We start from the raw sequence: 57671 nt of genomic DNA, 5'->3' as shown, positions 1-57671 counted from the left end.
CCATGCGTATAATGCGCTGTTAAGTTACAAGCGGGCAGACCGATAGGGAGGGGCATGTTTTATCACAACATCGCCGATCTTTTTTGGGTCTACTCGCTTTTTTACAGCCGAAATTCAGGAGCTTTGGTTTGAGCACCCCCGCCATTTTAGCCCTCGCAGATGGAACGATCTTTAAAGGAACGTCAATCGGCGCATCGGGAAGTACGACTGGAGAAGTCGTTTTTAACACAGCCATGACAGGCTATCAAGAAATTTTGACTGACCCAAGTTATGCACAACAAATTGTGACATTAACTTACCCTCATATTGGTAACACTGGTTGCAACGCGGAAGACGTTGAATCTGGTCGTATCCATAAAGTATGGGCAAATGGTTTAATTATTCGTGACCTTCCGCTACTACACAGTAATTTCCGTGCTGAGCAGTCGTTGAGTGAATATTTGCAAGCGCATAATGTTGTTGCTATTGCAGATATCGATACGCGTAAACTGACTCGTATTTTACGTCAGACTGGCGCTCAAAACGGATGTATCCTTGCTGGCGAAAATATTACGGAAGAAGAAGCTATTGCAAAAGCACGTGCTTTTGGTGGCTTAAACGGTTTAGACCTTGCAAAAGAATGTTGTGATCCAACAGGTTTTGAATGGTCTGAAGGTTCATGGACCCTAGGCCAAGGCTTCTCTCAACCTGAATTAAAATACCATGTAGTTGCATACGATTACGGTGTCAAAACCAACATCTTGCGTATGCTTGCAGACCGCGGTTGTAAACTAACTGTTGTTCCTGCAGAAACTCCGGCTGAAAAAGTATTGGCACTTAATCCAGATGGTGTATTCCTTTCAAATGGTCCTGGCGATCCAGCTGCTTGTGATTATGCGATTGAAGCTGTAAAAACTATTGTTGAAACCACAACATTACCTGTATTTGGTATCTGCTTGGGTCACCAAATTCTGGCACTCGCTTCTGGTGCAAAAACTGTAAAAATGAACCATGGTCACCACGGTGCTAACCACCCTGTACAAAATCTTGAAGATGGTACAGTGATGATTACCTCACAGAACCATGGTTTTGCTGTAGATGCAGAAACTTTACCGGCTAACTTAAAAGCAACGCATAAATCATTGTTCGATGGCACCTTACAAGGTATCCACCGTACAGACAAACCAGCTTTCAGCTTCCAAGGTCACCCTGAAGCAAGCCCTGGTCCACATGATTGTGCACCTTTGTTCGATCATTTCATCGAACTTATCGAAGCATCTAAACAGTAATTACGGAGCGAATAATGCCTAAACGTACGGATATTAAAAGCATCTTAATTATTGGTGCTGGCCCGATTGTGATTGGACAGGCATGTGAGTTTGACTACTCAGGTGCTCAAGCGTGTAAAGCACTTCGTGAAGAAGGCTATCGTGTTATTTTGGTTAACTCTAATCCAGCAACCATCATGACAGATCCTTCAATGGCTGATGCAACTTATATTGAGCCGATTACTTGGCAAACAGTTGCACAGATTATTGAAAAAGAACGTCCAGATGCAGTATTGCCAACTATGGGTGGTCAAACTGCATTGAACTGTGCCCTTGCACTTGATGAGCACGGTGTTCTTGCTAAATATAATGTTGAACTCATTGGTGCAAGCAAAGAAGCGATTGAGAAAGCTGAAGATCGTAAACTCTTCGATATCGCTATGCGTAAAATTGGATTGGAATGTCCAAAAGCTGCCATTGCTGAAACAATGGAAGAAGCTTTAACAATCCAGTCACGCTTTGGTTTCCCTGTAATTATCCGTCCATCATTTACAATGGGTGGTTCAGGCGGTGGTATTGCATACAACCGCGAAGAATTTCTTGAAATCTGTGAACGTGGTTTTGACCTCTCTCCTACTCACCAGTTATTGATTGATGAATCTTTAATTGGTTGGAAAGAATACGAAATGGAAGTTGTTCGTGACAAAAACGACAACTGTATTATCGTATGTGCGATCGAAAACTTCGATCCAATGGGCGTTCACACTGGCGACTCAATTACTGTTGCTCCTGCTCAAACATTAACAGACAAAGAATATCAATTGATGCGTAATGCTTCGGTTGCAGTTCTTCGCGAAATTGGTGTTGAAACAGGTGGTTCTAACGTTCAGTTCGGTATTAACCCGAAAGATGGACGTATGGTTGTCATTGAGATGAACCCTCGTGTATCTCGTTCATCTGCTCTTGCTTCTAAAGCAACAGGTTTCCCAATCGCAAAAATCGCAGCAAAACTTGCTGTTGGTTACACTCTTGATGAATTGAAAAATGACATCACTGGTGGCGTGACTCCTGCAAGCTTCGAACCATCGATTGACTATGTTGTAACGAAGATTCCTCGTTTTAACTTCGAGAAATTCCCACAAGCAGAACCTGTATTAACCACTCAGATGAAATCTGTTGGAGAAGTCATGGCAATTGGCCGTAACTTCCAGGAATCTGTACAAAAAGCATTACGTGGTCTTGAAGTTGGTGTAAGCGGTTTTGATGAAAAAATCGAAGCTGGTGCAACAAATGCAAAAGAAACTATTTTAAAAGAACTTAAAGTTCCAGGCCCTGAGCGTATCTGGTATGTAGCAGATGCTTTCCGTCATGGCTTCTCTTTAGATGACGTTTTTGAAGCAACTAAAATTGACCGTTGGTTCCTTATTCAAATTCAAGACATCGTTAAAACTGAGGCTGAAGTAAAAGCTTTAGGTTTTGGTGACTTAAACGCTGACAATATCCGTGCTTTCAAACGCAAAGGTTTATCTGACCTGCGTATTGCTGACCTCATGGGTATTTCACAAAAGCAATTCCGTAAACAACGTTGGAACTTGGGTGTTTATCCAGTTTACAAACGTGTTGATACATGTGCTGCCGAGTTTGAATCTGGTACTGCATACATGTATTCAACTTACGATGAAGAGTGTGAAGCAAACCCATCAAATCGTGACAAGATCATGGTTATTGGTGGTGGTCCAAACCGTATTGGTCAAGGTATTGAATTTGACTACTGCTGTGTACACGCTGCATTAGCAATGCGTGAAGACGGTTATGAAACAATCATGGTTAACTGTAACCCTGAAACTGTTTCTACTGACTACGACACATCAGATCGTTTGTACTTCGAACCTGTAACACTTGAAGATGTACTTGAAATTGTACGTACCGAAAAGCCAAAAGGCGTGATCGTACAGTACGGTGGTCAAACACCTCTTAAATTGGCACGTGCTTTAGAAGAAGCAGGTACACCAATTATTGGTACATCACCAGATGCAATTGACCGTGCAGAAGACCGTGAACGTTTCCAACAAATGATCCAACGTTTACAGCTTCGTCAACCAAACAACAGCATTGTAAAATCTGCTGAAGAAGGTATCTCTGAAGCTGCGAAAGTAGGTTATCCGTTAGTTGTTCGTCCATCTTATGTATTAGGTGGTCGTGCAATGGAAATCGTATACAACGAAGAAGAACTTAAACGTTACCTTCGTGAAGCAGTTCAGGCATCTAACGAAGCCCCTGTTCTTCTTGACCGTTTCTTAGATGATGCAACTGAAGTTGATGTTGACTGTGTATCTGACGGTAAAGATGTTGTGATCGGCGGTATCATGCAGCACATTGAACAAGCAGGTATTCACTCTGGTGACTCTGCATGTTCTATTCCTCCTTATTCTTTATCTAAAGAAATTCAGGATGAAATGCGTCGTCAAACTGTTGCGATGGCAAAAGAACTTGGTGTAGTTGGTTTGATGAACGTACAGTTCGCAGTTAAAGGCGAAGATGTTTACGTTCTTGAAGTTAACCCACGTGCCTCACGTACAGTTCCATTCGTATCGAAATGTATTGGTGATTCTTTAGCAAAAGTAGCTGCACGTTGTATGGCTGGTCAATCACTTGAATCTCAAGGATTTACTAAAGAAATCATTCCAACACACTTTGCTGTGAAAGAAGCTGTTTTCCCATTCGCTAAATTCCAAGGCGTAGACCCAATGCTTGGACCTGAGATGAAATCTACAGGTGAAGTAATGGGCGTTGGTAAAACATTTGGTGAAGCATTCTATAAAGCTGTTTTAGGCTCAAATGATCGCTTACCAGGTTTACCAACTGAAGGCGAAGTAAAACATGCTTTCTTATCAGTACGTGAATCTGACAAGAAATATATTGCAGATATCGCTAAGAAATTAGCTGCATATGGCTTCAAGCTTATTGCAACAGGTGGTACATACCAAGTGCTTAAAGAAGCAGGTTTAGAATGTGAATCTGTGAATAAAGTAACTGAAGGTCGTCCACATATTGTTGACCGCTTGAAAAATGGTGAAATACACCTTATTGTCAATACCACTGAAGGTAAACAGGCTCAATATGACTCTGCAATGATCCGTCGTGCTGCCCTACAAGGCAAAGTGTATTACACAACGACTATCAATGGTGCAGAAGCTGTTTGCCAAGCTTTTGATGTGAAATTGCCAATGGATGTATACCGCTTGCAAGATTTAACTGTAGGTTAATTTGTTACCGATAAGTCCCGTCACCTTATCGGTGGCGGGATTTTTTCATTTTTTTTAACTGTGTTTTCTCAAATTAAGAGGGACCAAAATGCAACGCTATCCAATGACCCCTGAAGGTAAAATTGCCTTAGAGAAAGAATTACAACATTTAAAATCTGTTGAACGTCCACGTATTATTCAAGCTATTGCAGAAGCACGTGAACATGGTGACTTAAAGGAAAATGCTGAATATCATGCTGCGCGTGAACAGCAAGGTTTCTGTGAAGGTCGTATTCAGGATATCGAAGGTAAATTAGGCGCTGCTCAAGAAATTGATGTTAAAACACTTGAGCAAAATGGCCGTGTTGTTTTTGGTGTAACAGTAACAATTGAAAATCTTGATACTGAAGAACGTAAAACTTATAAAATTGTTGGCGATGATGAAGCAGATTTTAAAATTAATAAAATCTCGGTGAACTCACCAATCGCACGTGGTCTTTTGAGTAAAAGTGAAGGCGATGAAGTAAAAATCGTGACTCCTCAAGGCGAAGTCGAATATGAAATCGTAAGTGTAGAATATCTATAAGATAATGCACAACTAGCCCCTCTTTATGAGGGGTTTTTATTCAATACCATCGATATATTTTTGGGAAGTCACACATGGATAACTCTTTAATTAACACTCCAGTTCGTCATTGGTGTGAGTTTGAATTTATCCATAAAACTGTTAAAAACCCCAATATCCATATCAGTGGTCATTATTCTTATTATTCAGCCTATTGGGACCAAGGTTTTGAACGTTGTGTTGTACGTTATTTACATGACAAAGCCTCAACACCTGATAAACCAATTGATCAACTTCATATTGGTAATTTTGTTTGCTTTGGCGCTGAATGCGTCATCATGATGGGTGGCAATCAACTTCATAGACCAGACTGGATTTCGACTTTCCCTTTTGATACCCGCAGCTTTTTAACAGCTGGTGATACTGTAATTGCCGATGGATGCTGGATTGGTAGCCGTGCAATGATTATGCAAGGGGTCAAACTTGGTGAAGGTGCAGTGGTTGCAACCGGAGCTGTGGTAACTAAAAATGTTCCACCCTATGCAATTGTAGGTGGCGTGCCTGCGAAAATTATTAAATATCGTTTTCCTCAAGAACAAATCGATAAACTGCTTGCTTTAAAACTATATGATTTGGATGAGAAGAAAATTTTGAAAATACGTGAGTATTTACAAACTGAAGATATAGATGCTTTATCTACACATGTAGAAAATTTGCGGAATCTATAAAAAATATATCTGCAAAAATTTGTTGTTATAAACTCACAAATGATTACGTGCTTGAATTTAAATCGTCAAAAAATAAGTATAAAGTATTGAATAAATAAGCATCATTACAATAAGGAAAATACTCATGTTATATCAGCATATTCTTGTACCAATTGACGGTTCTGAAACTTCTATTATTGCCATGAAAGAGGCAATCAAACTGGGTAAAGCGTTAAATAGCAAAATTACGGTTGTGCAAGTTATGGCTCTTGATCCGTTTATTGCTGACGCCTATGTAAAAACTGGTCAAACGAATGAGTTAATTGAACGCACACGAACCTATTTACTCGATATTTTAGAACACGCAAAACAAGAATTTGCCAATCAAGGCATTACTGTCGAAACCAAACTACTTGAAGGTTTTGTTGTACATGAAGAGATTATTCAGGCTGCTCAAGACTTAAATGCAGATCTGATTGTTATGGGTTCTCATGGCCGTACAGGGGTCCGAAAACTTGTACTTGGTAGTGTTGCACAAAAAGTCTTAGGCGAAAGTCATATTCCTGTTTTAATTGTTCGATAATTTCCATCTTGCCTATTTTGTTAATTCTAATAATTTAGGCAATGATTTTAAAAAAATAGTCTTTTTAGATCCTTTAAGGCTGCCAAGCAAATTGCTTTAAGTTTACTTTGCCATTTAATAAATAGATTCCTTCTGCTTCTAGCTTTAACTGTTGAACATTTTCACCCTTTTCATTAAATTTACTTAGGCTAATTTTTCCTTGAGAATTAATAACTCGATACCAAGGGACTTGATGATCCGCTTCAAGATGTTTCAAAACATAGCCCACTAATCTGGCATGTTTAGGTAACCCTGCCATACGAGCCACTTGCCCATAAGTTGCGACTTTTCCGTAAGGAATCAAAGCAATGACTTCTAAAATCTGCCGATGTAGTTCATACTGAGTTATCAAAATGGACTCCAGAAAAATTGACATAATTTATATCATATAAAAAAATTTGACTAAAACTAAATGCAATCCAAGGTGGCTTGAGGGAAATCTGCATGAAAAAAACATTATTAGTAGTTACTGGGACTTTACTTTGCGCTTCTTGTACGACTCGCCCTCCTATTCCTTCAGGAGAAGCACCCAAAGTATCTACAGGTAGCCGTCCTGTCGTTCCTGTCACTTTCGTTTTTACCACTAACTCTCCAGAAGCTACAAAGTTTGATAATCACCAGCAGATGCGTAAAGAAATCAAAATATTAAATAAATATTATGTAGATGATAAAAATAATAAGATTTTTAAGTTCAAATTACACCGTTATATCTCTTACGAAGAGTTTTCAAAATTACATTGCGATTTAAAACAACAGATCAATCAGCCCTACCCGATCTCTACTGAAACTATTCCTGCCAGTGTAAACACCTGTTTTCCTAAACGGACGGCCAGCAAGGAAGTCATCGTTTTTATTTATGATGCGTATTCGACCAAATGGAAATTTGAAGATGTAACAAGTAGAGCATTTCGTAATAATGGTAAACCTTTTGTTTTATTAGACTGGAATCGCCTAAATTATAATATTCAGGCTGGTAGCGTACATGAAATGGGACATGTGTTTGGGCTCAAACACGTTTGTGCACCGAATGCTACAAAACGCACGCCAACTAACATCATGGCGAGTGCTGAATGTAAACGTGGCAGCGGTGGACTTAGAAATTTAGGTTTTACACCAATCCAACTTCAAACAATTTTAGAAAATTACCAACGTTATCCATAAAGATTTTAAAAACTCATTTCGAGATAAAAACCTAAATCATCTTGTGCTGCGTAATAATTTTCTGGGGCCAGTAATGAAGTCATATAATTGCTAGCCTTTGAAAAGTCTTCCTCATTGACTGAGTACGGTTGCCAAAATGTTTTCAAATTATTGGTGTAGATCGGATATAAACGTAGGCAATCTTTTGACAAATCTAGCCGAGCAATACATCCATACGGCAAAGCATTTTGCTCTGTATATTCACCATTGCTATTAAAAACTGCATTGCCAATACCAAATATTACAGGCTTCTGATTAATCACTTTAATCGGTTGGATGGTATGAGCTCCATGACCGACAATAAGATCAGCACCAGCTTGAGTCAGAATATCAGCAAGCTTGTTTTGCTCTTTTGTAATTGGCTTAAAATCGATGCCCCAATGACAAATAACAATAATTTTGTGCTCAGGGTGATTCAGTTTATAGCGAGCAATTTGATCAAGCAAAACTCCATTTAGACATGCAACTCCACTCTTATAGCCCAAGGCATAAAAATCATAATCTAGATAAGCTGTATCTCTGTGCCAATAGCCGTTAAAAATAGCGTAATGCTTGTTATTAAAAGTGATTTCAAAATAGTTATGAGCATCTTTTTGATTTGAGCCTGCACCAATATAAGAAATATTGGCCCGATCAAATTGTTGTAATGTATAAATTAACCCATTATCGCCATAGTCTTTTAAATGGTTATTTGCAAGTACAACATGGTTAAGGTGAATATTTTTGAACTCTGCTAATGTTTTTTCAGCCTTAGCTTTAAGAATAAATGGCTTTTTATGTACTAAAGGAGATTGATTTTCTAAAGAGAATACCGCTTCAAAGTTAGCGATATTTACGTCATTTTCACCTAAAAAAGCTTTTATTTTCTCAAATGAATAGCCATATCCATATTGTTGTAGAGCATCTGTTTGCCCTCTAGCCTTACGTTTTTCGGTGTAAATTTCCCCAAAGTAGGTATCTCCTAAAATATTGATAATTCCACTTGGAGCTAAGCAAACTTTAGGGCTTACAGTCTGTGCTTGAAAACCATGATAATAAGGAATTAAGTGCTCAGCACGATGAATATCATCTAAAAAAGAAAAGAAACCGATAGTCTGGTTTTCCTCAAAGAACGTCAAATAAATTTTTCTAAATGAATTAGAAAGATATAAGACCTCTATTACATTCTGTGCCATTAAGGAGGTATGAGGAAGATAAGACTTTCCTTTAAAATTCAGCTCTTTTATAAAGAATATTTTTCTGATTTCAGCCGGATAGGTATAAATATTTTTAACTAATAAAAACAAATGTTTTAACTGGTTTTGTGTACTTTCTTTTTTTAAATTTAGATTATAGGTAGCAGCTCTTTTTGACAAAATTAAATGGGCTTGCTCATGTGTACCACAGAGCATATTGCTTAAAGCATTCTTCACATCTGCTGCTTGGGTGAAAATTAGCAACTGCAATAGTTCAATGAAGGTGTAATGTTCCGAGGGTTTTAAGCCTAGATTTTGCTGACCTAATTGCTCAGATAGGTGTTCAGGGACAACATAGTCATCTTGAGCTTGTACATTTTTTTGCTGAAATTGCTCTAATGCGTAGTCGATTAGCAGTAGTGTTGAAATATCATCGTCAAATTCGAATTGCCATAAAGCTTCATCGAAACTTGTCGTATCGATATGTGCTAATAACTTGATTTCAACGGGTTGATACTTCATGGCTCGTCACCTTTGTAATCTTTTACGTAGGCGATGTAACCCGATAAGTTATGTTCTTGGTCATCAATCCTTACTCGAAAACGGTCATGACGAATATAAAATGCATGTAAAATTTTATCTGGCCGAGCCATATACATCGCCATTTCTGGATAAAAAAATCCTGTAGTTTGAAAATCAGCTCGAAACTCAATTAGCTTTTGAAGCTCAGGCATATACGCCTGCTCAAAAAGTGCTGTACGCCCCTGCTCTTTTAAACGGTTTACCATTTTATAGGCAGCCATTAGCATTTCTAATAAAGTTGCATATGTTGTTTTTCGATTTTTAATAAAAATAAAATGTTTTAAATAATTATTTAAACCAAAAATAAAATATTTATCTTCAGGGCATATTTTAGTGAGTTCATTTGTACAATAACTTAACCAATGATCATGATATTTTTCATATCTCTTCTCAATAAAACATTCAAACATTAACTTAACGGTTTCTAATAATCTATAATCTTGGTTAATTTGATATAAACGCAATAATGCTAAAGCAGCTTCACCATCATAATAAATAATTCTAAATTTTTCTTTTAAATCATAATCTGGATAATTTAATACATGAGTTGTTGAGCCATTTGAATCTATTAATTTTAAAATACCATTTGCGAGTTTCTCTGCATATTTTTGATAATCACTTTTCTGAGTAATTTCTTGATATTTAGTTAACATTAAAATGGCAGCGGCATTGGCACCTAATTTGATTTCGGACTCCCCTTCTTTACCATCAATCATAAAGGCTGTTTCTGAGTCTTTTTCTTTATAAAAGTTGGTCAGTGCATAGTGAATAGCAGCAAGTATTTTGGGCCAATATTCAGGCTTGCTCTGCACTTCAAATGTTTCTAGCAAAGCATACACTGAGGTACAGTGACGTACCGTATTGTAGTTCCGAATGTCACGATCATAGGCAGAAAAATAGCCATAAATAAATTTGCCATTTTCTTGAATCTGGTCATGCAGAAATGCCGAATTTTGTTCAATTAGATGCTGAAAATGCTGTTTTTTATTGCTTGTAATGCCTCTAATTCCGTTCACATCATAGCGACTAGCTAAATTAATAAACTGGCCATTTTCATAAAATGCTGCGTAGGTATCAAAAGTCCAAATGTCTTGCAGCTCTTGTAATTTAATCTGTGGTTTTGGAGCGTTATATTTTTGCTTAATTGCATAATTCAGGTTTGTTTCATCAAAAAAGTTGGGTTTGTCATAGCTCAAACCTCGAATAATTGCTTTTCCATAAATCTCTTGTTCGAGAAAAGCCACTGAACAGTGTTCACCAAATCCAATGCCTTTACGGTAGTGGTTATTGTGAAATTGATGATGGACCTGCTGCTCTACTTCTTTCCAAACTTGTTTCGTTAAGTTATATGCCACATCAATTTTTATATAATCAGCAAGTGGTTGCTGTGTAAACTGGTCATTAATAAAATCTAATAGTTGTTTTTTAGCCTGCTCTAAATTTGTTTTCTCACTGTGCCAGACACCACATCTTTGGTCTTTAGGACCATAAGATAAAAATAAAATAATATCCTGTTTAAGACTCGGAACGTGCTGAACAACTTGCTCTAACCAAAGGTTCAGTTGTCTTTGGAAGTTTAAAAATGCCGTCACTCGAATTTAGTCCCTATTCGTTAATTGTTGTTCTATAAAATTTTCGATACATCATAGCACGGACAAGCTAAAAGCTAGATTAACGTATTGTTTAAACATAAAAAAAGAGCCCGAAGGCTCTTTTTTTTATTTGGTTAATTATCTATTAATAGATAATTTGACCATTAGCGAGTAACTCTGCCTCAGTAGTAGTAACACCTTGTAAAACCAACAGATTCGTAAAGTTATTTGAAGGTAGAATCACCCCAGTTAACCCATCACGGTCAATTTGAATTGTTGTATTACCACCGCTTACAACGACATTGATATATTGTCCAATAGTAAGGTCTGTTTGAGCTCCATCGAGTAATCCTCTGATATCAATCAGATCAGCTTGCTGGTCTGTAGCAACATTACCCACATGGAAGTTAGTCCAAGTATCTACGCCATTACCACCTGTATTACCACCATTACCTATAGCAACGTTGTTTAACACATGATAAATGAGAGTATCTGAACCAGCTCCAATCGTGCCAGAGTCCGTATCAAACGTGTCATTCGCTGATGTGCTAATTACATGAGTATTGTAATCAGAAGTAGTCAGGTTAACCGTCAATGATGATAAAGACTCGTCGCCATTCGCTGCCACTAACTTATAGTTAATGGTATCGGTTGGATTCGTTAATGTTAACGATGACGTATTGGCACGGTAATCATAATCACCATTCGAATTGATCACAAATGTACCATTCGCAGTAGTGATAGATTGTCCAGTAGCCTCAACATACACACCAGGGCTCGTTTCAACATAGAGTTTGACACCATCAGCAGTAAAGATACCAGTATCTGCAACCCCACCTATTGTGTCACCATGAACAATGTTTCCATGAATCCAATCAGATGAGTAATTGTTCAAGTGCGTTGTAGTAGTCGTTACTTGGGTATCCAACGTGGTTACACCAAGTGTTATCGCTGTCAACGTATATTGAACACGGTATGTACCTGCTTCTAAGTGCAGAACAGAATCTTGGAAAGCTACCGTTCCGAGACTAATACCACCTACACTCGCAAGTGCTGTCGCTGAACCAGTATAAGTAGTATCAACCCACACTCCACCAACAAATTGCTGAACTACATAGCTCACTGTTGGTAGTGCACTTAACAATGGTTGGTTAGCATAAGTTGCTGCTACCTGTACATCTACTAATTCTCCAGCCCCAACGGTGAAAGTATTAGAAATTACAGAAGTCGAACCAATCAAGTTGATTGATATGTTCGGACTCGCAACATCAACAGGTGTATCAGTTGAGTTGCTAAAGTCAACCGTTGCAACAGCTTGGTCTGCATTGGCAACGATTTGGGTCGTACCATCCGTTCCAGGACTAGCAGTATTCCAAGTAATGCTGACATCAGGTGATCCAATCTGTATGTGCAATACCGCTGTACTAGTACCACCTGATACAGGATCAGTAATGGTGTAAGTGAAGCTATCTACTTTGCCAATGTTTGCAGCATTAGCAATTGGTGTATAGCTATATGAACCATTTGCAGAGATGGTAAGTGTTCCATAAGCACCGGTTACTAATGTTGAAGAACCGATAGGTGTTAATATCGCACCTACTTGTTCACCAATCACTGTAGATACTACAGTAGTTCCAGTAATTGTATCTGGCACATATGAAGAACCATATATAGTTGAATCATCATCAGTAAGCACATTACCGCTCACTGTTGCTGCACTATATGTAGGTACTACTGTGTGATTATAGTCATCACGAACTACACTCATTGTTCCTAACAATCCTACACCCACACCGGTATAGACCATAAACGCTCTATAAGAACCACTTGCCAAGTCTGTGATAGTCGCACCGAATCCATTACCACCGAGTATTCCGACGTTAATTAATCCCGTACTAGCATCACCTGCAACATTCTGCCACGAACCATCTGGTGCTTGTTTTTGTAAGACAATTTTGTAGTCGTTAAGCAAAGATAAACTTAGTAAAGCACCATAGCTAATCGTTGCATCTGAAGTATGTCCAGCAGCAATACTGAAGCTCACACTTGGGGTACCTAGAAGCGATACGTTGAGACCCTCGGTTACGCCTATCAATGCTAGATAGGTTGCAGAACCAGCATTAATACCCGTTGTAGTTAATGGAACAATATCAATTGCCACACTATCTACATTGTCATGTGCAGTAATTGTTGGCACAAGAACAAGACCAGCTAGGTTGGCACCTGTACCTAAGTTACCTGCAAGGTCAGTATAAGTGTTATTTGCAACACTCAGGCTAGGTGCTATTGCACTGCCATCTTGAGTGAAGGTTGCTGTCCAGGTTACACCACCATCCGCTGTGGTCAAGCCAGTAAGCGTACCACCTGCCAAGGTCACATCTGTTGCATCAAAGCCAGTCACTGCTTCGCTGAACGTGAAGGTTACTGTGGTGCTTTCACCTAAAGACAGGTTGAGGTCGCTGGCACTGATCGCAAGTGTTGGTGCAACAATATCTGCCACTAAACCAGCCAATGCCGCACCAGTACCTAAGTTACCTGCAAGGTCACTATAAGTATTATTTGCAACAGTGATACTCGGTGCTGTCGCACTGCCATCTTGAGTGAAGGTCGCTGTCCAGGTCACACCACCATCGGTAGTTGCCAAGCCAGTAAGCGTACCACCTGCCAAGCTTACATCGGTTGCATCAAAGCCAGTTACTGCTTCACTGAACGTGAAGGTTACTGTGGTGCTTTCACCAAGAGCCAGATTCAGGTCAGTTGCACTGATCGCAAGCGTCGGTGCTACTAGATCTGAAGTCAAGCCAGCAAGGTTCGCGCCAGTACCAAGGTTACCTGCAAGATCCGTATAGGTGTTATCCGCCACACTGATGCTCGGTGCTGTCGCACTGCCATCTTGAGTGAAGGTCGCTGTCCAGGTCACACCACCATCTGCTGTGGTCAAGCCAGTAAGCGTACCACCTGCCAAGGTCACATCGGTTGCATCAAAGCCAGTTACTGCTTCACTGAACGTGAAGGTTACTGTGGTGCTTTCACCAAGAGCCAGATTCAGGTCAGTTGCACTGATCGCAAGCGTCGGTGCTACTAGATCTGAAGTCAAGCCAGCAAGGTTCGCGCCAGTACCAAGGTTACCTGCAAGATCCGTATAGGTGTTATCCGCCACACTGATGCTCGGTGCTGTCGCACTGCCATCTTGAGTGAAGGTCGCTGTCCAGGTCACACCACCATCTGCTGTGGTCAAGCCAGTAAGCGTACCACCTGCCAAGGTCACATCGGTTGCATCAAAGCCAGTTACTGCTTCACTGAACGTGAAGGTTACTGTGGTGCTTTCACCAAGAGCCAGATTCAGGTCAGTTGCACTGATCGCAAGCGTCGGTGCTACTAGATCTGAAGTCAAGCCAGCAAGGTTCGCGCCAGTACCAAGGTTACCTGCAAGATCCGTATAGGTGTTATCCGCCACACTGATGCTCGGTGCTGTCGCACTGCCATCTTGAGTGAAGGTCGCTGTCCAGGTCACACCACCATCTGCTGTGGTTAAGCCAGTAAGCGTACCACCTGCCAAGGTCACATCGGTTGCATCAAAGCCAGTTACTGCTTCACTGAACGTGAAGGTTACTGTGGTGCTTTCACCAAGAGCCAGATTCAGGTCAGTTGCACTGATCGCAAGCGTCGGTGCCACCACATCTGAAGTCAAACCAGCAAGGTTCGCGCCAGTACCTAAGTTACCTGCAAGATCCGTATAGGTGTTATCCGCCACACTGATGCTCGGTGCTGTCGCACTGCCATCTTGAGTGAAGGTCGCTGTCCAGGTCACACCTCCATCTGCTGTGGTCAAGCCAGTAAGCGTACCACCTGCCAAGGTCACATCGGTTGCATCAAAGCCAGTCACTGCTTCACTGAACGTGAAGGTTACTGTAGTGCTTTCACCAAGAGCCAGATTCAGGTCAGTTGCACTGATCGCAAGCGTCGGTGCTACTAGATCTGAAGTCAAGCCAGCAAGGTTCGCGCCAGTACCAAGGTTACCTGCAAGATCCGTATAGGTGTTATCCGCCACACTGATGCTCGGTGCTGTCGCACTGCCATCTTGAGTGAAGGTTGCTGTCCAAGTTACACCACCATCTGCTGTGGTTAAGCCACTAAGCGTACCACCTGCCAAGGTCACATCTGTTGCATCAAAGCCAGTCACTGCTTCACTGAACGTGAAGGTTACTGTGGTGCTTTCACCAAGAGCCAGATTCAGGTCAGTTGCACTGATCGCAAGCGTCGGTGCTACTAGATCTGAAGTCAAGCCAGCAAGGTTCGCGCCAGTACCTAAGTTACCTGCAAGATCCGTATAGGTGTTATCCGCCACACTGATGCTCGGTGCTGTCGCACTGCCATCTTGAGTGAAGGTCGCTGTCCAGGTTACACCACCATCTGCTGTGGTCAAGCCACTAAGCGTACCACCTGCCAAGGTCACATCGGTTGCATCAAAGCCAGTTACTGCTTCACTGAACGTGAAGGTTACTGTGGTGCTTTCACCAAGAGCCAGATTCAGGTCAGTTGCACTAATCGCAAGCGTCGGTGCTACTAGATCTGAAGTCAAGCCAGCAAGGTTCGCGCCAGTACCAAGGTTACCTGCAAGATCCGTATAGGTGTTATCCGCCACACTGATGCTCGGTGCTGTCGCACTGCCATCTTGAGTGAAGGTCGCTGTCCAGGTCACACCACCATCTGCTGTGGTCAAGCCACTAAGCGTACCACCTGCCAAGGTCACATCTGTTGCATCAAAGCCAGTCACTGCTTCACTGAACGTGAAGGTTACTGTGGTGCTTTCACCAAGAGCCAGATTCAAGTCAGTTGCACTAATCGCAAGCGTCGGTGCTACTAGATCTGAAGTCAAGCCAGCAAGGTTCGCACCAGTACCTAAGTTACCTGCAAGATCCGTATAGGTATTATCCGCCACACTAATGCTCGGTGCTGTTGCACTGCCATCTTGAGTGAAGGTCGCTGTCCAAGTTACGCCGCCATCTGCTGTGATTAAGCCAGTAAGCGTACCACCTGCCAAGGTCACATCGGTTGCATCAAAGCCAGTTACTGCTTCACTGAACGTGAAGGTTACTGTGGTACTTTCACCAAGAGCCAGATTCAGGTCTGTTGCACTAATCGCAAGCGTCGGTGGAACAATGTCTACAACAAAACCATCTGTACCATCGAGTACATCACCTGTACCCAGGTTACCAGCAATATCTGTGTAAGTATTATCAGCCACGGTAATGCTTGGTGCTGTGCCTGTACCATCTGGCGTGAACACTGCAGTCCAGGTGATGTTGTCCGTTGTCGTCAATGCACCTAATGTACCGCCAACCAGGGTAATATCTGTTGCATCAAAGCCTGCCACTGCCTCACTGAATGTGAAGCTAATATTCGCTGTTTCACCAGCTGCAAGTGCAAGGTCATCTGCTGTAATCGCAAGCGTTGGTGGTACAACATCTACAACGAAACCATCAGTACCATCAAGCACGTCACCTGTACCCAAGTTACCTGCAATATCTGTGTAGGTATTATCAGCCACGGTAATGCTTGGTGCTGTGCCTGTACCATCTGGCGTGAACACTGCTGTCCAAGTGATGTTATCCGTGGTCGTCAATGCACCTAAGGTACCACCCACTAAGGTGATATCGGTTGCATCAAAGCCTGCCACTGCTTCACTGAACGTGAAGGTGATGTTCGCTGTTTCACCGGCTGCAAGAGCTAGATCATCAGCCGTAATTGCAAGTGTTGGAGGAACGATGTCTACAACAAAGCCGTCTGTACCATCGAGTACATCGCCTGTACCCGGGTTGCCCACTGTATCGGTGTAGCTACCATCAGCCACAGTAATGCTTGGTGCTGTGCCTGTGCCATCTGGCGTAAACACTGCTGTCCAGGTGATGTTGTCTGTGGTCGTCAATGCACCTAAGGTACCGCCCACCAAGGTGATATCGGTTGCATCAAAGCCTGCCACTGCTTCACTGAACGTGAAGGTGATGTTCGCTGTTTCGCCTGCCGCAAGTGCAAGGTCATCCGCGCTAATCGCAAGCGTTGGTGCGGTTGCATCAACCGTCACTGTACCTGTCGCTGGTGTTGAAACGTTACCTGCCACATCCGTTGCAGTCACGCTTACGGTGTGCGGGCCATCTGCCAACACTGGAAGTGTATTGTCTGCAAGGGTCCAGGTACCGTCACCATTGTTGGTCGCAGCGTAGTCAATACCATCGACAGTCACCACCACAGTCGCAGCAGCATCATCGATCGTACCGCTCAATGCAGGTGTGGTGTCATTGGTCGACGCATCTGTGAAGCCCACAACCGGTGCAACAAGGTCAACGATAAAGCCGTCTGTACCATCGAGTACATCGCCTGTACCCGGGTTGCCCACTGTATCGGTGTAGCTACCATCAGCCACAGTAATGCTTGGTGCTGTGCCTGTGCCATCTGGCGTAAACACTGCTGTCCAGGTGATGTTGTCTGTGGTCGTCAATGCACCTAAGGTACCGCCGACTAAGGTGATATCGGTTGCATCAAAGCCTGCCACTGCTTCACTGAACGTGAAGGTGATGTTCGCTGTTTCGCCTGCCGCAAGTGCAAGGTCATCCGCGCTAATCGCAAGCGTTGGTGCGGTTGCATCAACCGTCACTGTACCTGTCGCTGGTGTTGAAACGTTACCTGCCACATCCGTTGCAGTCACGCTTACGGTGTGCGGGCCATCTGCCAACACTGGAAGTGTATTGTCTGCAAGGGTCCAGGTACCGTCACCATTGTTGGTCGCAGCGTAGTCAATACCATCGACAGTCACCACCACAGTCGCAGCAGCATCATCGATCGTACCGCTCAATGCAGGTGTGGTGTCATTGGTCGACGCATCTGTGAAGCCCACAACCGGTGCAACAAGGTCAACGATAAAGCCGTCTGTACCATCGAGTACATCGCCTGTACCCGGGTTGCCCACTGTATCGGTGTAGCTACCATCAGCCACAGTAATGCTTGGTGCTGTGCCTGTGCCATCTGGCGTGAACACTGCTGTCCAGGTGATGTTGTCTGTGGTCGTCAATGCACCTAAGGTACCGCCGACTAAGGTGATATCGGTTGCATCAAAGCCTGCCACTGCTTCACTGAACGTGAAGGTGATGTTCGCTGTTTCGCCTGCCGCAAGTGCAAGGTCATCCGCGCTAATCGCAAGCGTTGGTGCTGTTGCATCAACCGTCACTGTACCTGTCGCTGGTGTTGAAACGTTACCTGCCACATCCGTTGCAGTCACGCTTACGGTGTGCGGGCCATCTGCCAACACTGGAAGTGTATTGTCTGCAAGGGTCCAGGTACCGTCACCATTGTTGGTCGCAGCGTAGTCAATACCATCGACAGTCACCACCACAGTCGCAGCAGCATCATCGATCGTACCGCTCAATGCAGGTGTGGTGTCATTGGTCGACGCATCTGTGAAGCCCACAACCGGTGCAACAAGGTCAACGATAAAGCCGTCTGTACCATCGAGTACATCGCCTGTACCCGGGTTGCCCACTGTATCGGTGTAGCTACCATCAGCCACAGTAATGCTTGGTGCTGTGCCTGTGCCATCTGGCGTGAACACTGCTGTCCAGGTGATGTTGTCTGTGGTCGTCAATGCACCTAAGGTACCGCCGACTAAGGTGATATCGGTTGCATCAAAGCCTGCCACTGCTTCACTGAACGTGAAGGTGATGTTCGCTGTTTCGCCTGCCGCAAGTGCAAGGTCATCCGCGCTAATCGCAAGCGTTGGTGCGGTTGCATCAACCGTCACTGTACCTGTCGCTGGTGTTGAAACGTTACCTGCCACATCCGTTGCAGTCACGCTCACGGTGTGCGGGCCATCTGCCAACACTGGAAGTGTATTGTCTGCAAGGGTCCAGGTACCGTCACCATTGTTGGTCGCAGCGTAGTCAATACCATCGACAGTCACCACCACAGTCGCAGCAGCATCATCGATCGTACCGCTCAATGCAGGTGTGGTGTCATTGGTCGACGCATCTGTGAAGCCCACAACCGGTGCAACAAGGTCAACGATAAAGCCGTCTGTACCATCGAGTACATCGCCTGTACCCGGGTTGCCCACTGTATCGGTGTAGCTACCATCAGCCACAGTAATGCTTGGTGCTGTGCCTGTGCCATCTGGCGTAAACACTGCTGTCCAGGTGATGTTGTCCGTGGTCGTCAATGCACCTAAGGTACCGCCGACTAAGGTGATATCGGTTGCATCAAAGCCTGCCACTGCTTCACTGAACGTGAAGGTGATGTTCGCTGTTTCGCCTGCCGCAAGTGCAAGGTCATCCGCGCTAATCGCAAGCGTTGGTGCTGTTGCATCAACCGTCACTGTGCCTGTCGCAGGTGTTGAAACGTTACCTGCCACATCCGTTGCAGTCACGCTTACGGTGTGCGGGCCATCTGCCAACACTGGAAGTGTATTGTCTGCAAGGGTCCAGGTACCGTCACCATTGTTGGTCGCAGCGTAGTCAATACCATCGACAGTCACCACCACAGTCGCAGCAGCATCATCGATCGTACCGCTCAATGCAGGTGTGGTGTCATTGGTCGACGCATCTGTGAAGCCCACAACCGGTGCAACAAGGTCAACGATAAAGCCGTCTGTACCATCGAGTACATCGCCTGTACCCGGGTTGCCCACTGTATCGGTGTAGCTACCATCAGCCACAGTAATGCTTGGTGCTGTGCCTGTGCCATCTGGCGTAAACACTGCTGTCCAGGTGATGTTGTCTGTGGTCGTCAATGCACCTAAGGTACCGCCGACTAAGGTGATATCGGTTGCATCAAAGCCTGCCACTGCTTCACTGAACGTGAAGGTGATGTTCGCTGTTTCGCCTGCCGCAAGTGCAAGGTCATCCGCGCTAATCGCAAGCGTTGGTGCGGTTGCATCAACCGTCACTGTACCTGTCGCTGGTGTTGAAACGTTACCTGCCACATCCGTTGCAGTCACGCTCACGGTGTGCGGGCCATCTGCCAACACTGGAAGTGTATTGTCTGCAAGCGTCCAGGTACCGTCACCATTGTTGGTCGCAGCGTAGTCAATACCATCGACAGTCACCACCACAGTCGCAGCAGCATCATCGATCGTACCGCTCAACGCAGGTGTGGTGTCATTGGTCGATGCATCTGTGAAGCCCACAACCGGTGCAACAAGGTCAACGATAAAGCCGTCTGTACCATCGAGTACATCGCCTGTACCCGGGTTGCCCACTGTATCGGTGTAGCTACCATCAGCCACAGTAATGCTTGGTGCTGTGCCTGTGCCATCTGGCGTGAACACGGCTGTCCAAGTGATGTTATCCGTGGTCGTCAATGCACCTAAGGTACCGCCAACTAAGGTGATATCGGTTGCATCAAAGCCTGCCACTGCTTCACTGAACGTGAAGGTGATGTTCGCTGTTTCGCCTGCCGCAAGTGCAAGGTCATCCGCGCTAATCGCAAGCGTTGGTGCTGTTGCATCAACCGTCACTGTACCTGTCGCTGGTGTTGAAACGTTACCTGCCACATCCGTTGCAGTCACGCTCACGGTGTGCGGGCCATCTGCCAACACTGGAAGTGTATTGTCTGCAAGGGTCCAGGTACCGTCACCATTGTTGGTCGCAGCGTAGTCAATACCATCGACAGTCACCACCACAGTCGCAGCAGCATCATCGATCGTACCGCTCAATGCAGGTGTGGTGTCATTGGTCGACGCATCTGTGAAGCCCACAACCGGTGCAACAAGGTCAACGATAAAGCCGTCTGTACCATCGAGTACATCGCCTGTACCCGGGTTGCCCACTGTATCGGTGTAGCTACCATCAGCCACAGTAATGCTTGGTGCTGTGCCTGTGCCATCTGGCGTAAACACTGCTGTCCAAGTGATGTTGTCCGTGGTCGTCAATGCACCTAAGGTACCGCCCACTAAGGTGATATCGGTTGCATCAAAGCCTGCCACTGCTTCACTGAACGTGAAGGTGATGTTCGCTGTTTCGCCTGCCGCAAGTGCAAGGTCATCCGCGCTAATCGCAAGCGTTGGTGCTGTTGCATCAACCGTCACTGTACCTGTCGCAGGTGTTGAAACGTTACCTGCCACATCCGTTGCAGTCACGCTTACGGTGTGCGGGCCATCTGCCAACACTGGAAGTGTATTGTCTGCAAGGGTCCAGGTACCGTCACCATTGTTGGTCGCAGCGTAGTCAATACCATCGACAGTCACCACCACAGTCGCAGCAGCATCATCGATCGTACCGCTCAACGCAGGTGTGGTGTCATTGGTCGAGGCATCTGTGAAGCCCACAACCGGTGCAACAGGTCAACGATAAAGCCGTCTGTACCATCGAGTACATCGCCTGTACCCGGGTTGCCCACTGTATCAGTGTAGCTACCATCAGCCACAGTAATGCTTGGTGCTGTGCCTGTGCCATCTGGCGTAAACACTGCTGTCCAAGTGATGTTGTCCGTGGTCGTCAATGCACCTAAGGTACCGCCAACTAAGGTGATATCGGTTGCATCAAAGCCTGCCACTGCTTCACTGAACGTGAAGGTGATGTTCGCTGTTTCGCCTGCCGCAAGTGCAAGGTCATCCGCGCTAATCGCAAGCGTTGGTGCTGTTGCATCAACCGTCACTGTACCTGTCGCTGGTGTTGAAACGTTACCTGCCACATCCGTTGCAGTCACGCTCACGGTGTGCGGGCCATCTGCCAACACTGGAAGTGTATTGTCTGCAAGGGTCCAGGTACCGTCACCATTGTTGGTCGCAGCGTAGTCAATACCATCGACAGTCACCACCACAGTCGCAGCAGCATCATCGATCGTACCGCTCAACGCAGGTGTGGTGTCATTGGTCGACGCATCTGTGAAGCCCACAACCGGTGCAACAAGGTCAACGATAAAGCCGTCTGTACCATCGAGTACATCGCCTGTACCCGGGTTGCCCACTGTATCGGTGTAGCTACCATCAGCCACAGTAATGCTTGGTGCTGTGCCTGTGCCATCTGGCGTAAACACTGCTGTCCAAGTGATGTTGTCCGTGGTCGTCAATGCACCTAAGGTACCGCCAACTAAGGTGATATCGGTTGCATCAAAGCCTGCCACTGCTTCACTGAACGTGAAGGTGATGTTCGCTGTTTCGCCTGCCGCAAGTGCAAGGTCATCCGCGCTAATCGCAAGCGTTGGTGCTGTTGCATCAACCGTCACTGTACCTGTCGCAGGTGTTGAAACGTTACCTGCCACATCCGTTGCAGTCACGCTCACGGTGTGCGGGCCATCTGCCAACACTGGAAGTGTATTGTCTGCAAGTGTCCAGGTACCGTCACCATTGTTGGTCGCAGTGTAGTCAATACCATCGACAGTCACCACCACAGTCGCAGCAGCATCATCGATCGTACCGCTCAATGCAGGTGTGGTGTCATTGGTCGATGCATCTGTGAAGCCCACAACCGGTGCAACAAGGTCAACGATAAAGCCGTCTGTACCATCGAGTACATCGCCTGTACCCGGGTTGCCCACTGTATCGGTGTAGCTACCATCAGCCACAGTAATGCTTGGTGCTGTGCCTGTGCCATCTGGCGTAAACACTGCTGTCCAGGTGATGTTGTCTGTGGTCGTCAATGCACCTAAGGTACCGCCCACCAAGGTGATATCGGTTGCATCAAAGCCTGCCACTGCTTCACTGAACGTGAAGGTGATGTTCGCTGTTTCGCCTGCCGCAAGTGCAAGGTCATCCGCGCTAATCGCAAGCGTTGGTGCGGTTGCATCAACCGTCACTGTACCTGTCGCTGGTGTTGAAACGTTACCTGCCACATCCGTTGCAGTCACGCTTACGGTGTGCGGGCCATCTGCCAACACTGGAAGTGTATTGTCTGCAAGGGTCCAGGTACCGTCACCATTGTTGGTCGCAGCGTAGTCAATACCATCGACAGTCACCACCACAGTCGCAGCAGCATCATCGATCGTACCGCTCAATGCAGGTGTGGTGTCATTGGTCGACGCATCTGTGAAGCCCACAACCGGTGCAACAAGGTCAACGATAAAGCCGTCTGTACCATCGAGTACATCGCCTGTACCCGGGTTGCCCACTGTATCGGTGTAGCTACCATCAGCCACAGTAATGCTTGGTGCTGTGCCTGTGCCATCTGGCGTAAACACTGCTGTCCAGGTGATGTTGTCTGTGGTCGTCAATGCACCTAAGGTACCGCCGACTAAGGTGATATCGGTTGCATCAAAGCCTGCCACTGCTTCACTGAACGTGAAGGTGATGTTCGCTGTTTCGCCTGCCGCAAGTGCAAGGTCATCCGCGCTAATCGCAAGCGTTGGTGCTGTTGCATCAACCGTCACTGTGCCTGTCGCAGGTGTTGAAACGTTACCTGCCACATCCGTTGCAGTCACGCTCACGGTGTGCGGGCCATCTGCCAACACTGGAAGTGTATTGTCTGCAAGGGTCCAGGTACCGTCACCATTGTTGGTCGCAGCGTAGTCAATACCATCGACAGTCACCACCACAGTCGCAGCAGCATCATCGATCGTACCGCTCAATGCAGGTGTGGTGTCATTGGTCGACGCATCTGTGAAGCCCACAACCGGTGCAACAAGGTCAACGATAAAGCCGTCTGTACCATCGAGTACATCGCCTGTACCCGGGTTGCCCACTGTATCGGTGTAGCTACCATCAGCCACAGTAATGCTTGGTGCTGTGCCTGTGCCATCTGGCGTAAACACTGCTGTCCAGGTGATGTTGTCTGTGGTCGTCAATGCACCTAAGGTACCGCCGACTAAGGTGATATCGGTTGCATCAAAGCCTGCCACTGCTTCACTGAACGTGAAGGTGATGTTCGCTGTTTCGCCTGCCGCAAGTGCAAGGTCATCCGCGCTAATCGCAAGCGTTGGTGCTGTTGCATCAACCGTCACTGTACCTGTCGCTGGTGTTGAAACGTTACCTGCCACATCCGTTGCAGTCACGCTCACGGTGTGCGGGCCATCTGCCAACACTGGAAGTGTATTGTCTGCAAGGGTCCAGGTACCGTCACCATTGTTGGTCGCAGCGTAGTCAATACCATCGACAGTCACCACCACAGTCGCAGCAGCATCATCGATCGTACCGCTCAATGCAGGTGTGGTGTCATTGGTCGACGCATCTGTGAAGCCCACAACCGGTGCAACAAGGTCAACGATAAAGCCGTCTGTACCATCGAGTACATCGCCTGTACCCGGGTTGCCCACTGTATCGGTGTAGCTACCATCAGCCACAGTAATGCTTGGTGCTGTGCCTGTGCCATCTGGCGTAAACACTGCTGTCCAGGTGATGTTGTCTGTGGTCGTCAATGCACCTAAGGTACCGCCGACTAAGGTGATATCGGTTGCATCAAAGCCTGCCACTGCTTCACTGAACGTGAAGGTGATGTTCGCTGTTTCGCCTGCCGCAAGTGCAAGGTCATCCGCGCTAATCGCAAGCGTTGGTGCGGTTGCATCAACCGTCACTGTACCTGTCGCTGGTGTTGAAACGTTACCTGCCACATCCGTTGCAGTCACGCTTACGGTGTGCGGGCCATCTGCCAACACTGGAAGTGTATTGTCTGCAAGGGTCCAGGTACCGTCACCATTGTTGGTCGCAGCGTAGTCAATACCATCGACAGTCACCACCACAGTCGCAGCAGCATCATCGATCGTACCGCTCAATGCAGGTGTGGTGTCATTGGTCGACGCATCTGTGAAGCCCACAACCGGTGCAACAAGGTCAACGATAAAGCCGTCTGTACCATCGAGTACATCGCCTGTACCCGGGTTGCCCACTGTATCGGTGTAGCTACCATCAGCCACAGTAATGCTTGGTGCTGTGCCTGTGCCATCTGGCGTAAACACTGCTGTCCAGGTGATGTTGTCTGTGGTCGTCAATGCACCTAAGGTACCGCCGACTAAGGTGATATCGGTTGCATCAAAGCCTGCCACTGCTTCACTGAACGTGAAGGTGATGTTCGCTGTTTCGCCTGCCGCAAGTGCAAGGTCATCCGCGCTAATCGCAAGCGTTGGTGCTGTTGCATCAACCGTCACTGTACCTGTCGCTGGTGTTGAAACGTTACCTGCCACATCCGTTGCAGTCACGCTTACGGTGTGCGGGCCATCTGCCAACACTGGAAGTGTATTGTCTGCAAGGGTCCAGGTACCGTCACCATTGTTGGTCGCAGCGTAGTCAATACCATCGACAGTCACCACCACAGTCGCAGCAGCATCATCGATCGTACCGCTCAATGCAGGTGTGGTGTCATTGGTCGACGCATCTGTGAAGCCCACAACCGGTGCAACAAGGTCAACGATAAAGCCGTCTGTACCATCGAGTACATCGCCTGTACCCGGGTTGCCCACTGTATCGGTGTAGCTACCATCAGCCACAGTAATGCTTGGTGCTGTGCCTGTGCCATCTGGCGTAAACACTGCTGTCCAGGTGATGTTGTCTGTGGTCGTCAATGCACCTAAGGTACCGCCGACTAAGGTGATATCGGTTGCATCAAAGCCTGCCACTGCTTCACTGAACGTGAAGGTGATGTTCGCTGTTTCGCCTGCCGCAAGTGCAAGGTCATCCGCGCTAATCGCAAGCGTTGGTGCGGTTGCATCAACCGTCACTGTACCTGTCGCAGGTGTTGAAACGTTACCTGCCACATCCGTTGCAGTCACGCTTACGGTGTGCGGGCCATCTGCCAACACTGGAAGTGTATTGTCTGCAAGGGTCCAGGTACCGTCACCATTGTTGGTCGCAGCGTAGTCAATACCATCGACAGTCACCACTACAGTTGCAGCAGCATCATCGATCGTACCGCTCAACGCAGGTGTGCTGTCATTGGTAGAGGCATCTGTGAAGCCCACAACCGGTGCAATCAGGTCAACGATAAAGCCGTCTGTACCATCCAGTACATCGCCTGTACCCGGGTTGCCCAAGGTATCAGTGTAGCTACCATCAGCCACAGTAATGCTTGGTGCTGTGCCTGTACCATCTGGCGTAAACACTGCAGTCCAAGTGATGTTGTCCGTGGTGGTCAATGCACCTAAGGTACCGCCAACTAAGGTGATATCTGTTGCATCAAAGCCTGCCACTGCTTCACTGAAGGTGAAGGTGATGTTCGCTGTTTCGCCTGCCGCAAGTGCAAGGTCATCCGCGCTAATCGCAAGCGTTGGTGCTGTTGCATCAACCGTCACTGTGCCTGTCGCTGGTGTTGAAACGTTACCTGCCACATCCGTTGCAGTCACGCTTACGGTGTGCGGGCCATCTGCCAACACTGGAAGTGTATTGTCTGCAAGGGTCCAGGTACCGTCACCATTGTTGGTCGCAGCGTAGTCAATACCATCGACAGTCACCACCACAGTCGCAGCAGCATCATCGATCGTACCGCTCAATGCAGGTGTGGTGTCATTGGTCGACGCATCTGTGAAGCCCACAACCGGTGCAACAAGGTCAACGATAAAGCCGTCTGTACCATCGAGTACATCGCCTGTACCCGGGTTGCCCACTGTATCGGTGTAGCTACCATCAGCCACAGTAATGCTTGGTGCTGTGCCTGTGCCATCTGGCGTAAACACTGCTGTCCAGGTGATGTTGTCTGTGGTCGTCAATGCACCTAAGGTACCGCCGACTAAGGTGATATCGGTTGCATCAAAGCCTGCCACTGCTTCACTGAACGTGAAGGTGATGTTCGCTGTTTCGCCTGCCGCAAGTGCAAGGTCATCCGCGCTAATCGCAAGCGTTGGTGCGGTTGCATCAACCGTCACTGTACCTGTCGCTGGTGTTGAAACGTTACCTGCCACATCCGTTGCAGTCACGCTCACGGTGTGCGGGCCATCTGCCAACACTGGAAGTGTATTGTCTGCAAGCGTCCAGGTACCGTCACCATTGTTGGTCGCAGCGTAGTCAATACCATCGACAGTCACCACCACAGTCGCAGCAGCATCATCGATCGTACCGCTCAACGCAGGTGTGGTGTCATTGGTCGATGCATCTGTGAAGCCCACAACCGGTGCAACAAGGTCAACGATAAAGCCGTCTGTACCATCGAGTACATCGCCTGTACCCGGGTTGCCCACTGTATCGGTGTAGCTACCATCAGCCACAGTAATGCTTGGTGCTGTGCCTGTGCCATCTGGCGTAAACACTGCTGTCCAAGTGATGTTATCCGTGGTCGTCAATGCACCTAAGGTACCGCCAACTAAGGTGATATCGGTTGCATCAAAGCCTGCCACTGCTTCACTGAACGTGAAGGTGATGTTCGCTGTTTCGCCTGCCGCAAGTGCAAGGTCATCCGCGCTAATCGCAAGCGTTGGTGCTGTTGCATCAACCGTCACTGTACCTGTCGCTGGTGTTGAAACGTTACCTGCCACATCCGTTGCAGTCACGCTCACGGTGTGCGGGCCATCTGCCAACACTGGAAGTGTATTGTCTGCAAGGGTCCAGGTACCGTCACCATTGTTGGTCGCAGCGTAGTCAATACCATCGACAGTCACCACCACAGTCGCAGCAGCATCATCGATCGTACCGCTCAATGCAGGTGTCGTGTCATTGGTCGACGCATCTGTGAAGCCCACAACCGGTGCAACAAGGTCAACGATAAAGCCGTCTGTACCATCGAGTACATCGCCTGTACCCGGGTTGCCCACTGTATCGGTGTAGCTACCATCAGCCACAGTAATGCTTGGTGCTGTGCCTGTGCCATCTGGCGTAAACACTGCTGTCCAAGTGATGTTATCCGTGGTCGTCAATGCACCTAAGGTACCACCCACTAAGGTGATATCGGTTGCATCAAAGCCTGCCACTGCTTCACTGAACGTGAAGGTGATGTTCGCTGTTTCGCCTGCCGCAAGTGCAAGGTCATCCGCGCTAATCGCAAGCGTTGGTGCTGTTGCATCAACCGTCACTGTACCTGTCGCAGGTGTTGAAACGTTACCTGCCACATCCGTTGCAGTCACGCTTACGGTGTGCGGGCCATCTGCCAACACTGGAAGTGTATTGTCTGCAAGGGTCCACGTACCGTCACCATTGTTGGTCGCAGCGTAGTCAATACCATCGACAGTCACCACTACAGTTGCAGCAGCATCATCGATCGTACCGCTCAACGCAGGTGTGCTGTCATTGGTAGAGGCATCTGTGAAGCCCACAACCGGTGCAATCAGGTCAACGATAAAGCCGTCTGTACCATCCAGTACATCGCCTGTACCCGGGTTGCCCAAGGTATCAGTGTAGCTACCATCAGCCACAGTAATGCTTGGTGCTGTGCCTGTACCATCTGGCGTAAACACTGCAGTCCAAGTGATGTTGTCCGTGGTGGTCAATGCACCTAAGGTACCGCCAACTAAGGTGATATCTGTTGCATCAAAGCCTGCCACTGCTTCACTGAAGGTGAAGGTGATGTTCGCTGTTTCGCCTGCCGCAAGTGCAAGGTCATCCGCACTAATCGCAAGGGTTGGTGCTGTTGCATCAACAGTCACTGTGCCTGTCGCAGGGGTTGAAACGTTACCTGCTACATCCGTTGCAGTCACGCTCACCGTGTGCGGGCCATCTGCCAACACTGGAAGTGTATTGTCTGCAAGGGTCCACGTACCGTCACCATTGTTGGTCGCAGCGTAGTCAATACCATCGACAGTCACCACTACAGTTGCAGCAGCATCATCGATCGTACCGCTCAACGCAGGTGTGCTGTCATTGGTAGAGGCATCTGTGAAGCCCACAACCGGTGCAATCAGGTCAACGATAAAGCCGTCTGTACCATCCAGTACATCGCCTGTACCCGGGTTGCCCAAGGTATCAGTGTAGCTACCATCAGCCACAGTAATGCTTGGTGCTGTGCCTGTGCCATCTGGCGTGAACACTGCAGTCCAAGTGATGTTGTCCGTGGTGGTCAATGCACCTAAGGTACCGCCAACTAAGGTGATATCTGTTGCATCAAAGCCTGCCACTGCTTCACTGAACGTGAAGGTGATGTTCGCTGTTTCACCTGCCGCAAGTGCAAGGTCATCCGCACTAATCGCAAGGGTTGGTGCTGTTGCATCAACAGTCACTGTGCCTGTCGCAGGGGTTGAAACGTTACCTGCTACATCCGTTGCAGTCACGCTCACCGTGTGCGGGCCATCTGCCAACACTGGAAGTGTATTGTCTGCAAGTGTCCAGGTACCGTCACCATTGTTGGTCGCAGTGTAGTCAATACCATCGACAGTCACCACCACAGTCGCAGCAGCATCATCGATCGTACCGCTCAATGCAGGTGTGGTGTCATTGGTCGATGCATCTGTGAAGCCCACTACTGGTGCAGTGGTATCTACTGTTACCACAGCCGTGTCTGTTCCTGCATTACCTGCCGCATCTGTTGCAGTCACGGTAATCGTGTGCGGACCGTCTGTTAATGCAGGCAGTGTATTGTCTGCAAGGGTCCAAGTGCCGTCACCATTGTTGGTCGCTGGATAGTTCACACCATCCACAGTCACCACCACAGTCGCAGTCGGATCGTTCACTGTACCAGTCAGTGCTGGTGTGCTGTCATTGGTCAACACATCATCGAGCGCAACCACAGGTGCAGTAATGTCCGCAGACACCACGCCTGAACCTGGCAATGAGGTATTGCCTGCAGGGTCAGTTGCTGTTGCTGTAACCGTTTGACCATCAGTCAAGTCACCTGGGTTTGGTACTGACCAGCTGCCGTCTGGTCCTGCAACTACAGTTGCTGTCGTACCGTCAGGGAAGCTTACAGTCACAGTTGAACCCGGTTCTGCTGTACCTGTCACTGGATCAGTGGCATTGATTGGATCAAGGACCGGTGCATTTGGTGCAGTGGTATCAATCGTCACCACAGCTGTATCTGTTCCTGCATTACCTGCAGGGTCAGTTGCTGTCACGGTAATGGTGTGCGGACCGTCTGTTAATGCAGGCAGTGTATTGTCTACAAGGGTCCAAGTGCCGTCACCATTGTTGGTCGCTGGATAGTTCACACCATCCACAGTCACCACCACAGTCGCAGTCGGATCGTTCACTGTACCAGTCAGTGCTGGTGTGCTGTCATTGGTCAACACATCATCGAGCGCAACCACAGGTGCAGTAATGTCCGCAGACACCACGCCTGAACCTGGCAATGAAGTATTGCCTGCAGGGTCAGTTGCTGTTGCTGTAACCGTTTGACCATCAGTCAAGTCACCTGGGTTTGGTACTGACCAGCTGCCGTCTGGTCCTGCAACTACAGTTGCTGTCGTACCGTCAGGGAAGCTTACAGTCACAGTTGAACCCGGTTCTGCTGTACCTGTCACTGGATCAGTGGCATTGATTGGATCAAGGACCGGTGCATTTGGTGCAGTGGTATCAATCGTCACCACAGCTGTATCTGTTCCTGCATTACCTGCAGGGTCAGTTGCTGTCACGGTAATGGTGTGCGGACCGTCTGTTAATGCAGGCAGTGTATTGTCTACAAGGGTCCAAGTGCCGTCACCATTGTTGGTCGCTGGATAGTTCACACCATCCACAGTCACCACCACAGTCGCAGTCGGATCGTTCACTGTACCAGTCAGTGCTGGTGTGCTGTCATTGGTCAACACATCATCGAGCGCAACCACAGGTGCAGTAATGTCCGCAGACACCACGCCTGAACCTGGCAATGAAGTATTGCCTGCAGGGTCAGTTGCTGTTGCTGTAACCGTTTGACCATCAGTCAAGTCACCTGGGTTTGGTACTGACCAGCTGCCGTCTGGTCCTGCAACTACAGTTGCTGTCGTACCGTCAGGGAAGCTTACAGTCACAGTTGAACCCGGTTCTGCTGTACCTGTCACTGGATCAGTGGCATTGATTGGATCAAGGACCGGTGCATTTGGTGCAGTGGTATCAATCGTCACCACAGCTGTATCTGTTCCTGCATTACCTGCAGGGTCAGTTGCTGTCACGGTAATCGTGTGCGGACCGTCTGTTAATGCAGGCAGTGTATTGTCTGCAAGGGTCCAAGTGCCATCACCATTGTTGGTCGCTGGATAGTTCACACCATCCACAGTCACCACCACAGTCGCAGTCGGATCGTTCACTGTACCAGTCAGTGCTGGTGTGCTGTCATTGGTCAACACATCATCGAGCGCAACCACAGGTGCAGTAATGTCCGCAGACACCACGCCTGAACCTGGCAATGAGGTATTGCCTGCAGGGTCAGTTGCTGTTGCTGTAACCGTTTGACCATCAGTCAAGTCACCTGGGTTTGGTACTGACCAGCTGCCGTCTGGTCCTGCAACTACAGTTGCTGTCGTACCGTCAGGGAAGCTTACAGTCACAGTTGAACCCGGTTCTGCTGTACCTGTCACTGGATCAGTGGCATTGATTGGATCAAGGACCGGTGCATTTGGTGCAGTGGTATCAATCGTCACCACAGCTGTATCTGTTCCTGCATTACCTGCAGGGTCAGTTGCTGTCACGGTAATGGTGTGCGGACCGTCTGTTAATGCAGGCAGTGTATTGTCTGCAAGGGTCCAAGTGCCGTCACCATTGTTGGTCGCTGGATAGTTCACACCATCTACAGTCACCACCACAGTCGCAGTCGGATCGTTCACTGTACCAGTCAGTGCTGGTGTGCTGTCATTGGTCAACACATCATCGAGCGCAACCACAGGTGCAGTAATGTCCGCAGACACCACGCCTGAACCTGGCAATGAGGTATTGCCTGCTGGGTCAGTTGCTGTTGCTGTAACCGTTTGACCATCAGTCAAGTCACCTGGGTTTGGTACTGACCAGCTGCCGTCTGGTCCTGCAACTACAGTTGCTGTCGTACCGTCAGGGAAGCTTACAGTCACAGTTGAACCCGGTTCTGCTGTACCTGTCACTGGATCAGTGGCATTGATTGGATCAAGGACCGGTGCATTTGGTGCAGTGGTATCAATCGTCACCACAGCCGTATCTGTTCCTGCATTACCTGCCGCATCTGTTGCAGTCACGGTAATCGTGTGCGGACCGTCTGTTAATGCAGGCAGTGTATTGTCTGCAAGGGTCCAAGTGCCGTCACCATTGTTGGTCGCTGGATAGTTCACACCATCCACAGTCACCACCACAGTCGCAGTCGGATCGTTCACTGTACCAGTCAGTGCTGGTGTGCTGTCATTGGTCAACACATCATCGAGCGCAACCACAGGTGCAGTAATGTCCGCAGACACCACGCCTGAACCTGGCAATGAGGTATTGCCTGCAGGGTCAGTTGCTGTTGCTGTAACCGTTTGACCATCAGTCAAGTCACCTGGGTTTGGTACTGACCAGCTGCCGTCTGGTCCTGCAACTACAGTTGCTGTCGTACCGTCAGGGAAGCTTACAGTCACAGTTGAACCCGGTTCTGCTGTACCTGTCACTGGATCAGTGGCATTGATTGGATCAAGGACCGGTGCATTTGGTGCAGTGGTATCAATCGTCACCACAGCTGTATCTGTTCCTGCATTACCTGCAGGGTCAGTTGCTGTCACGGTAATGGTGTGCGGACCGTCTGTTAATGCAGGCAGTGTATTGTCTGCAAGGGTCCAAGTGCCGTCACCATTGTTGGTCGCTGGATAGTTCACACCATCCACAGTCACCACCACAGTCGCAGTCGGATCGTTCACTGTACCAGTCAGTGCTGGTGTGCTGTCATTGGTCAACACATCATCGAGCGCAACCACAGGTGCAGTAATGTCCGCAGACACCACGCCTGAACCTGGCAATGAAGTATTGCCTGCAGGGTCAGTTGCTGTTGCTGTAACCGTTTGACCATCAGTCAAGTCACCTGGGTTTGGTACTGACCAGCTGCCGTCTGGTCCTGCAACTACAGTTGCTGTCGTACCGTCAGGGAAGCTTACAGTCACAGTTGAACCCGGTTCTGCTGTACCTGTCACTGGATCAGTGGCATTGATTGGATCAAGGACCGGTGCATTTGGTGCAGTGGTATCAATCGTCACCACAGCTGTATCTGTTCCTGCATTACCTGCAGGGTCAGTTGCTGTCACGGTAATGGTGTGCGGACCGTCTGTTAATGCAGGCAGTGTATTGTCTGCAAGGGTCCAAGTGCCGTCACCATTGTTGGTCGCTGGATAGTTCACACCATCTACAGTCACCACCACAGTCGCAGTCGGATCACTTACTGTACCAGTCAAGGCGGTGTGCTGTCATTGGTCAACACATCATCGAGCGCAACCACAGGTGCAGTAATGTCCGCAGACACCACGCCTGAACCTGGCAATGAGGTATTGCCTGCTGGGTCAGTTGCTGTTGCTGTAACCGTTTGACCATCAGTCAAGTCACCTGGGTTTGGTACTGACCAGCTGCCGTCTGGTCCTGCAACTACAGTTGCTGTCGTACCGTCAGGGAAGCTTACAGTCACAGTTGAACCCGGTTCTGCTGTACCTGTCACTGGATCAGTGGCATTGATTGGATCAAGGACCGGTGCATTTGGTGCAGTGGTATCAATCGTCACCACAGCCGTATCTGTTCCTGCATTACCTGCCGCATCTGTTGCAGTCACGGTAATCGTGTGCGGACCGTCTGTTAATGCAGGCAGTGTATTGTCTGCAAGGGTCCAAGTGCCGTCACCATTGTTGGTCGCTGGATAGTTCACACCATCCACAGTCACCACCACAGTCGCAGTCGGATCGTTCACTGTACCAGTCAGTGCTGGTGTGCTGTCATTGGTCAACACATCATCGAGCGCAACCACAGGTGCAGTAATGTCCGCAGACACCACGCCTGAACCTGGCAATGAAGTATTGCCTGCAGGGTCAGTTGCTGTTGCTGTAACCGTTTGACCATCAGTCAAGTCACCTGGGTTTGGTACTGACCAGCTGCCGTCTGGTCCTGCAACTACAGTTGCTGTCGTACCGTCAGGGAAGCTTACAGTCACAGTTGAACCCGGTTCTGCTGTACCTGTCACTGGATCAGTGGCATTGATTGGATCAAGGACCGGTGCATTTGGTGCAGTGGTATCAATCGTCACCACAGCTGTATCTGTTCCTGCATTACCTGCAGGGTCAGTTGCTGTCACGGTAATCGTGTGCGGACCGTCTGTTAATGCAGGCAGTGTATTGTCTGCAAGGGTCCAAGTGCCATCACCATTGTTGGTCGCTGGATAGTTCACACCATCCACAGTCACCACCACAGTCGCAGTCGGATCGTTCACTGTACCAGTCAGTGCTGGTGTGCTGTCATTGGTCAACACATCATCGAGCGCAACCACAGGTGCAGTAATGTCCGCAGACACCACGCCTGAACCTGGCAATGAGGTATTGCCTGCAGGGTCAGTTGCTGTTGCTGTAACCGTTTGACCATCAGTCAAGTCACCTGGGTTTGGTACTGACCAGCTGCCGTCTGGTCCTGCAACTACAGTTGCTGTCGTACCGTCAGGGAAGCTTACAGTCACAGTTGAACCCGGTTCTGCTGTACCTGTCACTGGATCAGTGGCATTGATTGGATCAAGGACCGGTGCATTTGGTGCAGTGGTATCAATCGTCACCACAGCTGTATCTGTTCCTGCATTACCTGCAGGGTCAGTTGCTGTCACGGTAATGGTGTGCGGACCGTCTGTTAATGCAGGCAGTGTATTGTCTGCAAGGGTCCAAGTGCCGTCACCATTGTTGGTCGCTGGATAGTTCACACCATCCACAGTCACCACCACAGTCGCAGTCGGATCGTTCACTGTACCAGTCAGTGCTGGTGTGCTGTCATTGGTCAACACATCATCGAGCGCAACCACAGGTGCAGTAATGTCCGCAGACACCACGCCTGAACCTGGCAATGAAGTATTGCCTGCAGGGTCAGTTGCTGTTGCTGTAACCGTTTGACCATCAGTCAAGTCACCTGGGTTTGGTACTGACCAGCTGCCGTCTGGTCCTGCAACTACAGTTGCTGTCGTACCGTCAGGGAAGCTTACAGTCACAGTTGAACCCGGTTCTGCTGTACCTGTCACTGGATCAGTGGCATTGATTGGATCAAGGACCGGTGCATTTGGTGCAGTGGTATCAATCGTCACCACAGCTGTATCTGTTCCTGCATTACCTGCAGGGTCAGTTGCTGTCACGGTAATGGTGTGCGGACCGTCTGTTAATGCAGGCAGTGTATTGTCTGCAAGGGTCCAAGTGCCGTCACCATTGTTGGTCGCTGGATAGTTCACACCATCCACAGTCACCACCACAGTCGCAGTCGGATCGTTCACTGTACCAGTCAGTGCTGGTGTGCTGTCATTGGTCAACACATCATCGAGCGCAACCACAGGTGCAGTAATGTCCGCAGACACCACGCCTGAACCTGGCAATGAGGTATTGCCTGCAGGGTCAGTTGCTGTTGCTGTAACCGTTTGACCATCAGTCAAGTCACCTGGGTTTGGTACTGACCAGCTGCCGTCTGGTCCTGCAACTACAGTTGCTGTCGTACCGTCAGGGAAGCTTACAGTCACAGTTGAACCCGGTTCTGCTGTACCTGTCACTGGATCAGTGGCATTGATTGGATCAAGGACCGGTGCATTTGGTGCAGTGGTATCAATCGTCACCACAGCTGTATCTGTTCCTGCATTACCTGCAGGGTCAGTTGCTGTCACGGTAATCGTGTGCGGACCGTCTGTTAATGCAGGCAGTGTATTGTCTGCAAGGGTCCAAGTGCCGTCACCATTGTTGGTCGCTGGATAGTTCACACCATCCACAGTCACCACCACAGTCGCAGTCGGATCGTTCACTGTACCAGTCAGTGCTGGTGTGCTGTCATTGGTCAACACATCATCGAGCGCAACCACAGGTGCAGTAATGTCCGCAGACACCACGCCTGAACCTGGCAATGAAGTATTGCCTGCAGGGTCAGTTGCTGTTGCTGTAACCGTTTGACCATCAGTCAAGTCACCTGGGTTTGGTACTGACCAGCTGCCGTCTGGTCCTGCAACTACAGTTGCTGTCGTACCGTCAGGGAAGCTTACAGTCACAGTTGAACCCGGTTCTGCTGTACCTGTCACTGGATCAGTGGCATTGATTGGATCAAGGACCGGTGCATTTGGTGCAGTGGTATCAATCGTCACCACAGCTGTATCTGTTCCTGCATTACCTGCAGGGTCAGTTGCTGTCACGGTAATCGTGTGCGGACCGTCTGTTAATGCAGGCAGTGTATTGTCTGCAAGGGTCCAAGTGCCGTCACCATTGTTGGTCGCTGGATAGTTCACACCATCTACAGTCACCACCACAGTCGCAGTTGGGTCACTTACCGTACCTGTTAAAGGCGGTGTGCTGTCATTGGTCAACACATCATCGAGCGCAACCACAGGTGCAGTAATGTCCGCAGACACCACGCCTGAACCTGGCAATGAGGTATTGCCTGCTGGGTCAGTTGCTGTTGCTGTAACCGTTTGACCATCAGTCAAGTCACCTGGGTTTGGTACTGACCAGCTGCCGTCTGGTCCTGCAACTACAGTTGCTGTCGTACCGTCAGGGAAGCTTACAGTCACAGTTGAACCCGGTTCTGCTGTACCTGTCACTGGATCAGTGGCATTGATTGGATCAAGGACCGGTGCATTTGGTGCAGTGGTATCTACTGTTACCACAGCCGTATCTGTTCCTGCATTACCTGCCGCATCTGTTGCAGTCACGGTAATCGTGTGCGGACCGTCTGTTAATGCAGGCAGTGTATTGTCTGCAAGGGTCCAAGTGCCGTCACCATTGTTGGTCGCTGGATAGTTCACACCATCCACAGTCACCACCACAGTCGCAGTCGGATCGTTCACTGTACCAGTCAGTGCTGGTGTGCTGTCATTGGTCAACACATCATCGAGCGCAACCACAGGTGCAGTAATGTCCGCAGACACCACGCCTGAACCTGGCAATGAAGTATTGCCTGCAGGGTCAGTTGCTGTTGCTGTAACCGTTTGACCATCAGTCAAGTCACCTGGGTTTGGTACTGACCAGCTGCCGTCTGGTCCTGCAACTACAGTTGCTGTCGTACCGTCAGGGAAGCTTACAGTCACAGTTGAACCCGGTTCTGCTGTACCTGTCACTGGATCAGTGGCATTGATTGGATCAAGGACCGGTGCATTTGGTGCAGTGGTATCAATCGTCACCACAGCTGTATCTGTTCCTGCATTACCTGCAGGGTCAGTTGCTGTCACGGTAATCGTGTGCGGACCGTCTGTTAATGCAGGCAGTGTATTGTCTGCAAGGGTCCAAGTGCCATCACCATTGTTGGTCGCTGGATAGTTCACACCATCCACAGTCACCACCACAGTCGCAGTCGGATCGTTCACTGTACCAGTCAGTGCTGGTGTGCTGTCATTGGTCAACACATCATCGAGCGCAACCACAGGTGCAGTAATGTCCGCAGACACCACGCCTGAACCTGGCAATGAGGTATTGCCTGCAGGGTCAGTTGCTGTTGCTGTAACCGTTTGACCATCAGTCAAGTCACCTGGGTTTGGTACTGACCAGCTGCCGTCTGGTCCTGCAACTACAGTTGCTGTCGTACCGTCAGGGAAGCTTACAGTCACAGTTGAACCCGGTTCTGCTGTACCTGTCACTGGATCAGTGGCATTGATTGGATCAAGGACCGGTGCATTTGGTGCAGTGGTATCAATCGTCACCACAGCTGTATCTGTTCCTGCATTACCTGCAGGGTCAGTTGCTGTCACGGTAATGGTGTGCGGACCGTCTGTTAATGCAGGCAGTGTATTGTCTGCAAGGGTCCAAGTGCCATCACCATTGTTGGTCGCTGGATAGTTCACACCATCCACAGTCACCACCACAGTCGCAGTCGGATCGTTCACTGTACCAGTCAGTGCTGGTGTGCTGTCATTGGTCAACACATCATCGAGCGCAACCACAGGTGCAGTAATGTCCGCAGACACCACGCCTGAACCTGGCAATGAAGTATTGCCTGCAGGGTCAGTTGCTGTTGCTGTAACCGTTTGACCATCAGTCAAGTCACCTGGGTTTGGTACTGACCAGCTGCCGTCTGGTCCTGCAACTACAGTTGCTGTCGTACCGTCAGGGAAGCTTACAGTCACAGTTGAACCCGGTTCTGCTGTACCTGTCACTGGATCAGTGGCATTGATTGGATCAAGGACCGGTGCATTTGGTGCAGTGGTATCAATCGTCACCACAGCTGTATCTGTTCCTGCATTACCTGCAGGGTCAGTTGCTGTCACGGTAATGGTGTGCGGACCGTCTGTTAATGCAGGCAGTGTATTGTCTGCAAGGCTCCAGGTGCCGTCACCATTGTTGGTCGCTGGGTAGTTCACACCATCTACAGTCACCACCACAGTCGCAGTCGGGTCACTTACCGTACCTGTTAAAGGCGGTGTGCTGTCATTGGTGAGTACATCATTAAGAGCGACTGTCGGTGCAAGTGCATCTACAACACCTGTTGCAGGTCCTGATGTATTCCCCGCAGGATCTGTTGTAACAGCTGTTACCGTGTCACCATTATTTAAGCCTGGATTCGGTACTGACCAGGTGCCGTCCGGTCCTGCAACCACAGTGGCGGTACTACCGTTAGGATAAGTGACTGTTACCGTTGAACCAGGTTCTGCTGTACCCGTAATCGGGTCTACCCCATTCACTGGGTCAATCACTGGCGCATTCGGTGCAGTGGTATCTACAGTCACCACAGCGGTATCCGTACCTTTATTACCTGCTGCATCAGTTGCAGTCACGGTAATCGTATGTGGACCGTCTGTTAAGGCTGGCAGTGTATTGTCTGCAAGGCTCCAAGTGCCGTCACCATTGTTGGTCGCTGGATAGTTCACACCATCCACATTCACCACCACAGTCGCAGTTGGGTCACTTACCGTACCTGTTAAAGGCGGTGTGCTGTCATTGGTGAGTACATCATTAAGAGCGACTGTCGGTGCAAGTGCATCTACAACACCTGTTGCAGGTCCTGATGTATTCCCCGCAGGATCTGTTGTAACAGCTGTTACCGTGTCACCATTATTTAAGCCTGGATTCGGTACTGACCAGGTGCCGTCCGGTCCTGCAACCACAGTGGCGGTACTACCGTTAGGATAAGTGACTGTTACCGTTGAACCAGGTTCTGCTGTGCCCGTAATCGGGTCTACCCCATTCACTGGGTCAATCACTGGCGCATTCGGTGCAGTGGTATCTACAGTCACCACAGCGGTATCCGTACCTTTATTACCTGCTGCATCAGTTGCAGTCACGGTAATCGTATGTGGACCGTCTGTTAAGGCTAGCAGTGTATTGTCTGCAAGGCTCCAAGTGCCGTCACCATTGTTGGTCGCTGGATAGTTCACACCATCCACATTCACCACCACAGTCGCAGTTGGGTCACTTACCGTACCTGTTAAAGGCGGTGTGCTGTCATTGGTGAGTACATCATTAAGAGCGACTGTCGGTGCAAGTGCATCTACAACACCTGTTGCAGGTCCTGATGTATTCCCCGCAGGATCTGTTGTAACAGCTGTTACCGTGTCACCATTATTTAAGCCTGGATTCGGTACTGACCAGGTGCCGTCCGGTCCTGCAACCACAGTGGCGGTACTACCGTTAGGATAAGTGACTGTTACCGTTGAACCAGGTTCTGCTGTACCCGTAATCGGGTCTACCCCATTCACTGGGTCAATCACTGGCGCATTCGGTGCAGTGGTATCTACAGTCACCACAGCGGTATCCGTACCTTTATTACCTGCTGCATCAGTTGCAGTCACGGTAATCGTATGTGGACCGTCTGTTAAGGCTGGCAGTGTATTGTCTGCAAGGCTCCAAGTGCCGTCACCATTGTTGGTCGCTGGATAGTTCACACCATCCACATTCACCACCACAGTCGCAGTTGGGTCACTTACCGTACCTGTTAAAGGCGGTGTGCTGTCATTGGTGAGTACATCATTAAGAGCGACTGTCGGTGCAAGTGCATCTACAACACCTGTTGCAGGTCCTGATGTATTCCCCGCAGGATCTGTTGTAACAGCTGTTACCGTGTCACCATTATTTAAGCCTGGATTCGGTACTGACCAGGTGCCGTCCGGTCCTGCAACCACAGTAGCGGTACTACCGTTAGGATAAGTGACTGTTACCGTTGAACCAGGTTCTGCTGTACCCGTAATCGGGTCTACCCCATTCACTGGGTCAATCACTGGCGCATTCGGTGCAGTGGTATCTACAGTCACCACAGCGGTATCCGTACCTTTATTACCTGCTGCATCAGTTGCAGTCACGGTAATCGTATGTGGACCGTCTGTTAAGGCTGGCAGTGTATTGTCTGCAAGGCTCCAAGTGCCGTCACCATTGTTGGTCGCTGGATAGTTCACACCATCCACATTCACCACCACAGTCGCAGTTGGGTCACTTACCGTACCTGTTAAAGGCGGTGTGCTGTCATTGGTGAGTACATCATTAAGAGCGACTGTCGGTGCAAGTGCATCTACAACACCTGTTGCAGGTCCTGATGTATTCCCCGCAGGATCTGTTGTAACAGCTGTTACCGTGTCACCATTATTTAAGCCTGGATTCGGTACTGACCAGGTGCCGTCTGGTCCTGCAACCACAGTGGCGGTACTACCGTTAGGATAAGTGACTGTTACCGTTGAACCAGGTTCTGCTGTACCCGTAATCGGGTCTATCCCATTCACTGGGTCAATCACTGGCGCATTCGGTGCAGTGGTATCTACAGTCACCACAGCGGTATCCGTACCTTTATTACCTGCTGCATCAGTTGCAGTCACGGTAATCGTATGTGGACCGTCTGTTAAGGCTGGCAGTGTATTGTCTGCAAGGCTCCAAGTGCCGTCACCATTGTTGACTGCTGGATAGTTCACACCATCCACATTCACCACCACAGTCGCAGTTGGGTCACTTACCGTACCTGTTAAAGGCGGTGTGCTGTCATTGGTGAGTACATCATTAAGAGCGACTATCGGTGCAAGTGCATCTACAACACCTGTTGCAGGTCCTGATGTATTCCCCGCAGGATCTGTTGTAACAGCTGTTACCGTGTCACCATTATTTAAGCCTGGATTCGGTACTGACCAGGTGCCGTCCGGTCCTGCAACTACAGTGGCTGTACTACCGTTAGGATAAGTCACAGTCACCGTTGAACCAGGTTCCGCTGTACCCGTAATCGGGTCTACCCCATTCACTGGGTCAATCACTGGTGCATTTGGTGCAGTAGTATCCACTGTATAGCTTTGCGTATCGTTAACTGTGCTGCTATTACCTGCCGCATCTGTAAATGTTACTTTGGCATCAATAGTTTGATCTGGATCTGCTTTTAAACCACTGCCTGGTACACTTACACTCCAAGTACCCGCATCCTTATCTACTATCGCATTATAAGTCACACCATTGATTACAACAGTTACTACAGTATTTGCTGCATCTGCTGGAATGTTTTTCAAAATACCAGTAATCGTGACATTACCTGCTGCCTCTGAGGCATTAAGTACATTATCAGATGTAACTGAATTAACAGAGAAATTCACCCCATCTGTATTTGGTGGAGTAGTATCAGCAGGTGTTGAAGAGTCGTTATTACTATCATGGTTAGATGCTGCTGCAATGATACCACCCGCAACTAATGGGATAGCCCATAACCATGGGTTTATGCCTGCATCGTGATAAAGCAATGGTTCAATTGAAGAAATAGGCTGATAAATAACATCAGACACCAACTCTTGTGGTGCCTCTGCTGGTAAAGCAGCTGGTAAATCTTCAGCTACGAGCGCTTGTGGCTCAACATCACTGTCGGCATCTGCATCCGCATCTGCATCCGCGTCTGCATCATTTTCAGCATCTTTGAATTTTGCCCAAATTAACTGTCCATTTTCGTCTTGAAAAACCAAGCTGTTATCTTTAGGTTCAGCTGTTCCACTAAAGAATCCTTCAATAACAATAGTCTCGCCATTTTTCAGGCGAATGACTGCATTGGTTCCCTCCCTATTTACTACCAATACATCACTGGCAGCCACTTTTACTAATACAACCGACGCTTCTGTAAGCGATGCGGAAGTTCCCTTGATTGTTGACAAGGTGTCGTGACTATCCTTGGCAATAATTTGTATTTCAGGCATGTCTGCATTCCTTTTATATTATTGATTTAAATGATTTTATCTATAATTCTTTTTACTTAATGTTTTCAAGTTTTTGACCTACAACTTAAAAACATTAAGTAATGTGATCATTTTTACATTAACCACTTTAAAATAAAAAAAACAAATACTAAAGTACCTATAGAAAAAATTTTAATTAATACAAATTATATATAAGTCTTCTTTAAGTTTATCTTGTGTTAATTTAATGAAAAATTGCGTTAAATGTTTTATATATAAAACAAATTTCTTATTTTATTATTTACCATTTGTTGAAATGTCATTTAATTATAATATTCATATAACAATTATTAATATCTTAATAAAATAAAATATATTATTAATGATATATATAGAAAAAAAAGGCTTTAGGTAATATTTTACTATTACACTAAAACCTAATTTGTAAATATCTTATAAAATTTAAAACTGCAAATATTTAGAAATTATCCGGACTCTCAAATCGTTTTACTTCTTGTAACTTATTTGGGTCATGCATTGTTGCAATTCCATCTTCAGTTTTTTGGTCTACCAAAATATCTGGATTAAAAACGGTAATCGTTTCTCGACCCAGCGTATCCTCTCCAACAATATATTGAAAGCCTCTTCGATTCATCTTATGACACAATCGTTGATAGAGACCTTTTAGACCTTCGGTTTCTTCATTCGGATTGTAATAAAACGCATTCATCACAGCCGGTAGGCCTAGACCACATACAATGCCTGATAACAATACACTAATAAAAGTATAGCCAATCAGGATACTACTATAAGGGCTTAATGCAGGAATATTGGCAACCGCTAAAATCAATGCAAGTGAAATCCCCCCTCGCACCCCACCCCAAGATAAAATGGTTAAACTACCGTTATAACTTTTCATTTTCCGCATGTTCGGGAAAAAGGCAAAAGCCATGAAGTTGGCCGCAAAACGAGAGATATGTAGAATAAAGAACGCAACAATACCGCCTAAAATTAGGCTAAAGTTTAAATCAAGAATAAATAACTCTAGACCAATTAAAGTAAACAGAAATGAGTTGATGATTCCTTCTACAGTATGCCAAAAATGATTAACTTCTTGAATCTCTCGCTCTTCTCGTATTTCTTTCCATTTGTTTCCAACAATTAAACCGCCTATTACACAGGCAATCGGTGCTGATGCATGGGCAAACAAAGCCACTAAATATGCTCCACTCGCAAGTAAAGCTGTTGTCAAAATCAGGGATTCCATTTCATGTTTACCACGTAATAGACGTAACACCCCTACCCCGAATGCCCAACCAATCCCGACAGCAACAACGATTTCATAGAGTAACGCCTCTAGCGTCGCCATTAACGAAAAATGTTCACCTTGCAAAACATTGAGCAAGGTCATAAATAATGCAATACACATCGCATCATTAAATAGTGACTCGCCTTCTAACTTAACAATCAAATGATGCGGTGCACGAATCGAACTAAGTACACCTTTAATACCAATAGGATCCGTTGCTCCTAAAGCTGCGCCTAAAAGTAACAGCACCAGAATTGGCACATGATATCCAACCAGTAGTTGGAAGCCATAGAGCAATCCACCGAATAAAACGGCGCAAATGACTAAGGCAATAGTGGCCAAAATACTAATTTGCTTCCAGTAACTTCTTAAATCAGAAATTTTAAATTTAAGTGCTGAAGAAGTTAGAATAAAACAAATGACACCATTAATTAAAAAATCATAAAAATCGATATGGCGTACTGCTTCTTCAATATTATGAATATTAATGGTAATAAACTGATTACCGTTTAGTAGGCTTGCCCCCCATTGTAAGATAAAGACAAAAATTGCTGAGACCAACGGCACACCAATAGCCTGTGGAAAGCCTAAAATTCGCTTATTAAAGATCGTGGTTGCAATTGATAGCGCAAAAACCACTGTGAATGCTTGTAGTAGAAAAAAATTACCCATGAATACCCTTCTTCTGGGTCAACGACCAAATAAGAGAAACTTTGTTAGATCGACCAAACTTAATAAAAAACTGGCATGAAGAATGCCATAATCATAAAAAACAGAAATTAGGACACAAGTTTAACGAATTGAATGAACAATCTATCACTCTGTTAAATTTCTTAACATTATTTATAGTTATGATCTAAAGAAAAAACGGATGAGCTTCTTAAATATGTTTAACAAGACTCATCCTATAAAATCTTAAACTGGATTGTTAAAAGTATCGCATTGGTTAATATCACCAGTTTTTAAACCAACCTGAAACCAGTGCATTCGCTGTTCACTACTACCATGCGTAAAGCTATCTGGAACAACCTGACCAGTTGAGCGTTTCTGTAAATAATCATCTCCAATTTTTTGAGCAGCATCCATCGCTTCTTCAATATCACCTTGCTCTAAAAATTGAGTACGTTGCTGATTGTGACTCGCCCAAATACCAGCTAAACAATCGGCTTGCAATTCTTGACGAACAGATAATTGATTACCTTCTCTTTGACTCGCTTGTGCACGGGCTTGTTGTACTTGTGAGGAAATACCAAGCAAGGTTTGAACATGGTGCCCTACCTCATGTGCAACCACATAAGCTTGAGCAAAATCACCTGCCTGATCTTGTCTTGAAAGTTCAGTTTGGTTTTGCTCACCAGAAATTCCCATTTGCTGGCGCATATCTTTAAAGAATTCTGTATCGATATAAACCTTTTGGTCTGCTGGACAATAAAATGGTCCCATTGCAGATTGTGCAGTACCGCATCCAGATTGAATCATTCCACTAAATAGCACCAATCTTGGTGGCGTATATGTTTTACCTAACTGTTTAAATATAGGAGCCCACGTATCCTCTGTATCAGCCAAAACAGTTCCAACAAAATCAGAGGCTTCTTTTTGCTCGGGTGTTAAACTTTCTGGCGCAGTTGCATTTGACTGCTGTGACGCAGTGACTTGCTGAGTTGCCTGATAAGCTTGTTGTGGATCAACCCCAAAAAACTTCCACGCAACAAATGCAACGACCAAGCCAATAATACTAATACCACCTGCTTTAACACCGCCACCACCTCGACGGTCTTCCACATTAGTACTAATTCGACGACCTTTCCAGCGCATAATTTCCCTCTTATTTTAGAATGGCATCATGAACCCGATGCTTTTTTTGGCCACATTTTTTGTATTAAGCTCACAATTAATAGAACAATTGCTCCCGCAACTAATCCTATTCCAAAATTAATTAATGTCGGTGTTAAAGCACCAATAATATTGCCTACCGCCGGTATTGTTTCTACATGATCTACTGTGTTTTCAGTTAAGTGATGAAGTAACGGAATCGTATGATTAATAATCCCTCCCCCAACTAAGAACATTGCAATAGTGCCAACGATTGAAAGTAATTTCATTAAAATAGGTGCAAAAGCTAATAAGCCTCGACCTATAGTTTGCTTAAATGAGGCAGTTTGCTTCGTTAAATATAATCCCAAATCATCAATCTTAACAATCATGCCAACTAAGCCATAAACGCCAATTGTCATCACAATAGCAATAATACTGAGTACGCTTACCTTAGTCATTAAACTAGCTGTAGCCACGGTACCCAAAGAAATAACAACTATTTCAGCCGATAAAATGAAATCTGTTCGAACAGCTCCTTTTACTTTTTCTTTTTCAAAATTTGCTAAATCTAATTCTTCACTATCAAATTCTGCTTTTGCTTCTTCTGATGTAGAGGGCTTTTTATGCATGATGGTATGAAGAACTTTTTCGACTCCCTCATAACACAAAAATAAACCTCCCAACATTAATAGTGGATTAATCAGCCAAGGCGCAACCACACTAATCAACAATGCTAAAGGAACTAAAATAAGTTTATTAACAAATGAGCCTTTAGCCACTTTCCAAACAATAGGTATTTCACGATCTGCACGCACACCTGTAACTTGTTGTGCATTTAAAGCCAAATCATCGCCTAAAACACCAGCAGTTTTCTTTGCTGCCATTTTGCTCATTAAAGCAACATCATCTAAAATTGTTGCAATATCATCTAATAGTAAAAGTAAGCCACTTGCCATTTCTTATCCAAGTTTGTATTTATTAGGCTATTGTAAGATGATTTTTTTCAATTTCTGTAATTTTACTGAATAAATTCACAATATTATTTTAAGAAAAGTTTAACCAATCGCTGACGAATTTTTTTTATTTCCCGTACAATAATGCCAATCTTTTATATTGCAGGGCTTACTACCCCTGATTAAGCCAATAAGACAGTGGAATAAATAATGAGTAATGTTGATCAGCGTCCAATTATTTTGACAGGCGACCGCCCAACCGGACAACTTCATCTTGGGCATTTTGTCGGTTCTTTGCGTTCTCGTGTAGGTTTACAGGATAGCCATCATCAACATCTCTTGTTAGCAGATGCACAAGCCTTAACAGATAATGCAGATAACCCAGATAAAGTCCGTCGCAATATTTTGGAAGTTGCTCTAGATTATTTAGCTGTCGGCATTGATCCAACAAAAACCACGATTTGCGTTCAATCATGCTTACCAGCACTGAATGAGCTCACAATGCTCTATCTTAACTTCGTGACGGTTGCACGCTTAGAACGTAACCCGACCATTAAGTCTGAGATTCAAATGCGCGGTTTTGAGCGTGACATTCCAGCTGGTTTCCTCTGCTACCCTGTTGCACAAGCGGCTGACATTACTGCTTTTAAAGCGACTGTGGTTCCAGTGGGTGAAGATCAGATTCCAATGATTGAACAAACCAATGAAATTGTACGTCGAATAAACCGTCAAATTGGTCAAGACCTTTTACCTGAATGTAAAGCTTTGCTTTCAAATATGGCACGCTTACCTGGTTTTGATGGCAAGGCAAAAATGTCTAAATCATTAGGTAATACTATTGTTTTAAATGCTTCTGATAAAGACATCAAAAAAGCTGTAAATGCAATGTATACCGACCCAAATCATCTTCGTATTGAAGATCCGGGTCAAGTTGAAGGAAATATTGTATTTACTTACTTAGATGCATTTGATCCAAATAAAGAAGAAGTTGAAGAGTTAAAAGCGCACTATCGTCGCGGCGGCCTAGGTGATGGAACTGTTAAAAAACGCCTTGAAGGTGTTTTGAAAGAGTTGATCAGCCCTATCCGTGAACGTCGTGAAGAACTTGCTAAAGATCCTGACTATATTATGGATGTTTTACGTCAAGGTACAGATAAGTGTCGTCTTATTACTCAACAAACCTTAGATGAAGTTAAAGATGGTTTAGGATTATTTAAATTCTAATTCCTTAAAAAACTAAAAGCTCTTCGGGGCTTTTTTTTATGCTTATTTTATTCATAACATAATTTTTTAGAATTACTAATGTATTGACGACTATTCACATGCTTTTACCCTATTAACGTGAAGTAACACTTATTAACGCTAATAGCGATGAAGAATTTCTTAACTATCTCTATTATTGATCATGTAGGTTACATGATATGAACCTCACGACATTTCTCCTTAAACCGAAACTGTTTTTACAGATTCGTTGTTCTACGTAATGATCACCCCAATCATTACGTATTTTTTTGCTTAAATATTTTATTTTTTGATTACTTATTTTTATTTAATAGATAAAAAAACACCGCATCATTTTCAGATGCGGTGTTTTTTAAGATTCAAGATAAAGCGATTAAGCTAAACCTTTCTCTTTTAAAACTTGCAACATTGTTGAACCAAGCTCAGCTGGGCTACGAGTGTAAGCCATTCCCGCGCGTTCAAATGCAGCGAATTTCTCTTCAGCAGTACCTTGACCACCAGAAATGATCGCACCAGCGTGACCCATACGCTTGCCTTTAGGTGCAGTTACACCAGCAATGTAACCTACTACAGGCTTAGTCACGTTAGATTTGATGAATTCAGCAGCTTCTTCTTCCGCTGTACCACCGATCTCACCGATCATGATGATTGCATCAGTATCTGGATCATCTTGGAACAATTGAAGAGCTTCAATTTGGTTCATACCTGGGATTGGGTCACCACCAATACCGATACAAGTAGACTGACCTAAACCAAGCTTAGTTGTTTGAGCAACAGCTTCATAAGTCAATGTACCTGAACGTGAGATGATACCAATACGACCTGGTTGGTGAATGTGACCAGGCATAATACCAATCTTACATTCACCTGGAGTGATCACGCCTGGGCAGTTAGGACCAACTAAACGAGTACCGTTACCGTTAGTTTCTAAATAGCGTTTTGCTTTAAGCATGTCAATTGTTGGAACACCTTCAGTGATCACAACGATTAGGCCAACACCTGAATCAACCGCTTCAACGATAGAGTCTAAAACGAATGGAGCTGGTACATAAATTACAGATGCATCTGCATTTGTTTCACGTACAGCTTCTTTCATTGTGTTGAATACTGGTAGGTCAAGGTGAGTAGTACCACCTTTACCTGGAGTAACACCACCAACAACTTTTGTACCGTAGTCTAAAGCTTGTGCAGAGTGGAAAGTACCGTTTTTACCAGTAAAACCTTGTACCAATACTTTAGTGTCTTTATTAATTAATACGCTCATGATTGATACTCCCCTTACGCTTTAACTGCAGCTACAACTTTTTCTGCGGCATCAGACAAGCCGTTCGCAGAAATTAATTTCAAACCAGATTCATCAAGTAATTTAGCACCTAACTCAGCGTTGTTACCTTCTAAACGAACAACAACTGGAACAGTTACGTTTACTTCTTGAACCGCTGCAATAATTGCTTCAGCAATCATGTCACAACGTACGATACCACCGAAGATGTTAATTAAAACACCTTGTACAGATGTATCAGCAAGGATGATTTTGAACGCTTCGATTACGCGCTCTTTAGTAGCACCGCCACCAACGTCAAGGAAGTTTGCAGGCTGACCACCATAAAGTTTAATGATGTCCATAGTTGCCATTGCAAGACCAGCACCGTTAACCATACAACCGATGTTACCTTCTAAAGCAACATAGTTAAGATCGAATTCAGATGCTTTTAATTCACGCTCATTCTCTTGAGATTTATCACGTAAAGCAGCAACTTTAGGTAAACGGTAAAGCGCGTTAGAGTCGATACCAACTTTTGCATCTACACATAAAATATCGCCATTTTCACGAACTGAAAGTGGGTTAATTTCGAATAATGCAAAGTCATTTTCTACAAATGCTTGGTAAGCAGCAGCCATGATTTTAACAAATTGGCTGATTTGCTTGTCTTTCAAACCTAAAGCAAACGCAACTTCGCGCGCTTGGAATGGTTGTAAGCCAACTAATGGATCAACTTCAACTTTGATAATTTTTTCTGGAGTTTCTTCTGCAACTTTCTCGATTTCTACACCACCTTCTGTAGAAGCCATGAAAGTAATGCGACGGCTAGAACGGTCTACAACCGCGCCCAAGTAAAGCTCACGCTCAACTGGGTATACGTCTTCAGCAACAATAATGCTGTTTACTGGTTGACCATTTGCATCTGTTTGATACGTTACTAAACGAGTACCAATGATGTTGTTAGCGAATTCGATAACGTCTTCTTTTGATTTTGCAACTTTAACGCCACCAGCCTTACCACGGCCACCAGCATGAACTTGCGCTTTCATTACCGCGAATTTACCACCAAGCTGTTCGAATGCAGCAACTGCTTCGTCTGCATTGGTTGCCAAGATACCTTCTTGTACCGGCATACCATATTCTTTCAATAACGCTTTAGCTTGATACTCATGTAAGTTCATTTAGTTACCTACTTAACTTTGTTTGTTGTCTTCAATTTGCGCAACATTCTCATGTTGTATATGCAAATTGCTGTCTACCTCTATCACCTTGATGTTTTTTTAATCACACCATCAAATGTGAAAAAGAGCGGAGAACCGCTCTTTATTTTATTTACGCTTACGTTGAATCGCGTGAATTGCACGACCATCTACAGCAAGTGCAGCTTCATGAACAACTTCAGAGAATGTTGGATGACCAAATGTCATTAACTGAAGATCTTCAACAGAAGATACAAATTCAAGAGCGATCATACCTTGGTGTACGATATCAGATGCAGCAGGTCCAATGACATGCATACCTAATAAACGGTCAGTTTTTGCATCAGCAACAAACTTAACAAAACCAGCACCTTCACCCGCGGCTAAAGCACGACCATTTACAGCAAAACCGAATTGACCAGTTTTAACTTCATGACCTTTTTCTTTAGCTTGTTCTTCAGTTAAACCAACCCATGCCGCTTCCGGATGTGTATAGATAACAGAAATGATTGTGTCATAGTTCACTTGAGCTGCATGACCGTGGATACGCTCAACAGCCATTACACCTTCTTCCATTGCTTTATGAGCAAGCATTGGACCGCGAACTAAGTCACCAATTGCATATACACCTTCTACAGAAGTTGCACAGTAATCGTTTACTTCAACTAGACCACGTTCAGTCAATTTAATGCCTGAGTCATCTGCCAACAAACCTTCTGCATAAGCTTTACGGCCTACACAAACGATTAATTTGTCAAAAGTCTGAGTTTTTTCTTCGCCACCTTGAGTGTATTTAACAGTCACTTCGCGACCATTAACTTCAGTACCAGCAACTTTAGCGCCAATACGAATATCAAGACCTTGCTTAGTTAAAAGTTTTTGGTAGTCTTTTGCCAATGCTTTATCAGCCATTGGTAAAAATGCATCCATTGCTTCAAATACAACAACTTCAGAACCAAGACGACGCCAAACAGAACCAAGTTCTAAACCGATTACACCAGCACCAATAACACCTAAACGTTTAGGTACTTCTGGGAAGTTTAATGCGCCAGTTGAATCAACAATAATATCTTGATCTACAGGAGCTACTGGAATATTTACAGGTACAGAACCAGATGCAAGAATTACGTATTTAGGTTCTAAAACTTGAGTCTCACCTTCGTGTGAAACAAACTCAACTTTTTTACCAGCAAGTAATTTACCAGTACCTTTTAACCACTCAATACCATTGCCCTTAAGCAATTGATCGATACCACCAGTTAATTGGTCAACAATTTTGTCTTTACGAGCAAGAAGCTTAGCAAGATCAAAATTCACTTCACCTGTAGTAATACCGTGATCAGCTAAGTGATGCACTGTATCTTCGTAACGATGTGAAGAGTCAAGTAATGCTTTAGAAGGGATACAACCTACGTTTAAGCATGTACCACCTAAAGATGGCTTACCGTTGTGAATACGTTTTTCGATACAAGCGACTTTAAAACCTAGTTGAGCAGCACGAATTGCAGCTTCATAACCACCAGGACCACCGCCAATAACAACAAGATCAAATTGTTGAGACATTGTTTATCTCCATGGTCCGAGATAGAGGATCACTCTATCTCGGTAATATTATTCGAAGAAATTAAAGATCAAGGATGAGTTTAGCTGGCTCTTCCAACAATTCTTTGATTGCTACCAAGAAACCTACTGCTTCTTTACCATCGATCATACGGTGGTCATAAGAAAGCGCTAAATACATCATTGGCAAGATTTCAACTTGACCATTTACAGCCATAGGACGCTCTTGGATTTTGTGCATACCCAAGATACCAGTTTGCGGCTGATTCAAAATTGGAGTTGAAAGTAATGAACCGAAAGTACCACCGTTAGTAATAGTGAAAGTACCACCAGTCATTTCTTCGATAGATAATTTACCATCACGCGCTTTAGCAGCATAAGCACCAATACCTGCTTCAACTTCTGCATAGCTCATACGATCAGTATCACGTAATACTGGTACAACAAGACCACGATCAGAAGATACTGCAACACCGATGTCATAGTAACCGTGATAAACAATATCGTCGCCATCAATTGAAGCATTTACCGCAGGATAGCGTTTAAGTGCTTCAGTTACAGCTTTAACAAAGAATGACATGAAGCCCAAACGAGCACCATGGCGTTTTTCAAACGCATCTTTATATTGCTTACGCAATTCCATGATTGGCTTCATGTTAACTTCGTTAAATGTAGTTAACATTGCAGTTTCTTGAGTTGCAGAAAGAAGACGCTCAGCTACACGCTTACGTAAACGAGTCATTGGAACGCGTTTTTCGATACGCTCACCAACAGCTACGCTTAACGGAGTAACGTTAGCAGCTGGTTTAGCTTGATGATTAGTCACATCTTCTTTAGTGATACGACCACCACGACCAGTACCTTGTACGTCAGCAGCAGCAATACCAGTTTCAGACAAAGCTTTACGAACTGCAGGAGCTTGACCAGATACAGCTTCAGTGCGCTCAACAACAGGAGCTGCACCAGCTTGAGTTTGAGCAACTGCTTGCTCTACTGCAGGAGCAGCAGCTGCACCAGCACCAGCTTCAAACTGAGCAATCACTTCGTCAGAAAGAACTGTATCGCCTTCACCTTTAATGATTGCAACTAAGCTACCATCTGCAGGAGCAACCACTTCTAAAACAACTTTGTCGGTTTCAATATCACAGATCACTTCATCACGTGATACAGGTTCACCCACCTTTTTATGCCAAGTTGCGATGGTTCCATCTGCAACAGACTCTGGGAATACCGGTGCTTTAATTTCGGTTGCCATTATTGAGAATCTCCTGATTGTTCAGCTTCGATTGCCAATGCATCATTAATTAGCTGAGCTTGTTGTTTTGCATGCAAGTACGGTGAGCCACAAGCTGGTGCAGCAGAAGCTTCACGACCTGCAAAACTGATACGGATTTGTTTGCCAGATTTTAAGATATCGTCGTATAAACGCGGTGCGATAAATAACCAAGCGCCTTGGTTCTTCGGCTCTTCTTGTGTCCAAACAAGTTCTTTCACGTTTGGATATGCAGCCAAGATTTCCGCAAGACGTTGTTCTGGGTATGGATATAACTGTTCAATACGTACAATTGCGACGTTAGTTAAGTTTTGTTCACGACGTTTTTCGAGTAAGTCGTAATAAACTTTACCACCACAAAGTACAAGACGAGTTACATCCGACTTGTTAATTTGATCAACTTCATCAATTACAGTTTGGAATGAACCATTTGCAAGCTCTTCTAAAGTAGAAGTTGCAAGTTTATGACGAAGTAAAGATTTCGGTGACATTACGATCAATGGCTTACGAATTGGGCGTACAGCTTGACGACGTAATGCATGGAAAATCTGCGCAGGTGTCGTTGGAGTGATCACTTGCATGTTGTCTTCAGCACATAACTGTAAGAAACGTTCTAAACGAGCTGATGAATGCTCTGGACCTTGACCTTCGAAACCGTGTGGTAACAACATTGTTAAACCACAAACTCGCTCCCATTTAGTCTCGCCAGAAGCAATAAACTGGTCAATTACAACTTGAGCACAGTTTACGAAGTCACCAAATTGCGCTTCCCAAATGATTAAACTCTTAGGAATTGTAGTTGCATAACCATATTCAAATGCAAGAACAGCTTCTTCAGATAATAAAGAGTCGTAAATCGCAAAACGAGGCTGGTTTTCTTTGACATTGCAAAGTGGAATATACGTCGAACCATCTACCTGATTATGCAATTTTGCATGACGGTGCGAGAAGGTACCACGCCCAACGTCTTCACCAGTAATACGAACAAGGTAATCTTCATCGATTAAGGTTGCGTAAGCTAAAGTTTCAGCAGCACCCCAGTTCAATGCAGTTTCACCAGTTTGCATTTTCACACGATCTTCAATAACTTTTTGCACCTGACGCTGCATAACAAATCCTTCCGGAAGTTTGCTCATGCCCTCGCCTAATTCTTTTAAGCGATTTAAGTCAAATGAAGTATCCCAATCGTCTGTATAGTCATGGCCCAAATAAGGCGTCCAATCAACAAACATTTTTGTATTTGGTTCAAGTACCAAAGCGTTTGCCACATGGTTTCCGGCTTCTAAATCTGCACGGTAATCTTCAACCATTTGGTCTGCTTCAGCACGATCAATTACTTTGTTTTGAACAAGTTGATCTGCATAGAGTGTACGAGTTGTTGCTTTTTTAGCAATCACTTGATACATCAATGGTTGTGTACCAGACGGCTCATCCGCTTCGTTATGACCACGACGACGGTAACAGAACAAGTCAAGTACAACGTCTTTACGGAATTCGTGACGGAAATCATGTGCTAATTGAGTAGCAAAGATTACTGCTTCAGGATCATCGCCATTCACATGGAAAATTGGCGTCTGAATCATTTTTGCAACGTCAGTACAATATTCAGTAGAACGCGCATCACGTGGATCAGAAGTTGTAAAGCCAACTTGGTTGTTCACGATAATGTGTACAGTACCACCAACCGTATAGCCACGAGTTTGTGACATCTGGAAAGTTTCCATGTTCACACCTTGACCTGCAAATGCAGCATCACCATGAACAATGACTGGTAATACATCATCACCGCCGATGTCTCTACGACGCACTTGACGTGCACGCACAGAACCTTCAACTACAGGACCAACGATTTCCAAGTGAGATGGGTTAAATGCTAATGCCAAGTGAACTTCGCCACCTTGAGTCATTACATTACTTGAGAAACCTTGATGATATTTAACGTCGCCAGAACCTTTCTTATGAATAGCTTTACCTTCAAACTCGCCAAACAAGTCTGCAGGGTTTTTACCCATAATATTAACAAGAAGGTTTAAACGGCCACGGTGTGGCATACCAATAACAACTTCTTTACAACCAACAGCACCAGCACGTTGAATGATTTCATTCACCATAGGGATAAAAGATTCACCACCTTCTACACCAAAGCGTTTAGCACCAACGTATTTATTACCTAGGTATTTTTCAAGCCCTTCTGCAGCGGTTAAACGCTCCAAGAACCCTTTCTTTTGATCATTTGTAAAATTAAGCTGACCACGAACACTTTCAAGACGTTGTTGAATCCAACGCTTTTCTTTAGTGTCCACAATATGCATATATTCAACACCGATTGAACCACAATAGATTGCTTCCATTGCTTCAATCATTTCAGCAAGCGTTGCTTCGCTTTTGCCAATCTCAAGATTGCCTGTGTTGAATACTGTGTCTAAATCTGATTTTGTTAAACCATGTTCTGAAAGATCTAAATCAGGAACATCTTCACGCTTAGCAAGACCTAATGGATCTAACTTAGCTTTTTGATGTCCGCGATTACGATAAGCAGAAATAAGTTGTAAAACGCCAATTTGACGACGTTCATGCTCAGTACTTACCGTACTTTGTACAACAGGTTGAACACGATTAGCATTACGTCCTAGTAATAGGAATTGCTCACGCACAGCGCCGTGTGGTTGGTCACCCTTTGGATATTTATCGAAATATTGGCGCCAGTCCTCAGCTACAGAGGTTGGGGAAGACAGGTACTGCTCGTAAAGTTCTTCAATATACGCTGCACTATCAGCGGAAAGTTCAGTGTCAAGACGCAATGCGTCAGCAACTTCTTGCATTTGTGGACCCATTTCCTATTGCAAAAAATATTACAGGCTGCCTTTTAAGCACACCCATGATGCATAATGCCAAATTGGTAAAAAAGGCACTACTTACCCAACAGGTCGTTAAGACCAGGGGGCGTCATACTACCTAGAGAGGAAACTCCATAGGTAATTAATGAATCACAACACCCTCAATGGCATCATCACTCACCTTATACTCGATTAAAACCGAGCAATTTTTTGCAAATCTTTTTAGAAAAATTAACTTTAAAATTAACTTTTCTAAAATGACTTTAACCATAAAAATTAAGCACAGATCTAAGATCGTGCTGCTTAAATTAATTTCACTAGTATACGCTTTTTTCACCTATAACTTTGTGGCAAATCGTATCATGTTCTTAACAAACGATTGATTTTTTTGACACATACCACCTATAAATTGGCGAAATACATATGCGATTTTATCTTTTAATATATGGTGCAATATATAAAAATCTCATTTTTTTCGACCAAAGTCTAAAGTTTACATTATAAAGTTAAAAAAAAACGCACATCAAGGATGTGCGTTCTCTATTTGTGCAGAATTAACCCGCTTGATCTAATAGCATGCTACGGATATGACCGATTGCTTTTGTAGGGTTTAGACCTTTAGGACATACTGACACACAGTTCATGATACCTTTACAACGGAACAAACTGAATGGATCGTCAAGACGAGACAAACGGTCTGCAGTAGCAGTATCACGAGAATCAATAATAAAACGGTATGCATTCAACAATGCTGAAGGACCCAAGAACTTGTCAGGGTTCCACCAGAATGATGGACATGAAGTTGAACAACATGCACAAAGAATACATTCATACAAACCATTTAAGTGTTCACGCTCTTCTGGAGTTTGTAAACGCTCTTTAGGTGGAGCTGGCTGGTTATTGATCAAGAACGGCTGAATCTTGTCATATTGATCATAGAATTGGTTCATATCAACAACCAAATCTTTAACTACCGGCAAACCAGGTAATGGACGAATTACGATTTTCTCTGGTAAATCGTTCAGGTTTTCTAAACAAGCCAAACCATTTTTACCATTGATATTCACACCATCTGAACCACAAATACCTTCACGGCAAGAGCGACGGAATGTTAACGTTTCGTCTTGAACTTTCAATGCAAGCAATGCATCAAGCAACATACGGTGCTTATCAGTCAATTCAAGCTTGAAAGTTTGCATGTACGGCGCTTTATCCTTATCAGGATCATAGCGGTAGATTTCGAATGTACGAGTACCTCTACTCATCTTTATACTCCCGATTAGAATGTACGTGGTGCTGGCGGAATTGCATCAACAGTCAACGGTTTGAAGCGCACTGGCTTATATTCCAAACGGTTATCTGATGAATACCATAACGTGTGTTTCATCCACTCATCATCACGGCGACCGTATGAATAAGTTGGGTGATCAGCTGGTAATTCATAGTCAACTACAGTATGCGCACCACGACACTCTTTACGCGCAGCAGCTGAAATCAGAGTTGCTTTTGCAACTTCATACAAGTTTTCAACTTCAAGCGCTTCAACACGTGCAGTGTTAAATACTCTAGATTTATCTTTCAAGTGGATATTACGCACACGTGGCTCAAGAGCAAGAATCTCTTTAACACCCTTATCAAGCAATGCTTGAGTACGGAATACACCAGCGTGATCTTGAACGATATCACGAATTGCATCAGCAACTTCTTGAGCATTTTCACCCGAAGTTGAGTCATCCAACTTACGTACGCGAGCCAGTGTTTGCCCTAATACATCTGTTGGAAGAGGTGCATATTCATCACCGTGATGCTTAGTTACGTAATCGATAATGTGCTCACCAGCAGCTTTACCAAATACAACCAAGTCAAGAAGTGAGTTAGTACCTAAACGGTTTGCACCATGTACTGATACACAAGAACATTCGCCAATTGCATAGAAACCTTTTACAGGTTTAGTGTAGTTATCTGTACCCACTTCAGGTAAACATACCTGACCATGCATATTCGTAGGAATACCACCCATTTGATAATGGATTGTTGGTACTACAGGAATCGCTTCTTTTGTAATGTCGACGTTCGCGAATTTTTTACCAATCTCAAATACAGATGGTAAACGCTTCATGATTGTATCAGCACCCAAGTGAGTCATATCAAGTAAGATATAATCACCTTTTGGACCACAACCACGACCTTCTTTAATTTCTTGGTCCATAGAGCGTGAAACGAAGTCACGTGGAGCCAAGTCTTTTAAAGTCGGTGCATAACGTTCCATGAATGGTTCGCCGTCTT

At 45.7% G+C, this 57671-nt stretch carries 23 protein-coding genes and 1 pseudogene (2 of these 24 cut by a window edge); 7 read left to right on the top strand and 17 right to left on the bottom strand.

Annotated features, from left to right (window positions below):
- A protein-coding gene (locus MMY79_RS04075) for a hypothetical protein (protein ID WP_252612198.1) crosses the window boundary here: on the bottom strand, positions 1 to 4 show its start. 155 nt of this gene lie to the left of the window's left edge; the window shows 4 of its 159 coding nt (coding positions 1-4); its start codon is at positions 2 to 4; its stop codon lies beyond the left edge, outside the window.
- A 124-nt stretch (positions 5 to 128) separates the two neighbouring features.
- On the opposite strand from MMY79_RS04075, the gene carA reads away from it, so the two are divergent.
- The 5 genes from carA to MMY79_RS04050 all read left to right on the top strand — a co-directional run bounded on the left by carA (position 129) and on the right by MMY79_RS04050 (position 6347).
- Positions 129 to 1268 (top strand): glutamine-hydrolyzing carbamoyl-phosphate synthase small subunit, encoded by a 1140-nt coding sequence (carA, locus tag MMY79_RS04070; RefSeq protein ID WP_252612196.1) that lies wholly within the window; start codon positions 129 to 131, stop codon positions 1266 to 1268.
- Positions 1269 to 1282: 14 nt separating this feature from the next.
- Positions 1283 to 4513, top strand: a complete 3231-nt coding sequence (gene carB, locus MMY79_RS04065; protein ID WP_252612194.1) for a carbamoyl-phosphate synthase large subunit — start codon at positions 1283 to 1285, stop codon at positions 4511 to 4513.
- Between the two features lie 88 nt (positions 4514 to 4601).
- Positions 4602 to 5078, top strand: coding sequence for a transcription elongation factor GreA (greA, locus tag MMY79_RS04060; RefSeq protein WP_005307940.1), 477 nt, complete (start codon positions 4602 to 4604; stop codon positions 5076 to 5078).
- 74 nt (positions 5079 to 5152) lie between these two features.
- A complete protein-coding gene (locus MMY79_RS04055) occupies positions 5153 to 5785 on the top strand; it encodes a CatB-related O-acetyltransferase (protein WP_252612192.1) in 633 nt (210 codons plus the stop codon).
- A gap of 124 nt (positions 5786 to 5909) precedes the next feature.
- The gene (locus MMY79_RS04050) at positions 5910 to 6347 is read left to right on the top strand and encodes a universal stress protein (RefSeq protein WP_252612190.1); all 438 of its coding nucleotides are present in this window, start codon (positions 5910 to 5912) and stop codon (positions 6345 to 6347) included.
- A 73-nt stretch (positions 6348 to 6420) separates the two neighbouring features.
- Here MMY79_RS04050 and MMY79_RS04045 read toward each other — a convergent pair whose 3' ends face one another.
- Entirely contained in the window at positions 6421 to 6750 is a 330-nt protein-coding gene (locus tag MMY79_RS04045; RefSeq protein ID WP_252613429.1) for an MGMT family protein, read from the bottom strand.
- Positions 6751 to 6830: 80 nt separating this feature from the next.
- Between MMY79_RS04045 and MMY79_RS04040 the strand changes: the two genes are divergently transcribed.
- Positions 6831 to 7547, top strand: coding sequence for a metalloprotease (locus MMY79_RS04040; protein ID WP_252612188.1), 717 nt, complete (start codon positions 6831 to 6833; stop codon positions 7545 to 7547).
- 5 nt (positions 7548 to 7552) lie between these two features.
- Here MMY79_RS04040 and MMY79_RS04035 read toward each other — a convergent pair whose 3' ends face one another.
- The 7 genes and pseudogenes from MMY79_RS04035 to MMY79_RS04005 all read right to left on the bottom strand — a co-directional run bounded on the left by MMY79_RS04035 (position 7553) and on the right by MMY79_RS04005 (position 46013).
- Positions 7553 to 9283, bottom strand: a complete 1731-nt coding sequence (locus MMY79_RS04035) for a CapA family protein (protein WP_252612186.1) — start codon at positions 9281 to 9283, stop codon at positions 7553 to 7555.
- Positions 9280 to 10935, bottom strand: a complete 1656-nt coding sequence (locus tag MMY79_RS04030) for a poly alpha-glucosyltransferase (protein WP_252612185.1) — start codon at positions 10933 to 10935, stop codon at positions 9280 to 9282. Before MMY79_RS04030 ends, MMY79_RS04035 begins: the two co-directional genes overlap by 4 nt.
- Before the next feature lie 145 nt (positions 10936 to 11080).
- A complete protein-coding gene (locus MMY79_RS04025) occupies positions 11081 to 21250 on the bottom strand; it encodes a BapA/Bap/LapF family large adhesin (RefSeq protein WP_252612184.1) in 10170 nt (3389 codons plus the stop codon).
- A pseudogene (locus MMY79_RS04020) lies at positions 21205 to 41954 on the bottom strand (Ig-like domain-containing protein). Before MMY79_RS04020 ends, MMY79_RS04025 begins: the two are co-directional and overlap by 46 nt.
- A gap of 457 nt (positions 41955 to 42411) precedes the next feature.
- Positions 42412 to 43914 carry a cation:proton antiporter gene (locus tag MMY79_RS04015; protein WP_252612183.1) on the bottom strand — a complete coding sequence of 501 codons (1503 nt, stop codon included), beginning with the start codon at positions 43912 to 43914 and terminating at the stop codon, positions 42412 to 42414.
- A 243-nt stretch (positions 43915 to 44157) separates the two neighbouring features.
- Positions 44158 to 45057, bottom strand: a complete 900-nt coding sequence (locus MMY79_RS04010; protein WP_252612182.1) for a neutral zinc metallopeptidase — start codon at positions 45055 to 45057, stop codon at positions 44158 to 44160.
- Between the two features lie 26 nt (positions 45058 to 45083).
- Positions 45084 to 46013, bottom strand: coding sequence for a DUF808 domain-containing protein (locus tag MMY79_RS04005; protein ID WP_151768824.1), 930 nt, complete (start codon positions 46011 to 46013; stop codon positions 45084 to 45086).
- A gap of 207 nt (positions 46014 to 46220) precedes the next feature.
- Here MMY79_RS04005 and trpS point away from each other — a divergent pair, with 207 nt between their 5' ends.
- On the top strand, positions 46221 to 47234 hold the full coding sequence (gene trpS, locus MMY79_RS04000; RefSeq protein WP_016137032.1) for a tryptophan--tRNA ligase: 1014 nt from the start codon (positions 46221 to 46223) through the stop codon (positions 47232 to 47234).
- Between the two features lie 391 nt (positions 47235 to 47625).
- On the opposite strand, the gene sucD is transcribed toward trpS, so the two are convergent.
- The 8 genes from sucD to sdhA form a co-directional block, all read right to left on the bottom strand.
- Complete coding sequence (gene sucD / locus MMY79_RS03995; RefSeq protein ID WP_003655479.1) at positions 47626 to 48516, bottom strand: succinate--CoA ligase subunit alpha; 891 nt, start codon at positions 48514 to 48516, stop codon at positions 47626 to 47628.
- 14 nt (positions 48517 to 48530) lie between these two features.
- Positions 48531 to 49697 (bottom strand): ADP-forming succinate--CoA ligase subunit beta, encoded by a 1167-nt coding sequence (sucC, locus tag MMY79_RS03990; protein WP_003655470.1) that lies wholly within the window; start codon positions 49695 to 49697, stop codon positions 48531 to 48533.
- Positions 49698 to 49844: 147 nt separating this feature from the next.
- A complete protein-coding gene (gene lpdA / locus MMY79_RS03985) occupies positions 49845 to 51278 on the bottom strand; it encodes a dihydrolipoyl dehydrogenase (protein WP_042897586.1) in 1434 nt (477 codons plus the stop codon).
- A 61-nt stretch (positions 51279 to 51339) separates the two neighbouring features.
- Positions 51340 to 52530: a 2-oxoglutarate dehydrogenase complex dihydrolipoyllysine-residue succinyltransferase gene (gene odhB, locus MMY79_RS03980; protein ID WP_133972066.1), complete on the bottom strand. Its 1191-nt coding sequence runs from the start codon at positions 52528 to 52530 to the stop codon at positions 51340 to 51342.
- Positions 52530 to 55370, bottom strand: coding sequence for a 2-oxoglutarate dehydrogenase E1 component (locus MMY79_RS03975; RefSeq protein ID WP_252612181.1), 2841 nt, complete (start codon positions 55368 to 55370; stop codon positions 52530 to 52532). The genes odhB and MMY79_RS03975 overlap by 1 nt, the downstream gene beginning before the upstream one ends.
- Before the next feature lie 157 nt (positions 55371 to 55527).
- Complete coding sequence (locus MMY79_RS03965; protein WP_002116082.1) at positions 55528 to 55656, bottom strand: hypothetical protein; 129 nt, start codon at positions 55654 to 55656, stop codon at positions 55528 to 55530.
- A 283-nt stretch (positions 55657 to 55939) separates the two neighbouring features.
- Entirely contained in the window at positions 55940 to 56650 is a 711-nt protein-coding gene (locus MMY79_RS03960; protein ID WP_252612180.1) for a succinate dehydrogenase iron-sulfur subunit, read from the bottom strand.
- Between the two features lie 14 nt (positions 56651 to 56664).
- Positions 56665 to 57671: the 3' portion of a succinate dehydrogenase flavoprotein subunit gene (gene sdhA / locus MMY79_RS03955; protein WP_252612178.1), read on the bottom strand. It continues 829 nt past the right edge of the window; the window shows 1007 of its 1836 coding nt (coding positions 830-1836); its start codon lies off the right edge, out of view; its stop codon occupies positions 56665 to 56667.

Source organism: Acinetobacter sp. XS-4, from assembly GCF_023920705.1.
GTDB lineage: Bacteria > Pseudomonadota > Gammaproteobacteria > Pseudomonadales > Moraxellaceae > Acinetobacter.
This window is presented reverse-complemented; position numbering and strand designations above follow the sequence as displayed.

Bases quoted from the DNA above. Each gene is read 5' to 3' on its own strand.
- carB (WP_252612194.1), top strand. From the start codon at position 1,283: ATGCCTAAACGTACGGATATTAAAAGCATCTTAATTATTGGTGCTGGC.
- greA (WP_005307940.1), top strand. From the start codon at position 4,602: ATGCAACGCTATCCAATGACCCCTGAAGGTAAAATTGCCTTAGAGAAA.
- MMY79_RS04055 (WP_252612192.1), top strand. From the start codon at position 5,153: ATGGATAACTCTTTAATTAACACTCCAGTTCGTCATTGGTGTGAGTTT.
- MMY79_RS04050 (WP_252612190.1), top strand. From the start codon at position 5,910: ATGTTATATCAGCATATTCTTGTACCAATTGACGGTTCTGAAACTTCT.
- MMY79_RS04040 (WP_252612188.1), top strand. From the start codon at position 6,831: ATGAAAAAAACATTATTAGTAGTTACTGGGACTTTACTTTGCGCTTCT.
- MMY79_RS04035 (WP_252612186.1), bottom strand. From the start codon at position 9,283: ATGAAGTATCAACCCGTTGAAATCAAGTTATTAGCACATATCGATACG.
- MMY79_RS04015 (WP_252612183.1), bottom strand. From the start codon at position 43,914: ATGGGTAATTTTTTTCTACTACAAGCATTCACAGTGGTTTTTGCGCTA.
- MMY79_RS04010 (WP_252612182.1), bottom strand. From the start codon at position 45,057: ATGCGCTGGAAAGGTCGTCGAATTAGTACTAATGTGGAAGACCGTCGA.
- MMY79_RS04005 (WP_151768824.1), bottom strand. From the start codon at position 46,013: ATGGCAAGTGGCTTACTTTTACTATTAGATGATATTGCAACAATTTTA.
- trpS (WP_016137032.1), top strand. From the start codon at position 46,221: ATGAGTAATGTTGATCAGCGTCCAATTATTTTGACAGGCGACCGCCCA.
- sucD (WP_003655479.1), bottom strand. From the start codon at position 48,516: ATGAGCGTATTAATTAATAAAGACACTAAAGTATTGGTACAAGGTTTT.
- sucC (WP_003655470.1), bottom strand. From the start codon at position 49,697: ATGAACTTACATGAGTATCAAGCTAAAGCGTTATTGAAAGAATATGGT.
- lpdA (WP_042897586.1), bottom strand. From the start codon at position 51,278: ATGTCTCAACAATTTGATCTTGTTGTTATTGGCGGTGGTCCTGGTGGT.
- odhB (WP_133972066.1), bottom strand. From the start codon at position 52,530: ATGGCAACCGAAATTAAAGCACCGGTATTCCCAGAGTCTGTTGCAGAT.
- MMY79_RS03975 (WP_252612181.1), bottom strand. From the start codon at position 55,370: ATGCAAGAAGTTGCTGACGCATTGCGTCTTGACACTGAACTTTCCGCT.
- MMY79_RS03965 (WP_002116082.1), bottom strand. From the start codon at position 55,656: ATGGTTAAAGTCATTTTAGAAAAGTTAATTTTAAAGTTAATTTTTCTA.
- MMY79_RS03960 (WP_252612180.1), bottom strand. From the start codon at position 56,650: ATGAGTAGAGGTACTCGTACATTCGAAATCTACCGCTATGATCCTGAT.